This is a genomic window from Bacillus sp. SM2101 (genome assembly GCF_018588585.1).
Classification (GTDB): Bacteria; Bacillota; Bacilli; order Bacillales; family SM2101; genus Nanhaiella; species Nanhaiella sioensis.
Genome location: NZ_JAEUFG010000006.1, coordinates 73,341 through 117,287, shown reverse-complemented (window position 1 = coordinate 117,287; position 43,947 = coordinate 73,341). Strand labels below are relative to the sequence as shown.

Sequence of the window (43,947 nt, the reverse complement as noted above, 5' to 3'; positions counted from 1 at the left end):
CGCACAACGAGTGACTATCGTAACTAAATTAGGTGAGATAACAGGTGTAATAGGTTCAAAACCTCCTCATCTTCTTCCTTTACAAGCGCGGAAGAAGCCAGCCGATATTAAAAACATGTATATTGATGTCGGTGCTTCAAGTAAGGAAGAAGCAGCTGCATGGGGGATTAGTCCTGGTGATCAAATTGTTCCTCATACAGAATTTACAGTGATGAAAAATGAAAAAATGCTACTTGCTAAAGCGTGGGATAACAGAGTTGGGTGTGCCGTAGCGATCGAAGTAATGAAAAGATTGGACATTGAGAATCATCCTAACGTCTTCTACGGGGTTGGGACAGCTCAAGAAGAAATAGGTTTACGTGGTGCGAAAACGTCTGCGCATATGATTCAACCTGATATCGCAATAAGTGTTGATGTAGGAATTGCTGGTGATACGCCAGGTGTTAATGAAAGTGAAGCTGTAGGAAAAATGGGAGAAGGCCCTCAAGTAATATTGTATGATGCATCAATGATAGCCCACAAGGGCTTACGAGATTTCGTAACAAATATTGCTGAAGCGCATAATATTCCTTATCAATTTGATCTAATTAAAGGTGGCACAACTGATTCGGGTGCAATTCATTTAACTGGTAAAGGAGTTCCTACACTTACAATAACAATCCCTACTCGGTATATTCACACAAATGCTGCTTTGCTTCATCGTGATGATTATGAAAACACTATTAAGCTAGTTGTAGAAGTTATTAAACAGTTAGATGAAAGTAATGTCCAAAAAATTACTTTTAATTAACAATTGTTCACACACTTTTCTATAGTAAGTTGTTGTTCATATTTTCAACGTAGCTTATCATTTGAAAAGTAACTGATCTTATTGTACAACTTAAGCGTCCAATAGTAACAAAGCTTACAAAAAGATGTAAGCTTTGTTACTTATTTTTTATACAGCTGTTTTCGTATTGATTGTTGTTTTTCGTTGTAGGGTATAAGCACGTATACACCTAATGTTCGCGGCATCTTTTACCACTTTTTATAGCACTTGATAACATTAGCAACAATGTTTACGAATAGAGCCTTAAATAATAGTGAAATATTGAAGAATCAGGTGGTAAAATATCTTCATCTTATTGCTAAGCTTTAAAGCTTATTTATTGGATAATATGTCCATACTATCCTCGCACCATTGTATTGTTGCTTTTACGATTGATTGTCCATGTGATAAAGTAAGCATCCAATAATCAAAGTGAGGATCGTCCTTTTTTCTAGATATTAAGAATTGCTCAGTAGTATTTAAAGTTTGTAAAATATCTTCCATTTTTTGTCGGTATTGAATTATCTGTTCAATATTTTGTTCTACAGTTAGATATTGGCCATAAAAAACCTTTAGTAATAATTCATTTTTATGGATAGGAATTTTTTCAATCGGTTTTTCCAGCCAATTTATGAACTCTTGTCTCCCTTGCTCAGTAATCGTATAAACTTTTCGATCGGGCTTTCCTTCTACTTTTTCAATATGTACAACTGCAAGTTCCTGATCTACTAGCTTCTTAAGGGTTGGATAGATTTGTCCATAACTTTCCTGCCAAAAATGCTTGATACTACTCTCAATGGTCCTTTTTATTTCATACCCAGTTAAAGGTGAATACATTAACAAGCCTAAAAGTGTGTACATCGTCTTATTCTCTCTTGACATACAATTACCTCAATTCAAATACGATTATATATCTAAAAGTTATATATCTAAATGATATATAAAGTTTGTTAAAATGTCAAACTAAAGTTAAATATACCATTTATTTTCTCTCTTGACATCTTTTGTAGCTATTTATAGAATTATATCTATAAGATATATATCTTTTTGATAAAGGGGGAAGGAAAATGTCTAGTTATGATGTATTAGTTATTGGGTCAGGAATTGGTGGACTTTGTTCTGCAGCGAGGTTATCAAAGCTTGGATACAAGGTAGCAGTTTTTGACCATCATGTTCGTCCAGGCGGTTATGCAACTAATTTTCCACGAAAAGGGCGATATGAATTTGACGTATCTTTACACGGTATTGCAAGTTTGGAAGAAGGTCAGATTTGTTATGACATCTTTTCAAAATGTGGGATGATGGATCGAATCACTCCTATAAAAAAAGAACATCCATATACTGTTGTATGGGACGGGAAGAAGATTGATATCCCACAAGACCCTGATGAATATTTAACTTATTTGCATAAAATGTTCCCACATGAAAAAGAAGGTATATCGAATTTATTTAAGGACTTAATTTCTTTCAGTAAAGAGATGAAGTTTTTGACCGATGCAACTATACCTAAGGATGAAAAGAAACAAACAATATTTATGCATGCACAGTTATTTATTAAATGGTCACAAATGTCTACTGAAGAAGTATTGAAAGAGTATGTAACAGATGAGGAGTTTATTGCAATTTTTACGTTGCTATGGCCTTACTACGGTCTGCCACCTAAAACTCTTTCTGCTCATTACTTTTTTGTACCGTGGATAGGCTATCATCTGGACGGTACTTACTATGTAAAAGGTGGTGCACAAGCAATCGCAGATGCCTTAGTTGATGTTATCCATGAAAATGGTGGAGATGTATTTTTACGTCAAGAAGTAACGGAAATTATTGTGTCAGAGCAAAAAGCGACAGGGTTAAAAACAAAAAAAGGTGATGTATTTGAAGGGAAATGGATTATTTCAAATGCGAGTCCACAAACGACATTCGCCAATTTATTAGGTAATGAGTACAAAGGTAGCTCTTATGTTCAGGATTTAGAGAAATTAGAAATCGGCCCTTCAGTAACACAACTATATATTGGGTTAAAAGATGATCCAGCAAAATATAATTTAGTTGATGAGGATATTGTGTTTGTGAAGGAAAAGGACCCTAGTAAAGATTACAATTACTTACAGGAAGGGCAATATACACAAGCTAATTTTGGTATAACTAATTATTACAAATTAGATCCTGAATTAAGTCCAAATGGAAAACCAATCATTGCGCTAGCCTTTATTGACTTTATTACTAATTGGCCTGAAGACAAGGAAAAATACGCGCAGAAGAAAGAAGAAGTAACAAATTATTTATTAACACAATTAGAAGAGAATTATCCAGGTATCACTAGCAGTATAGAAGTAATAGAGTTAGGTACGCCAAGAACGATGCAAAGATATACAAAGAACCCTGCAGGTGCGGTATATGGATTTTCCCAAACTGTTGATCAATCTGGATTAAATAGGTTAAGTAGACAAACACCTATTGAAAACCTGTCGTTAGTAGGGGCATGGACACGCCCTGGCGGTGGTTATCAAGGTGCTGCATTATCAGGAGCAAGTGAAGCGGATAAAATTCATGGTTGCTTACAACAATTAGTTGAATCAAGTTAATCATTAACATTGCTTTAGCACAGCGTAGGGGAGACCTTTTCTCTCCCCTATATGTTCAAAATTTCTTTCATTTGCTGTTTATCATTGTTTCAATCCATCTTCAAGTGTTTGCAACATTTCATGTTTTTCCTCTTCAGTTGCATTCTCCCAAATTACTTCAAATAAAACGCCTAGCCCAGGTAACATTTTTTCTTCTCCTCGTTGAATGGCATCAACAATTGTATTTTCTAATTCTTGTTGTGAATTTCCAGATACGTTTGTAAGGATTGCTTGACGCAAGTTTAAGTTCATATTTATCATCCTCTTCATTGTGTAATGTAATATAGCGATAGTTTTTGTGTATTTCACTGTTATTATGTATAATAGGTAAAGTTTAAATATGGCTCTTGTCGTAAATTTTATTGCTATGGTCCCCATATTAGTTCCAAAAAAAGTGGTTTTACATGTTAGTTATCGTTGTATGGAAGAAAAGATGCCATGAATACTAGTTGTGTACGTGTTTATTTCTTAATACGAAAAACAATAATTAATGCAAAAACAGCCTTAAATATTGAGTAAAATAAAAGGAGTTTACTTAGTTGAGACGAATTGAATCCTCTAAAAATCCAAAAGTGAAGCAATGGAAAAAGCTTCATACAAGAAAAGAACGAGAAAAAACAGGACTTTTTCTCGTTGAAGGTTTTCATATGGTGGAAGAAGCACTACATACAAATGGTACGGTGAATGAGCTAATTATAAATGAAAAAACTGAAATACCATCAAAGTGGGATATAACGAATATAGATGTCACATACGTCAATGATGAAATAATAGCAGTTATAAGTGAAACTGAAGCACCTCAAGGTATATTTGCAGTTTGTAACAAATTAACATTGGACACTAGTTTAGATAATAAAAATAAATATTTACTTATTGATGCTGTACAGGATCCAGGAAATGTTGGAACGATCATCCGAACTGCAGAAGCGGTTGGCATTGATGCGATTATTTTAGGAAATGGGACTGTTGATGTATATAATCCAAAGGTACTTAGGGCAACTCAAGGAGCGATCTTTCATGTACCAGTTGTAAAAGGAAGCCTTGTCGATTGGGTGAGACTATTGAAAGAAAAGAATGTATCTATCTTTGGTACATCTTTACAAAATGGTGTCGATTATCGAGAGATTCCCCCCCAATCCAAATTTGCTTTATTAGTTGGAAATGAAGGTAATGGGGTAAATGAAGAACTGCTAAAAAGTACGACATCTAACATTTATATACCTATATATGGAAAAAGCGAATCATTAAATGTTGCCGTTGCAACGGGGATTGTACTTTATCATTTCCAACAATAAGGTTGCATAAGCAATTATTTTTAAATATAATAAAGCAATAGTTATTTTGTATAAATCAAAATAGTGTAAATGAGTGTTCTGTTTCAGTACTTAGAACAACCTCTATAAATATTAAAAACTTTGACAGAGAAGAGTAGCTTATCGATCGCCATGTAGGGAGAAAATGCCGATGACTGAAAGCATTTTTATGGTAGAAATAAGTGAATTCACCTCTTGAGTTGGCACTTAGACCATTTTGGCGTTGGCTAAAATGTAAAGGTGAACCGGGCCTAGTTCCGTTATCTAAATGAAGTGAACAGCTTTCAAGACTTCGTAGCTGTTAACAAGGGTGGTACCGCGATATACCTCGTCCCTTCTTTTAGGGACGGGGTTTTATTATGCTTTCAAAGTTTGTTATGAATTGTCTTGCTCCATTACTTGTAGGGGAGTGATTGAAGACAACAATTCACAGTTACTTAACAGTTGTTATTGAAATGCCATGTGTTTTCTGAGATATGTAGCTATATTTATATGCTCGAAATCATGGCTATTTCATGGGAGACGCTATAATCCAGCGTTTGTTAAATAGCATGAAGTTTGTTAATTAAAAGGAGGTATAAAACATGCAAGAACGATTAAAGGAGCTTCAACAAGAAGCAATTGAAAAAGTTAACTTAGTAGAAGATTTAAAGCAGTTAAATGATATTCGTGTCCAATATTTAGGAAAGAAAGGCCCTATTACAGAAGTATTAAGAGGTATGGGTAAGCTATCCGCTGAGGAAAGACCTAAAATGGGGGCTTTAGCGAACGAGGTAAGAGAAGCAATTCAAACTGCATTAGAAGAAAAGAAAACGAAACTAGAAAAACAAGCAGTCGAAGAGCAATTAGCATCTGAAACAATTGATGTCACGCTGCCAGGTAGACCGATTACTGCTGGGAATCCACATCCTTTAACGGTCGTTATTGAAGAAATTGAAGATTTGTTCCTTGGTATGGGTTATACGATAGCAGAGGGGCCAGAGGTTGAGCAAGATTACTATAATTTTGAAGCATTAAATCTACCTAAAGGACACCCTGCCCGTGATATGCAGGATTCCTTCTTTATATTAAACGATATTTTACTTCGGACACATACTTCACCAGTGCAAGTAAGAACGATGGAAAAACATCAAGGTAAAGGGCCTGTGAAAATCATTTGTCCAGGGAGAGTGTATCGACGAGATACCGACGATGCAACACACTCGCATCAATTTATGCAAATAGAAGGACTTGTAGTTGATGAAAATATTAGCTTAAGCGATTTAAAAGGTACGTTAGAAGTATTCGCAAAGAAAATGTTTGGTGATGAAAGGGAAATTCGTCTTCGTCCTAGCTTTTTCCCGTTTACAGAACCATCGGTTGAAGTTGATATTTCATGTATGAAATGTAGGGGTAAAGGTTGTAACATTTGTAAAGGTACAGGCTGGATTGAAGTACTAGGGTCAGGGATGGTGCATCCAAACGTGCTTGAAATGGCGGGTTTTGACTCGAAAAAATATTCAGGCTTTGCCTTTGGAATGGGTCCAGATCGAATAGCGATGTTGAAATACGGAATTGATGACATACGTCACTTATATACAAATGATCTTCGTTTCTTACAACAATTTAACCGAGCTTAATGAGGAGGGATAAACATGTTAGTCTCATATAAATGGTTACAGCAATATGTCGATGCATCTGCTGTAACTCCTGAAGAACTTGCAGAAAAATTTAATCGTACTGGTATTGAAGTAGAAGTAGTAGAATCTTTAAATAAGGGCATAAAAAATGTTGTTGTTGGTCATGTGTTGTCAAAGGAGCAGCATCCAAATGCTGATAAACTAAGCGTATGTAGCGTTGATATCGGTGATAGTGAACCTGTTCAAATTATTTGTGGTGCGGCAAATGTTGCTGCAGGACAAAAGGTAGCCGTTGCAAAAGTAGGTGCGGTATTACCTGGAAACTTCAAAATTAAAAAAGCGAAGTTAAGAGGCGAGGAATCCCATGGGATGATTTGTTCACTTCAAGAGCTAGGAATTGAAGCGAAGGTCATTCAAAAAGATTATGCAACAGGTATCTTTGTTTTTCCTAACGATGTTGAAGTTGGTAGTGACGCACTCGAACAGCTTAACTTAGATGATCATGTGTTGGAGTTGGAGTTAACAGCCAATCGATCTGATTGTTTAAATATGTTAGGTGTGGCGTATGAAGTAGGTGCAATGTTGGGGAAAGAGGTTGAACTTCCTCGTTTTCAACTACAGGAAAGCAATGACATGGCTTCAGATTTAGTTTCAGTGAATATTGAAGATCATGACGCTAATCCACTATATATTACTAAGGTAATAAAAAATGTCAAAGTAGGTCCATCACCTTTGTGGTTACAAACTCGCCTTATGGCAGCGGGTATTAGACCGATCAATAATGTAGTTGATATTACGAATTATGTCCTACTTGAATATGGTCAACCATTACATGCGTTTGATTATGACCGTTTTGGATCAAAAGAGGTACTTGTGCGTCGTGCTAAACCTGGAGAGGAGCTTACTACGCTAGATGATGTAAAACGCTCATTAACAGAAGATGACCTTGTCATTACAAATGGAAATGAGCCTGTAGCGCTTGCTGGGGTTATGGGTGGAGCTGATTCTGAGGTCCGTGAAGATACTACCACGATTTTATTGGAAGCTGCTTACTTTAACAGTGGTGTCGTACGAAGTAGTTCTAAAAGCCATGGATTAAGGAGCGATTCAAGTGCGCGTTTTGAAAAAGGTATAGATCCGAAACGAACGCTAGAAGCGGCAAATCGAGCAGCATATTTAATGATGGAATATGCTGGAGGAGAAATCGCTGGTGGTGAGGCCATCAGTGATACACTACAACTACAACCTGTTGTCGTGTCGGTGTCTGTCCAACAAATCAATCGTTTACTCGGGACGTCAATTTCCAATGAAGAAGTTGCTAGCATTTTTCATAATCTCCAGTTCTCATTTACTGTAGATAATGATGTTTTTGTTGTCACTGTTCCAACAAGAAGAAACGATATTTCAATTCCAGAAGATTTAGTTGAAGAAGTAGGGAGATTATACGGTTATGATAATGTCAAATCGACTCTCCCTATCGGTGAAGCTAGACCAGGTATATTGACTCCTTATCAAGCAAAACGTCGTAAAGTACGTCGTTATCTTGAAGGAGCAGGCTTATATCAAGTAGTGAATTACTCATTAACGAGTGAGGAAAAAGTGAAACAGTTTGCATTAGAAGAGGCAGAGCCAGTGCGTTTAGCCATGCCGATGAGTGAAGAGCGCAGCATGCTACGTTTAAGTTTAATACCTCATTTACTTGATGTAGTAAAACATAATAGTGCTCGACAAATTGAAGATATTGCAATTTATGAAACAGCATCGGTATTTGTATCATCTGATAAAGATGCACTGCCAAATGAAAAGGAACATGTTGCTGGAGCATTGACTGGCCTTTGGTCATCCCACTTATGGCAAGGTGAGAAGAAAGCAGTAGATTTCTATGTCGCAAAAGGTGTTTTAGGTGGCTTATTTAGCCACTTGGGTTTGGAGGAGCGCATTCAATACAAACAAATAAAACAAGATCTTCTTCATCCAGGACGAACTGCACAAATCTTACTAGATGGAGACGTATTAGGTATCATTGGACAACTTCATCCAATCACCCAAAATGAACTTGATTTACAAGAGACTTACGTATTTGAATTGTCATTAGAAAAGCTACTTCAAGCTGAAGTTTCGGAACTTAAATATAATCTCATTCCGCGCTTCCCTTCAATTACTAGAGATATAGCACTCGTTGTCAATAGTGAAGTAGCAGTTGGTGATTTAAAGAAAACAATTATAGAAGCGGGTGGAGATCTGTTAAAGAATGTTTCGATCTTTGATTTATACGAAGGTGAGCATATGGAGCAAGGCAAAAAATCAGTAGCCTTCTCTTTACGCTATTTAGATCCAGAACGTACGCTTACTGATGAAGAGGTAACAGCTGTCCATGAAAATGTTTTAAAGGCTGTCGAAAATCAGTTCGATGCAAAATTAAGAGGTTAGTTTTGAACCATCATACTAAACGTGTTAATAAACATTAACAAAAGGTGTCTCGAGTTATATCGGGACACTTTTTTTATGTTAAGGCCTTTATTGTAAAAAAATGTATATGAATCCAAACACATATAAAGGTTTTTCATATATATGATTACAACTATGCAAGATGAGAGGTGAGAGAATGGAAAGTGAAAATTGTAAGTGTAAAGTGGTTCCACAACTACCATCTGGCCCACAAGGACCACCAGGTCCACCTGGATTAAGAGGGCTACAAGGAGCACGAGGACCGCAAGGACTACAAGGAGGACAAGGAGCTACTGGTCCACCTGGATTAGATGGTGTTCAAGGCCCACAAGGAGCTACTGGTCCACCTGGATTAGATGGTGTTCAAGGCCCACAAGGAGCTACTGGTCCACCAGGCCCAGTACCGATGCTTAGTTTTAGAGCAGAAACTGGTGGTCAGGATATTCCAGATCCTTCAACCGCTTTAAAAGTAACATTCCCAAATGAAGATTTTGAATTTGGTGGAAACAATTATGATACTAGTACTTCCATATTTACTGCACCTTCGGATGGTGTTTATCATTTTAGTACATCGATACAAATTGAGACTTCGGATGGTGATGCCCAAACTACAATAAATTTAGTACTAAATAGCTTAACTAACATATCATGTCAATCAATTGAGGGACCGGGATGTTGTACCACAGATACGTTAATTCAATTGCAAAGCTTAGATACAATATGCGTTACAATAGATTATGATAGCCAACAGAGTGCGAATGGAAGTATTCCAATTAATAGAGTATCATGCTTCACTGGACATATGGTTCATACAACATAATGAACTTCAAAGGAAGTCATGAATATGACAAAGTGTCTCGGATCAATACGAGACACTTTTTTATATGCATGCTCTTCTTCTGGTTAGTTCATAATTTTGTACATACATAAGAGAAGAAGGAGCTATGGTGTTTGTGCAATAGCATTATATAATGGTTATCCTATCACTGTTTATCTTTATACTAATTTCTTCGCCTTCCCGGTATTTGCGAAATGGTATTTAGTAAATTGTTTTAGCTTTTGAATACCGAACTTTGAAATTACTTTCGCAGCTGCCTTGTCAACCTGGGCGCCAGCTCCTTTTGGTAGCTCCATCCCACATTCTTTACTCAATTTAGTCATTTCTTTCAAAAATGCGTAACGTGCAATTATTGACGCAGCAGCTACAGCCATATGGATACCTTCAGCTTTCGTACTGAAATAAACATGGTCTTTAACGATTGTTTGCTCTTTTTGTAAATGTTTATAATAAGTCGACGGTTCAGCGAATTGATCAATTAATATTCCGTCATGCTTCGCTGGTTCTATTTTCTTTAATACGTGTTGAATAGCACGGTTATGTAGAATAGCTTTCATTTTTCCTTGGGTTATACCGCTAGTTTGTAGGTCATTATATTTTTCATTATGTAAAATAAGTAAACTATATGGAATGATTGATATGATGTCTTTTGCAATAGAACAAATCTTTTCATCTGTTAAGCCTTTCGAATCTTTCACTCCTAATTCCTTCAATAACGGAATGTGTTTTGTTTCAACGAAGGTAGCGACTACAGTAATAGGTCCGAAATAGTCGCCAGTCCCTACTTCATCAGAGCCGATAATTGAAAGAGTTGAAATATTATCTGGCGGGGAATACTTTGTTTTCGCAGCTCCTTGTGTGGAACTCTTGTTAATCTTGTTACTAGAAGTTGAAGAGCTGTTTTGTTGTGACTCCCAAAGCTGTGCTTCCTGGCTTCCTTCTTTGCCTTGAAATAATACTTTTCCTGAACGATATGCAGTTATAGTAAACGTTGGTCCCTTAGCTATAAAAATAGCTCCTGGTGGTAAAGCACCACCACTAATATTTTCATAGTGTTTTTTCATTTTATTGATGGTAGCTTTATCAACTGTAATAACAGAATTAGCCAACTATAAACAACCCCTTCACAGATTCATTTTATGAAGTAATGCTCTTTTCCAAAATTTCGTTACTATTGATGTTAAAGACGAATAGCTAGATTATATATGATAGGTATAGTGTTTCAAGAATAAAGGTGTTACGGGTGTTGTATTCGTCTATGTCATAGAATACGAAAATACAATGAGGATGAAAGCTGCCAAAAGGAAGCTAATAGCATCAACTATCATACACTAGAGGCAAATTCAGAGATTTATATAAATATAGTACCCCATGATCTTTATACCCTCATTATACCTTCATTATACTCTGTATTCATTTCTATTATGGAATTCTTTCCACAACTACTTTTTTCATGGTATGATAAAGATTAGGATTTTGATGAAATGGGGGACAACAAGTTGTCAGAGAAATCTAAAACGAGAACAACTGTTGATATATATGGTCAGCAATATTCAATTGTAGGCTCAGAGAATACTAGTCATGTGCTAAAAGTAGCTTCAATAGTAGATGAAAAGATGAGAGAGATAGGTCGGAAAAACCCTTATTTAGACGTTCATAAATTAGCGGTGTTAACCGCTGTTAACGTAGTTCATGATTACGTAAAGCTGACCGAAAAATATGAAAAACTAGAACAACAAGTAAATAAAGAAAAGGATTGAATTTTAAATGCTTGATCTTATTTTAATAATTATTCTTATTGCAGGATTTTTAATAGGCTTAAAGAGAGGGTTCGTGCTTCAAATTATTCACTTCTTTGGGTTGATTGTTGCATTTGTTTTAGCATCAATCTATTATGACACTCTAGCACCCAAATTAATTCTTTGGATCCCATATCCAACAATTGGTGAAGGAAGCGCATTAAATTCTTTATTTGAAAATATGAACCTTGAGGATGCATATTATAGAGCGATCGCTTTTGTAATCATATTTATAATGGTCAAGATCATTATGCAGATCCTTGGATCGATGCTAGACTTTGTTGCTCATTTACCAATCTTAAAACAAATCAATGGATGGGCAGGAGCTATTCTAGGTTTCTTAGAAGTTTACATCATCTTATTTGTTGTGCTTTATATTGTAGCATTGTTACCAATAGACTTTATTCAAATGCCTATACAAGATTCATTTGTGGCTAATATGATGATAAAACACACCCCGATTTTTTCATCAATGATAAAAGATCTTTGGTTTGAGTATGTTGCGGGATAAATTAGGAGTGAGATCCGCCTTTAGAGGATAGTTCATCGACCAGTTGTTTTTGGTGTGAATTACCCTCTTTTTGTTTTCGCACTAAATAATAAACCCTTAGATATGTAACGTTCGTGGCATCTTTTGCATGAAGTCAGTTGATCACGGTTTTAATTTTGTCATAAGCAATAAATTTTACGACAATAGCCTTTGCTAGTTCGTAGTTGTACATTTTTTGAAAAAAACTGTATTATTTTTATAGAAAAGTAAGGCTTTTCACGATATACGCTCTTATGGTATGTTCAATTTTGGATACACATTCTTATTGGCTCATCAGGAGCAATTTACGCCATTATTTCTAAGTGGCTGTTTTTACATAAAATGTTATTTTGTACACAAAAGAATAAACACGAATACGACTAGGTTTCGTGGCAGGTTGTTATAAAACAATGATTTTTGAGTAAAAACCTTCTAGTTAGGAGCTATAGCAAAAAAGTTAATAAAAAGAGCCTTTTGATAAGATAAAGTAATGATAGCCATGACACTTTTCTTATAGTTAGAAAGAATTAAAGGAGTGGTATCGTTGGAGATGAATAAAAAAGAAATTATTAAGCTACTCGAAACAATTGCAATATATATGGAACTAAAAGGAGAAAACCCTTTTAAAATATCAGCATTTCGTAAAGCAGCAACAGCGTTAGAAAACGACGATCGAAGCCTTTCTTCAATTAATACCTTTACTGATATACCAGGAATAGGTAAAGGTACATCTGCGGTGATTTCGGAGTTTATTGAAAGTGGAGAGTCCTCTTTATTAACAGAATTGAAAAAAGAAGTACCAACGGGTCTTATTCCATTATTGAAATTACCTGGGGTAGGCGGCAAAAAAATTGCAAAGCTCTATAAAGAATTAGCGGTTGTTGACGCTGCTTCATTAAAGGAGGCTTGTATTGCAAATAAGGTACAAGCATTAGCAGGATTCGGGAAGAAAACAGAGGAAAAGATCCTTGCTGCTATTGAAGATATGGGCTCTCGTCCCGAAAGGTTACCCATTGCATTCATGCTTCCGATAGCTAATGAAATTGAACAGGCATTAGCATCCATGGACGGCGTGATACAATATTCAAGAGCGGGCAGTTTAAGAAGAATGAAAGAAACAATAAAAGATTTAGACTTTATTATTGCTACAAATGAGCGTGATAAAGTTAGAAAACAACTTATTGAGCTTAAACATATGACCACTATCATTTCAAATGGAGACACAAAGGTTTCGGTTCAATTACAATATGATTATGAAGTTTCCGTCGATTTTCGCTTGGTTGCACCTCTTGAATTTGCGACGACACTACACCATTTCACTGGTTCTAAAGACCACAATGTTCGAATGCGTCAATTAGCAAAAGAACGTGGTGAAAAAATTAGTGAATATGGTGTCGAGAATATAAATACAGGAGAAACGACGACCTTTTCTTCAGAAGAAGATTTCTATTCTTATTTTGACTTGAATTATATTCCACCTGAACTTCGTGAAGATGGTAGTGAAGTAACTACATCCTTTCATTCAAAAGACTTAATTTCCTTAGAAGATATTCAAGGTGATCTACATATGCATTCGACTTGGAGCGATGGTGCGTATTCAATAGAAGAGATGGCTGAAGTGTGTAGGGATAAGGGATATAAATATATGGCCATTACGGATCATTCACAGTTCTTACGAGTAGCTAATGGCTTAACAGTTGAACGCTTAAAGGCTCAAAGAGAGGAAATTAGAAGGTTAAATAAAAAATATGATGATTTTGTCATATTCGCTGGTGTAGAAATGGACATATTACCAGATGGTACATTAGATTATGATGATTCGGTCATGAAGGATATGGATATTGTTATTGCATCCATTCACTCTAGTTTCTCTCAACCAAAAGAGGTCATCATGGAGAGGTTAACAACAGCATTACGTAATCATCATGTTGATATAATTGCTCACCCTACAGGCAGGTTGATTGGGAGGCGTATTGGGTATGATGTAGATGTTGATATGCTAATTGAACTCGCAAAGGAGACTAATACCGCGTTAGAGTTGAATGCAAACCCAAACCGTTTAGACCTTTCATCAGATCACCTTCGAAAAGCGCAACAGGCAGGATTGAAGATTGTCATAAATACGGATGCTCATAATATTGAAATGCTTGAGGATATGTCGATCGGTGTATCAACTGCAATGAAGGGTTGGGTAAAAAGCGCAAATGTGATTAATACATGGGACGTAGAAAGTGTTCGGGCTTTTTTACATCGACATGAGAAATAATACTAACATATATTTGACCTCTCCAAGCATAAGGAGGAAAACATCATGCTAGAACGAGTTTTAAAAACATTAGAATTTAACAAAATAAAAGATTTATTGGTTACTCATGTTGCTTCTTCATTAGGGAAAGCAAAGGTAGATACGTTAATGCCAGCTACAAAATTTGAAGAAGTAGTTAAATTACAAGAGCAAACAGATGAGGCTGTCAAAATACTTCGATTAAAAGGGAATGTTCCTTTAGGGGGTATTTTTGATATTCGATCAAACGTGAAAAGAGCAAAGATCAACAGTACGTTACATCCTGAAGAACTATTGGATATTGCAAATACAATATATGCGGGAAGGCAAATTCAAAAATTTACGAGTGATATGATTGAAGATGATCATGACATCCCATATTTTCACGAGTTAAGTTATGAACTAATTCCATTTAGAGAATTGGAAGACTCAATTAAGCAATGTATAAATGATTATGGAGAGATTTATGATCATGCTAGTTCTAAGCTGCGAACAATAAGACAGCAGTTAAGAACGAGTGAAGCCCGCATTCGTGAAAAATTAGAAAGTATTATTAGGTCGAGCTCAGCCCAAAAAAAGCTATCAGATGTTATTATTACAATTAGAAATGATCGCTTTGTTATCCCAGTAAAACAAGAATATCGGAGTTCTTACGGTGGTATCGTTCATGATCAATCTTCATCTGGTGCAACATTGTTTATTGAGCCGCAAGTTGTCGTTGAACTAAATAACCTTTTACATGAGGCAAAAATAAAAGAGAAGCAAGAAATTGAGAAAATACTGCATGAATTAACGGTAAATGTAGCAGAAGAAGCTGATGGGTTACTACATAATATTGATATACTAGCTGAAATTGACTTTATGTTTACAAAGGCAAAATATGCTCGCAGTATCAAAGCATCAAAGCCAGTGATGAACAATGATCGTTATATTAGATTGGTTAAAGCAAAGCATCCATTAATTGATCCTGATGAGGTGGTACCTAACGATATAGAGCTAGGAAAAGATTATTCTACGATCTTAATAACTGGACCAAATACTGGGGGGAAAACAGTTGCGCTAAAAACGATTGGTTTATGTACGTTAATGGCACAGTCTGGGCTGCAAATCCCTGCTGAAGATGGTTCTGAAATGTCTGTTTTCTCCTCGATTTATGCAGATATAGGTGATGAACAATCTATAGAACAAAGTTTAAGTACTTTTTCGTCGCATATGGTAAATATTGTAGACATTTTACAGCAGTTTAATAGTGAAAGCCTTGTGCTGTTTGATGAGTTAGGAGCGGGAACAGATCCACAGGAAGGTGCGGCATTAGCTATTTCTATATTGGACGAAGTCTACCAAAAAGGAGCAAGGGTGGTAGCTACGACACACTATCCAGAGCTTAAAGCATATGGATATAATAGAGATGGAGTAATTAATGCTAGTGTGGAATTTGATGTAGAGACGTTGAGTCCTACATATCGTTTGCTTATTGGAGTTCCTGGGAGAAGTAATGCTTTTGACATATCAAGACGTTTAGGCTTAGACGAACAGGTCATATATCGAGCTAAAAAGCAAATTAGTACTGAAAGTAATACTGTGGAGAATATGATTGCTTCCTTGGAAGATAGTAAAAAGCATGCGGAAGAGAAGCTAGAGGAAGCTGAGCGACTTAGGAAAGAAGCAAAGGATCTTCATAAGAAGCTTGAAGATCAAATGACTGAGCTTGCTAGTCAAAAAGATGTGATATTCGAACAAGCAGAACAAAAAGCTCGTGAAACTGTTAATATTGCAAAACAAGAAGCAGAATCGATTATTGGGGATTTACGTAAAATCCAAAAGGAACAATATGCACAGGTGAAAGAGCACGAGCTTATTGATGCAAAGAAACGACTTGAAGCTGCAGCTCCAAAGCTTAATAAAAGCAAGAATAATATCATTCGCAAAAAGAATGAACAAAGCCTCCAACCTGGTGACGAAGTGAAAGTAATTAGCCTTGATCAAAAAGGTCATTTACTAGAAAAGGCTTCATCGAAAGAGTGGCTAGTGCAACTAGGAATTATGAAAATGAAAGTGAAAGAATCAGATCTTCAATATGCTAGTCGCCCAAAACCGATAGAAACGAAGCCTCTTGTAGCAATCAAAGGAAAAGAGTACCATGTCAGCCTTGAATTAGATTTACGAGGTGAAAGATTTGAAAATGCGATACTTCGTGTAGAGAAGTATCTTGACGATGCAATACTTGCTGGATACCCACGTGTTTCTATCATACATGGAAAAGGAACTGGCGCTCTAAGAAAAGGAGTTCAGGACCTTTTAAAAAATCACAGAGCTGTTAAAAAAGTTCGTTATGGTGAGGCGAGTGAAGGTGGTTCAGGAATTTCTATTGTAGAATTGAAATAGGGGGAGCGAAAATGAGCTCATTTTGGGAAAATGAACTTGTGCAAACAGCAGCATATTACAGTGTTGTTGTGCTTTCAATTATTATATTTTTATCGATTTTTGAGATTGTAACAAAGTATAAAAATTGGGAACAAATAAAGAAAGGAAACATTGCAGTTGCCATGGCTACCGGAGGTAAGATTTTCGGTTTAGCGAATATTTTTCGATTTTCAATCGGTCATCATGATTCTTTATTAACGATGATGGGGTGGGGACTTTTTGGTTTTATATTACTCCTCAGTGGCTACTTTATTTACGAGTTTTTAACACCAATGTTTAAAATTGATGAAGAAATTGAGAGTGATAATAGGGCTGTCGGTTTTATTTCAATGATTATTTCAGTAGGATTATCCTATGTGATTGGAGCAGGGATAGGTTAGGAGAGATTAGTAAGAATGGAAACTTTAGCAAAAGTTCTACTTGTATTATGTGGAATCTTTGTATTAATAGGCATCATATATATGCTTTTCTTTACGGGGTAAGAAAAAGGATAGCTATTCTACGTAAGTGTAATATACAATAATATTTAGTACCCTTTCACATGAGCATACGGTGAAAGGGTCTATTTAGTCACTATATACTTGACAAGAAAAACAGTCCTGTTTTATTATTAAAATATGAATGACTATTCATTCATTTAATGAGGTGAGTGTTCAAAAGGAGGATAAGAAGGTTAGAAGAGCAGGGCGTGTAAATTGCTGTATTGGCATGGACTGCTGTAACGTCCAAAAGCATCATTTTTACCATTCTTTTTGAACATCCTTTTGAAGGGACGAGTTATAGTGAAGCGTAACAAACCGAAATACAAGAAAATCATTGATGCAGCTGTAATCGTAATTGCAGAGAATGGCTATCATCAAGCTCAAGTTTCAAAAATTGCAAAACAAGCTGGGGTTGCAGATGGAACTATATATTTATATTTTAAAAACAAAGAAGATATATTGATATCTTTATTTCAAGAGAAAATGGGGAGTTTTATAGAAAAAATTAGTGAAGAAATTGCAGGAATGGAATCAGCTAAAGAGAAGTTATTACTGTTGATTGAAAAACACTTCAAATTATTATCAGATGATCATCATTTAGCGATCGTTACTCAGTTAGAATTACGTCAATCTAATAAAGAGCTACGTGTGAAAATAAACGATGTGTTAAAAGGCTATTTAAAAGTATTGGACCATATAATACTAGCAGGAATCGATAGAGGTGAATTTCGCAAAAATTTAGACATACGCCTAGCAAGACAGATGATATTTGGAACGATTGATGAAACAGTAACATCGTGGGTAATGAATGATCAAAAGTATGATCTAGTGACATTAGCATATCCTCTGCACCATTTAGTAGTTAGCGGATGTGGGTCAACAGAGATTAGTTAATTAAACAAATGGTCAAAACTGGACGTTCTATTCCAGTTTTGACACTGCAAATGGCTTGTCTTCACACATAAGTGTACTACTATGGTTTTATGATCATTTCCTTGAAATGAAAATTTCACCAATTGCATAAAACCTCGCTTTGATGTTGTAGTATTAAAATATAAAAGTTGTGAAAAGAGCCTTTCAGAAAGAAGGGGTGAACGTATGGAATATACAAAATGTCATATAGCAAACTATGTCGCAACAGTTTCTCTGGATCATCCTCCAGCGAATGCTGTGTCATCTTTAGTTTTGAAAGAGCTTTCAAAAAGATTAGATGACTTAGAAAAGAATGAAGATGTGAGAGTCATTTTATTACAAGGCGAGGGACGCTTCTTTTCCGCAGGAGCTGATATAAAGGAATTTACGACTGTATCGAGCAGTGAAGAGTTTTCAGTCTTATCAGAAGCTGGTCAACAATTATTTGAAAGAATTGAGTTATTTTCAAAACCTGTTATTGCAGCAATTCATGGAGCTGCGCTTGGCGGAGGCTTAGAGCTTGCAATGAGCTGTCATATACGCATTGTAACCGACAACGCAAAGCTTGGCTTGCCAGAACTTCAATTAGGTTTAATACCAGGTTTTGCAGGAACACAGCGTTTACCACGTTATGTAGGTACTGCTAAAGCAGCTGAATTGATGTTAACGAGCGAGCCAATATCTGGTTTGGAAGCTGTAAAGTTAGGCTTAGCTAACCACGCATTTCCAGAAGAAGTTATGTTAGAAGAAGCTAGTAAACTAGCTTTAAAAATAGCTGCAAAAAGTCCAATATCTGTTTCAGCTGTAATTGAATTATTAAGATACACAAAAGCTGATCAATACTATGCTGGAGTTAAGCGGGAAGCAGAGCTTTTTGGGAAAGTTTTTGCAACAGAAGATGCTAGCGAAGGTATTAGTGCATTTCTAGAAAAAAGAGCACCAACTTTTAATGGAAAGTAACAATAGTTTGAGATGTTAAAATATTTTGAAGAGTAAATTGGAGGGAATAGAATGAACATCTATGTATTATTAAAAAGAACATTTGATACAGAGGAGAAAATTGTTATTTCAAATGGTGAAATAAATGAAGATGGGGCTGAATTCATTATTAACCCTTACGATGAATATGCTGTTGAGGAAGCAATTCAAATTCGAGATGAGCATGGTGGAGAAATAACTGTCATAACTGTTGGAGGAGAAGAATCTGAAAAGGAACTTCGAACAGCGTTAGCGATGGGATGCGATAAGGCTGTATTAATTAATACAGAAGAAGATTTAGAAGAGAGCGATCAATATTCAACTGCTAAAATAATTGCAGAGTATTTAAAGGAACAGGAAGTCGATTTAATTTTAGCAGGGAATGTAGCAATTGATAGTGGCTCTGGTCAAGTTGGTCCACGCGTTGCAGAAATACTTGGGATACCATATGTTACTACAATAACAAAACTAGACATTGATGGTAGTAAAGCTACAGTTGTCCGTGATGTAGAAGGAGATTCAGAGATTATTGAAACGACATTACCATTACTTATCACAGCTCAACAAGGTTTAAATGAGCCGCGTTATCCATCACTTCCAGGTATTATGAAAGCTAAGAAAAAGCCGTTAGAAGAGCTTGAACTAGATGATTTAGATTTAGATGAAGACGATGTAGCTCCAAAAACGAAGACAATTGAAATATATTTACCGCCTAAAAAAGAAGCAGGAAAAATATTAGCAGGCGACATTCCTGATCAAGTAAAAGAACTCGTATCGTTACTACATTCTGAAGCGAAGGTTTTATAAATTTATTCTTAGGTAAAGGCTCTTTTCTTAAACTTTATTACTATAGTTCCTAAACGAGAAGTTAAAGGTGTCGTTTTACTCAATAATCATCTTTTTATAGAAGAAAAGATGCCACGAAATCCAGTTGTATTCGTGTTTAACTATTAATACGAAAAACAACAATCTATGCGAAAACAGCCTAGGTAAATGAGGATTGCATGGAAGTTATTCATGATGGCAAGGGCTGACTTTGGGTGGAGTAGGGGTTCCATGTGCCATGCTCCAGTATGCATTATCAAGTGGTCACTTTGTCATTTCTACATGAAGGCACTTGTCGGAGGAGATCAAACCGCTTGTGCTAATCTTAAAAATAGTGTATTCGGGAGGAATAAAAATGGCTAGAAAAGTTTTAGTACTAGGTGAAGTTCGTGATAACACATTACGTAATGTGTCGTTTGAAGCGGTTGCAGCTGCAAAAACAGTTGCAGAAGGCGGCGAAGTAGTTGCAGTACTAATAGGAGATGCTGTATCAAGTGTAGCTAATGAAATGATCTATTTCGGTTCAGACCGTGTTGTTATAGTAGAAAATGAAAAATTAAATGCATATACTACAGATGGTTTTTCTCAGGCACTTCTTGCTGCAATTGATGCTGAGCAACCGGACGGAATCGTGATTGGGCATACCGCTCTAGGTAAAGATTTAGCACCTAAAATTGCGAGTAAACTTGACAGTGGATTAATATCTGATGCAACTGCTGTGGAAAGTGTAGGAGGGAATATTGTATTTACTCGCCCTATCTATTCTGGTAAAGCATTTGAAAAGAAGATTGTAACGGGTGACAAAATCTTTGTTACAGTACGTCCAAATAACATTGCTCCACTAGAAAAGGATGAAGCTAAAACAGGTGAAGTTTCTTCATTAACAGTAGATATTAAGGACCTCAGAACAATTATTAAAGAAGTCGTTAGAAAGGCTTCCGAGGGAGTAGATCTGTCAGAAGCTAAAGTAGTTATAGCTGGTGGTAGAGGTGTAAAAAGTGAAGAAGGGTTTGAGCCATTAAAAGAGTTAGCAGATGTACTTGGCGGGGCAGTTGGTGCTTCACGTGGGGCTTGTGATGCGGAATACTGTGACTACTCGTTACAGATTGGTCAGACTGGAAAAGTTGTCACACCTGATCTATATATAGCATGTGGCATTTCAGGTGCTATTCAACATTTAGCAGGTATGTCTAATTCGAAAGTTATCGTTGCAATTAATAAGGATGCAGAGGCAAATATCTTTAATGTAGCAGACTATGGAATTGTCGGTGATTTGTTTGATGTTGTGCCGTTACTAACAGAGGAATTTAAGAAATTAAAAGTTCTTTCATAAATTTAAACACCAAATGGTGTAGTCAATAGAAATAACCTTTTGACATGTGCTAAAAGGACTTTCCCTGTGCTTACAAAATAAGTAACAAGGGTGAAGTCCTTTTTACAATGCTAGACGACAGAAAATACCCTTAAAGAACAAGATTATTTAATTCGAAATTTACTGAAGTAAAATATAATCTTGAAGGTAAAAATACAACTGAAGCAAAAAATTAGCATCCAAAACCATACAGTGATATACTTTGATGTATCAAAAGAAGTAGATAATTAGGAGGAAGATAAACATGGCAATTTCACATGTTACTGATCAAAATTTTACAGCTGAAACTAGTGATGGAGTAGTACTAGCAGACTTTTGGGCACCATGGTGCGGACCTTGTAAGATGATTGCTCCAGTACTTGAAGAGTTAGATCAAGAAATGGGAGATAAAGTTAAAATTGTTAAGCTTGACGTTGATGATAACCAAGAAACTGCAGCAAAATTTGGTGTGATGAGCATCCCAACATTATTAGTTTTCAAAAATGGTGAAGTAGTTGATAAAGTGGTTGGTTTCCAACCTAAAGAAGCATTAGCTGATTTATTGTCAAAGCACGTTTAAGCGATAAATAACATTGTAAATTAGCAGGGAGATAATGACAAAATGTATAAGTGTCTTATCTCCTTTTTTATTATTATTTACTAAGGTTCTTTTCATTTTTACTAACGAATGGTGATTATCACACAGAAGTCTCTAACTTGGCTGCTTCGGTTTATCGTAATAGAGGTAATCGTTATTTGTAAGAGTATTCATATTTAATGAAATATGTGGTTTGGTTTACTTGTAAATCAACAGGCTCATCTTCATATATATAAACTCTTTTATTTTTATAGTTTACAAATGCTTGCATCTCCTTGTTATACTCCCCTTGGTGTACTCCTTCTATTTGAAGAGTGGAGAAAGAAGAATATTGTGATTCTACTACTCTTTGTTGGTTTGAACGAATGATACGCTGTTCTATTGGTAGATGAATAACCATTGGATCATCATCCGCTACATATTTATACTCGATTGCTGTTGATGAAATAAAAAACTCTCGTGGCGATGTAAAAATAAGCAGATGAAGTGGGTTTTTTGTATTATTTTTGTAGCCATGAATAACATTTTTCCATCCTAAAACAAGATCTCCTTCTGTAGCAGTTATCGATTGATTGTTAGATACGTAATAAGTCAATTCTCCTGAAAGAACGACTGCGCAGTCTTCACCAAAGGAGTGTATATGTGGTTTGATCTCCTCTTGAGGTAGTAGCACACATTCGAATAGTGCCGTATTTTTGGAAGCACTTTTAAAGATGACTTCTAATTTTGAAGCTGAAACAGGTGTATTCACTAAATCTAAAACCTTCATTTATATTCCCCCTTTGAATAATGCTCTTTTTTCTTAAATTAGTTGCTATTATGAGAATAGGAAAGACGCCACTAATGCTAGATGTATATATTCGTTTATATGTAAGGGCGAAAAGCAACAATCAATGCGGAAGCAACCTTGAATAATTTAAGCTTACATAACAAACTTGACTTCAGCATCGTAAAGAAGGATGAGAATTGTTACAACTTTTGGTTGAATTGACTAGTAATCTATGAACTAGCAATCAACCTTTTTTATGAAATACCATTGACATTGAAAATCATTCTCTGTATAATTCAACCTGTAATGAAAATCATTATCAATAAACAAACACAACACATTCAGGGAGAGGTTTTTAGTGAATAAGAAAAAAGTTATTACTTTATTTTCAAGTATAGTATTTGCTGGCGGTGTGCTAGCAGGATGTAGTTCTGATACAGAGGAAACATCTACTGATAAAAAAGAAGAAGCATCTGTTGAACAAGTTGAGGAACAACAAACTTCTGATGAAACTACTGAGGTATCTGTAGAAGATTCGATTACATCAAAGCAAATTGAAGCATATAAATTAATGATTGAAGAGCTAGGTAATGCAAAAGAAGGAAATCCAGTAGATTGGGATAAGGTAGGTAGCTTATACGAGGCAGACCTTCAAGATGCGGTCACTGAAACAAATGGTGATTTCGATCAAGCGATTGTAACGGCAAAGGATGCAGCAGCAGCAGGTGAGCTAGATGCAAATATTGCCAAACAAATAATTGATAAGTTAACACAATCCTACTTCTATCATAAGCAAAAGAGTTTACATAAAGATGTGATTGCATTTTTAGAAGAGGAAAAGCAAGCAGATGCTGAATTAGCTTTTGCAGAATTAAAGCTTTTAGCAGAAGAAGTGATTATACCAACAGCTGTGAAACGTGATAGTTACTATGAATTAACTGATACTTCTAGTATGGAACAGAGCATTCAAGCAGGGCTTGCGGCTCAAGAGATAGCATTAAATGAAGGAAATATTGAAGATTTTTCAATACTTGTTCAATTAACTGATAAATCAATTTACCGTAGTTACTATTTAGCAGCTCAATCTTACGCAGAAAAAATTGAAGCAGCAGTAGCAGAAGGTAATGCTGATGAATTAAACCTAACGATCATGCAGGCTGAAGCATGGGGCTTCTTCCAAGCAATTAAAGGATCTTTATCAGGTGGTGATGAAGCTGCTGCTCAACAGCTAGATGAATTATTCTCTCTGAATATGACAAATCCTGTTGACATCAAAGCAGAGCAAGTACATGACTTATTTACAAAAGCATTTGTAGGGAAATCAAAGGTATACCACGGGAAAGTAGTAACTGCTTTAGAAGAAGGTAACGTGAATGAAGCGACAATCGAAGCATTAGAAGGAAATATGTTTGTTAAAGCTATCGAGCTAGAGCTTGGAGATGACAGAATAGCACTCCTAGAACAAGCAGAAAAATGGTATGATGCAGTTAGCGAGAATAAGGGTGAGGAAGCAGCGCCTATTAGTGAATCAATCGTTGCTACACTTGACAAATTAATCAATGAATAACATAGAAGCCGCTCTTTGCGGCTCTTTGTTTGAGAAAAAATACATTGCGAAAAGGAATTTTTCGTAGGGCACTGTTCGTAAACTTTGTTGTAAGATGAGTTTTAAGAGAGTTAAATATTATCAAAAAGTTGCCACAAACACTAGGTGTTTACGTGATTATATCTCAGAAGGAAGAGCAACAATCAATGCGTAAGCAGCCTTTCGTAAACTTCAATGCAATTTAAACTTGTTAGGTAAGGTAGGTCATTGGATAAATGTCATGGACTATAGTGTATCCAAACAGCCTTTGTAAAAAATATATTTTAAGTATTATTTATGGTAATATCTTAAGGTACAGAGTAAAGATGAATGGGAAGAGAGTATGAAAAGAAGTAATCTTTCACTGTTGGTAAAAGCAATTGGGATTTGTTCTGTAGTTATCTTTATAATCTTATCATCCACGCTGTTTAATAGTTCTGACTTGCTATTATCAATAAAAAAACTTATAAATACACCACTATTATTGGCTGTCATGTTTGTAGTTTATGGACTGTCATTTATCTTGCGGTCGTTAGCCTGGAAATGGTATGTAAACGGTAAGGTTACGTTAATCACTTGTATGCAAGGCATCTTCTTAAGCCTTTTTGTTAATCATGTAGTACCTTTCAAAGTTGGAGACGTTGTAAGAGTCGGAGTGATGGCAAAGAAGGAGAAGCTAATCCGACTAGATGAGGTATTACATTCAGTCGTAGTATTACGCATCATCGATATGGCCATCTTAATGTCAATATCAGGGTTTGGATTTATAATTATATTAAAAAGCTTCCCATTGCAGCAATCTATTTTTTTCTATGGTGCTGTTTTTTTCATGGTTACTATTATTGCCATTTTTTTTATAAGAAAGTTTGCCAATCTTGTGAGAAGGCATATTGCTTTGTTGAAAAATGCGTTAAAAGGTTGGAAGGGGTTATTAATCCTTTCGACAGTTTTATTAAGCTGGATATGTGAAGGAATTGTCGTATACGGTGTCGCTCTCCTTTATCAAGGTAATCTCGCTTTTTTGCATTCAGTATGGGTAAATAGTTTAACTGTCGGTGGCCAAGTGTTTCAGGTAACTCCTGGCGGACTTGCCACCTATGAAACGGTTATGACATTTGCCATTACTAGTATAAAAAACATCACAATGAAAGAGGCATACGAGATTGCAATTATTAGTCATGGTTTTAAATTTATTTTTTCGTTTATTGTAGGAATAATAACAATTATTTTCACACCAGTTTCTGTTAGTTCTATCATCACTTGGATAAAAAGAAAAGGAGGCTATTCTTCATGAAAAAGGCGTCAAAATTTGAGAAGTTTGCAGCTCGGTGCTGGAATCTTTTGAATGAAGGGAAGCCATTCACACCTATTTTTGTAATAGGTACGATGCTTCTATTTAATCTTACAACTCTTTTTGCGGGACAATCGTTTTCAGCATTTCTATTAAGCTTTATTTTAATACTCCCTGTGTTTATACTATATTTCATTTATGATTTTCCATTGTTTTTACGTAATTATTTATGGATACCATTTGTTATTTATTTAATTATTTGGAACAGTGTTAATGTCCCATTACTACTATTTGCTTTAGGGTTATATTTCTTTTTTACGGTCTTTTTTTGGGGTACATTGTATTATCATTTGCGCATTGGAACAACGTGGTGGAATTTTACACGTTTTTGGAAGCTCGTACTAAAAAATAGTGATTCAACGAGTGGTAATGCACAAGAGCAATTACCAAAGTTCTTATTACTTCTGTCATTGTGGAATTTAACATTTGAACAAATGCACATGGGTTTTGAATTATCATACGCGCCTTTATTAGCATTTTATGTCTTTTTATTATTATTTGCATGGATATTACATCGAAATTTGTTTGATTGGAAGCCAAAAATAATAAGTGAAAAAACAAATAACGCTCCAGAACAAAAGGAAGCGATGAGTGATAAAGTAGTTGTCTTGGTCGTTGATGGTATGAGAAAAGAGCGATTTGAAGAGGCGAATACACCCTTCTTAGATTATTTAAGAAAAAATGGTACAGACTATTCTCAAATGGAAACGTTATATCCAGCTAGAACAGTTGTATGCTTTACTTCAATGTTTACTGGAACATATCCTTTTGAACACGGTATTAAATCAAATATGGTGTGGAAATTAGGAATTAAAGTAGAGAGTATCTTTGACTCATTGCGAAAAGTAGGTAAAAAAGGAAGACTGCTAGGCATCGCGCATTTAGTTGACTCAATGGGTGATGATGTGGAAACCGTTACAGCAGTTATGCATAATGATGTTGCAGACAGAAACATCATTGATAGAGCAAAGTTAATTATGAGCGAACAAGATCCGGATTTACTAGTCGCCCAGTTAATTAGTACAGACCAAACAGGTCATAGCCGTGGTGTTCTATATGATGAATATATTCAAAAAATTGAAGAAGCAGATACTTTGCTAAAGGAATATGTTGATTGGCTAGAAGAACAAGGAAAGATGACAAACACAACAATTATCGTTTGTGCTGACCATGGACAAGCTGATGGGATAGGTGGTCATGGACATTTAGATGAGGGAGAACGCTATGTTCCATTTTTTATGTATGGAGCAAATATTGAAAAAGGTAAGCGAATTGACGACAAGCAAAGTCTCGTTTCAGTTGCGCCTACAATCGCATACTTATTAGGTGCTCCCTACCCTAGTCATAGCCGTGGACCAGTTTTAGTAGATGCGATAAGAAAGGGCGTTCACAAATGATGATGAAGCAAACTGTAATCGTATTTTTACCAGCCCACAATGAAGAAAAATCAATCGCTGAGGTTATTAAAGCAATCCCTAGATACTTTCATGACAGGTTAGAAGTAAAAGTACTCGTTATTGATGATGGCTCCACAGATCAAACGGTGAAAGTAGCACGAGAGGCAGGCGCGGATTATTTTTATCAATTTTCATCAAACCAAGGTTTAGGAGCAGCTGTTAGAAAGGGGTTAGAGGAAAGTGTTAGGTTAGGTGGACACATCAGTGTAATGATAGATGCTGATAATGAATATCCAGCAGCACAAATCCCTGATCTTTTACAGCCAATCTTATCAGGTGAATATGATTATGTAATGGGTTCACGCTTTCTTGGGACAATTCAAGGAATGAAGCTTCATCGCAGGTTAGGAAATTATTGCTTTACATTTATGCAATCCATCCTTCTAAGAAAATGGATACATGATGGACAATCGGGTATGAGGGCATTCTCACTACAGGCGATGAAAAATGCTGAGATTATTCATGATTACAATTATGCCCAAGTTATCACGCTAAATTTAGTAAGAAAAGGATTTCGTGTGAAGGAAGTTCCCATTAAGTATCATGTGAGGACAAAAGGCAAATCTTTTATTAAATTTAATTCTTATATGACAAGTGTCCTACCTGCAATAATAAAAGAAATAACAAGGCCAGTCGAACAAGTAGAAATAGATTACAATTATCACATATTACCATTAGAAGCAGCGAAAAAGAGTAGCTAACTTCACAAAATTATGTCAGTAAAATATGATTTTGTATCATCAATGGATAGAAGATACATGCCACCAGTACGAAAAGCTATAATTCTAACCTGTTAAGAGATCTACAGAATGACGTATGAATAGCTAAAATGCTTTTTTAAAGATGTAGGAGGTGTTTGTGCCTATTGCAACACCTTCAAGCCTCTCAAACCGTTTCGGTCTGATTTGAAATCACTTAATATGTGCTAAAGTTTCGTCACATTTTAATGAAGTTTTTCCGGACAGGCTTCAAACAAGAACTTTACGTTTAAATAACATTGAACAGAGCAAGAAACATTAGTAATGACACTTATGCTTTTCTTAATATATAGTATTGACATTAATGATGATAATCATTATCATTAATTGTGTGGGAGGAAATATTATATGAAAAAGGTATTATTTTTTTGGGTGACATTGATATTCATTTTCAATTCGCTATTATCGACTCAAGTTTTTGCATATTCATACGGTGATCCAAATAAGGAGCCGATTGCTGAAGCATATAAGGATATGCTTATAAAATTAAATGAAGAACCACCTAATTTTTCTGAGGTTAAAGCCATTTACGAGACAGTCAAAGAAGATGTTGACCTCCATATGGGCTCAGAGCCAACAGAAACTATTACAAAACATATAGAGGATGAAAATAAAGATGCAGTCATTAAGGACTTAGAAAAAATCCTCGTTTTGAATATAGCACGTCGACTTGAAAGTATTGAACTAAACTTTGAAGATTTTGATACATCTAAGCGTTTATTAGCAAAAGGATTTGCTACATATGAAGCATTATCACCACTTATCGAGAGTAAAGATCAAGAATTGGATCAATCGTTAAGAAATGAGTTTGATCTTGCATTATCTGCCCTTGGAAATCCTGGATTATTTGGTGTAGGTGAGAAAGAAGCAGATATTAATAGTTTTATAGAAAGTAAAGAAATCATTCTTTCGACAATTCAAGAGCAGCTTAATGTGTTAAATATTGAAGTTGGACATTTTAACGAAGAAGATGTTGAGTCTACTTTGACGGATACTGGAAAAAAAGAATGGACAGATTTATCTAACTTTACAAACTGGATTCCAATTCTTTTAATCATTGGTGTGATAATAGCTATTGTTATATATTCTATGAAGAAAAAAAGAAAGTAAGATATGAGCATCATTTAAGTGTTTCGAAATTCGTCTTATGAGATACTCCTAGTGGGGAAGGAGAAAAGCTATGCAAATTCAAGCATTATTAATTACGTTTCGAGAGGTTCTTGAAGCCCTGCTCATTGTTGGGATCATTACAACCTACTTAAAAAGAATGGACCATTCAAAATATACTAAATATGTGTGGTTAGGAGCAGGATTAGCAGTATTAGCAAGTGTTGGGATAGCGATGTTGTTCCAAGTTGTTTTTACCGGTTTTGCAGCTATGGGAAACGAGATGTACTTAAAGATTGGAATTATTTTAGTTTCTACGTTGCTACTTACCCAAATGGTGTTTTGGATGGCAGCACATAGTAAAGATATTAAGGGTAATGTAGAAGGAAAAATGAACCGATTTATTTCAACAGGTAATATAATTGGTATGGTTATTCATTCATTTCTAGTCGTTTTGCGAGAGGGTGTCGAAACAGTATTTTTCTTTGCAGCTATTACCGGGGGGAATATTGGTGCAGCACTTGAAGGTTGGGGAGCAATAACGGGTACGCTCATTGCTGTAGTCATTTGTTACTTCTTCTTTAAAGGGACAATGCGTATTCCATTAAAGACATTCTTTAAAGTTACTGGTGCATTTATTATCTTAATAGCAGCTGGTTTATTAGTTCAAGGAATTGGAATGCTCCAAGATTTAGAAATTATCGGTAGTGTAATGCCACATGTCTATGACATTACTTGGTTTTTACCAGAACATCCAATCGATTACGCTCACTATGTGCGAGATAACGGAGTGGCACCTCTCTTATCTGGTGATATTGGCATATTCTTAAAAGCACTTTTCGGTTATTCTTCTATGCCGTCAATTGAAGAAGTGTTGGCATATATAGGGTACTTCGTAGTCATCTATTTACTAATTAAATCCCATTATGGCCAAGAACAGCAGGAGAACAGCAAACAAGAACAAACAAACAATGTTAAGGTGCTTGAACCCCAAACAAAGCTTTAAAAAATATACTTTTAAAAAGTACGAGACAGTAGTCTTGTACTTTTTTCAGCATATTAAAGTATTCTTATATTGATGTATAAGGAACAAATAAGTTCATAAACCTATGTAGTGTCGAGGTTGAATAATGTTTTTGAAACTGCAAGATGAGCAGAAAAGTCGCTTTTATGCTTCTCTATTTGGAAGAATTAAGGAGGTTAGCCTGGGGGATTATCAGCGTTTTGTTGATTTTCAATAACCTTAAAACCTAATGAATCATTTCCTAGAAAATAATAAAAAGCATATACTTTCACTTTGTGTTACTGTTTGTATCATTTGTTTAACTTATTATTATTATTTGCAATTAATATATAGTAGTCCTTTTGCTGCAACATGGGATCAGGTAGATTTTGCTTTGGCACTTACACGTTATGATTTATTATCAATGCAACCACATTTCCCTGGTTATCCTTATTTTATATTAGGTGGTATGTTAATAAATACGGTCATTGATAATGGAGCCAAGGCACTAGCGGTTTTTAATGTTTTAGCGATGATCACTTCCGTTATACCCATTTATTTGATGGCTAGACAATATATTAATAGACAACAAAGCCTTTTGGTCGTAGCTGTCATACAAACGGCAAGCTACGTAGGCTTAATTGTTACTCAACCTATGTCAGAAGGTTCAGCGATTGCATTTCTTTGGTGGTATATATGGAGTTTATTTCAAGCAAAAAATTCAGATCGATTTGTTTTGCAGTTATTGCCTCTGCTTTTTTTTAGTATCGTATTAGGCATTCGTCTATCTTATTTACCCTTTGGGATTGGTATTATACTTCTTTGGATATATGATTGGAAAAGGTTTGAATCTTTTGGGAGACTTAGTCGTTTAGTTGTATTTGCAATCATTTTTCAATTATGTTGGGTTATAGGGTTAATAATGACTGAAGGAAGTGTTAGTGGCTTTATTAAATTAGCTCTATCTTTTACATCCGGTCACTTCAATGACTGGGGTGGAACACAAGTTACTGCTAGCGAGTCTGTTTTTAATCGATTATTAACATTAATTGGAACAAATATAGTCTGGAATGGAGTAGCTGCTAAATCATTGTTATTATTGTTAGTATATAGCATACTATTCATTTTTTGTTGCAATAAATTACTTACACAAAAACTTTACACACGCTCGGATTATTGGTTATTAATCATCGGGGTAACGTATTTCATCTGGGCATTGTTTGCGCAAAACATTGATAAGCCTAGACATATAACGCCTCTAGTTGGTATGGTTCTTTTTCAATTACTCATTATGATTTTAAAGAGATCCTTTCACATCTTCCTTGTTGTGATGTTAACAGTTATTGTCCTTAGTCAAGTTATTGTAGGATATAAATTAATTTACGAACAAGCAACAGAGCAACCAGCTACATATCAATTAGGCAATTATTTAGATGCACAGAACGAATTTGTTGTATTATATACTTGGGAGGAAACGAGGGTGCTAAAGTATAATAACGTATCCTTTCCTCACAAAAGAATATTTACTTATGAAAGGTTTCTACAAGATAAATTATATTATAAGAATGCAACAATTTATGTTACTGATCATGTACTCAAAGGATTTGAATCACAAGGGGTTAATGTTTCAGGATTTATTGAGAAAGTGACTTCATTCTCTTCGAGTATCATGTCGGACCCTTCATATGGAGAAATCACTTTATATAAGTGGAAAGATTAAAGGTTGGAGCGATTGTCATGTCAGATCATTTAAAAGAAAAAATTTCAATTGTACCAGAACATCCAGGATGTTATTTAATGAAGGATAAGCATGGGACAGTCATCTATGTAGGGAAGGCGAAAGTTCTTAGGAATCGTGTCAGGTCTTACTTTACAGGCTCTCATGATGGAAAGACGTTACGGCTAGTAAATGAAATTGTTGATTTTGAATATATCGTGACATCTTCAAATATAGAAGCTTTAATTCTTGAAATTAATTTAATTAAAAAGTTTGATCCAAAATATAATATTATGTTAAAGGATGATAAAACGTATCCTTACATTAAAGTCACTGCAGATACTCACCCACGTCTACTTATTACGAGGAAGGTCAAAAAAGATAAAGGCAAATATTTTGGGCCATACCCAAATGTTCAAGCTGCGAACGAAACGAAAAAACTATTGGATCGTATGTACCCTCTCCGCAAATGCTCAACGCTCCCAGACCGAGTTTGCCTATATTATCATATGGGACAATGCCTAGCTCCTTGTGTGAATGAAGTGACTGAAGAGCAAAACAAAGAAATGGTCGAACAAATCGTTCGATTTTTAAATGGTGGGTATAAACAAACAAAAAAAGAGCTAACTTCAAAAATGCTAAAGGCATCGGAAGAGCTAGATTTTGAGCGGGCTAAAGAATACCGTGATCAAATTACACATATTGAAACAACGATGGAAAAACAAAAAATAACAATGAAGGATTTAGTTGACCGTGATGTCTTTGGCTACTCTTTTGATAAAGGATGGATGTGTGTACAAGTATTTTTTATTCGTCAAGGAAAGATGATTGAGCGAGACGTGTCGATATTTCCTTTTTACAATGAGCCGACTGAAGACTTTTTAACATATTTAGGGCAATTTTATTCGAAAACAGAGCATTTTATCCCAAAGCAAATATTGCTTCCAAATGATATTGATAAACAGTTAGTTGAACAGTTATTACAAGTACAGGTTTTACAACCAAAACGTGGACAAAAGAAAGAACTGCTTGATTTAGCAAAGAAAAATGCGAAGCTTGCTTTACAAGAGAAGTTTTCACTTATCGAACGTGATGAAGAAAGAACAATAAAGGCAGTAGAAAACTTAGGTACACAATTGAGGATTGAAACTCCTCACCGTATAGAGGCCTTTGATAATTCAAATATTCAAGGGACGGATCCTGTATCTGCAATGGTTGTTTTTATTGATGGGAAGCCAGAAAAGAAAGAGTATCGAAAGTACAAAATAAAATCAGTCTTTGGGCCAGATGATTATGATTCTATGCGCGAGGTAGTAAGAAGGAGATACACTCGTGTATTAAAGGAAAATATGCCATTTCCAGATTTAATTTTAGTTGACGGTGGCAAAGGGCATTTAGCCGCAGTTCAAGATGTTTTAGAAAATGAGCTTGGAATCGAAGTTCCGGTTGCAGGAATGGTTAAAGATGATAAACACCGCACATCTGAACTAATTGTTGGTGATCCTGTCCAAACAGTACCGCTTGAAAGAAATAGCCAAGAGTTTTATTTGATTCAACGTATACAAGATGAAGTGCATCGCTTTGCAATAACTTTCCATCGTCAAATAAGAAGTAAATCTGTTTTTAAATCTATACTTGATGATATCCCAGGTGTTGGTGAAAAACGGAAAAAAGCACTTCTTAAGCATTTTGGCTCAATTAAAAAGTTAAAAGAAGCAACCGTTGAAGATCTTCAAAAAGCACAGATTCCAATTAATGTAGCTAAAGAAATTTATAACAAGATGAACGACAAAGAGTAATAAAAGGTTATCATTTAGGAATTAACTACTGTTACGCTCAATGATTCATATCATTTATGTTTATGATATCGATGACAATCATAAACCATAAGGAGCCAAAACTGAGAAGAGACCCTGATGTATATTCGTCAGGGTCTCTATCGTTAAAATAGCAAATTTATCGTACTAAGAAATAACAAACAGATTTGTCTTTTTTAATGACGGCTTTCACATAGATTGTTGTTTTTCGTACCTATTTCATAGTATCTTTTCTTCTATAAAACGATGATTGTTGCGTACAACAACATCTTTATCTTCTAGTTTAGAGTTTACGAAAAGAGCGACTCTACATTAAATATAATGATTAATGAAGAGCTGGCTGTTTATGAAGAAATGATATCAAGCCTATCCCATTTTACAGTGAAAATCACCTTTTTAGATCGAGGCTTTTGCTGCTCATAAGCTTCTGTAATCATTTGTTTTTGTCCTTGAATTTGTTCCGCTAAAAAACCAGCTTCCAGTTGAAAGGTTATATTGTCAGATGATAAGCGCTTTTCAACAAGATGTCCATTTAATTCGAGGTGTAGCTCGTTTTTCGTTTCTTTTACAGTGGATAAGTTCCCCCATCCAGCCTCATGAAAAAATGAAATGATTTCATCAATATTATTACATGGAAATTTTCTTGCTAGATCTTTTCCTGATAAATACATAATAAATGATAATTCTTTTCGAAAAATATTCGGAAGCACATGTTCTCTATAGATTTCTAACCCAAAAGCAGGTACGGATGTATTGTTTTCTTCTGTATGTTCTTCGGTATAGATTAAGTCTTTCATTTTGACCCCCTCTTCACCAAATTATTATATAACAATAGCAGCATTAAGGTATAAGTTTTTTGTTTACTTTTAATGAAAACTTTTAAGGATACAGATTGTTCGTCTTTTATGAAGAGTGGTTCACCGTATTATGGAAAATTACGGTGAAATTTGATTGATTATGACGAAAAAAAAGAAAATTCATGAATATTTTATGAACACGTTTTCTTGACGCTTGATAATGTTGAGAGTACAATAAATTTGTTACATTATATTGATAAAAAATGCAATCTATTCATTTTTTATTTTTTCCTCATCATAAGTAATGGGGATGGGATTTTATTTTATTTTACTTTTGTTTTAATTTTTCAAAAAAATGATTCAACTCAAGGGGGGTATAACTGTGGAAAATAATCGTGAATTCTTTTATCGCAGATTACATTCACTATTAGGAGTCATTCCAGTAGGGATATTTTTAATTCAGCATTTAACTGTGAATTACTTTGCGACAAGAGGTCCGGAGGCGTTTAATAAAGCGGCTCACTTTATGGAAGGTCTGCCATATCGCTATGTTTTAGAGGCTTTTGTCATTTTTCTTCCTATTTTATTTCATGCGATATACGGGCTGTATATTGCTTTCACAGCTAAAAATAATGTAAGCAATTATAGTTTTTTCAGAAACTGGATGTTCCTATTACAACGTATATCAGGGGTTATTACGTTAATATTCATTACTTGGCATGTTTATCAAACCCGAGTTCAAGCAGCTTTCGGTGCAGAAGTTAATTATGATATGATGGCGAATATTTTAGAAAGCCCTATCATGCTTGGTTTTTATATCGTTGGTGTTATTTCAACTATTTTTCATTTTGCAAATGGATTATGGTCATTCCTAGTTAGTTGGGGAATTACCGTAACTCCCCGTTCACAACAAATCTCTACTTATGTAACGATCGGTGTGTTTGTAGCACTTTCATATGTAGGTATTCGTACGATTTTAGCATTCACTTGAATCTAAGTAAGCAATTAAAGGGGTGAGTCACTTTGAGTAACGGAAAAATCATTGTAGTCGGCGGTGGGCTAGCTGGCTTAATGGCAACAATTAAAGCTGCAGAAGCAGGAGTAGCGGTTGATCTATTTTCATTAGTACCAGTTAAACGTTCTCACTCTGTATGTGCACAAGGTGGTATTAACGGTGCCGTAAATACAAAAGGTGAAGGAGATTCACCATGGGAGCATTTCGATGATACAGTTTATGGTGGGGACTTTCTAGCAAATCAGCCACCGGTAAAAGCAATGTGTGATGCTGCACCTGGTATTATACATTTATTAGATCGTATGGGCGTTATGTTTAACCGTACACCAGAAGGATTATTAGACTTCCGTAGATTTGGTGGAACGCAGCATCATAGAACGGCATTTGCTGGTGCAACGACTGGACAGCAGCTGCTATATGCATTAGATGAGCAAGTTCGTCGCCACGAAGTGAGTGGACTTGTAACGAAATATGAAGGATGGGAATTTTTAGGGTCTGTCATTGATGACGATGGGACTTGCCGTGGTATCGTCGGTCAAGATTTAAAAACAATGGACATTAAATCATTTAAAGCCGATGCAGTTATTTTAGCGACTGGTGGACCTGGAATCATTTTTGGGAAGTCAACTAACTCAGTCATTAATACTGGATCAGCAGCATCGATTGTTTATCAACAAGGTGTGAGCTACGCGAATGGTGAGTTTATTCAAATTCATCCAACAGCTATCCCTGGTGACGATAAGCTGAGACTGATGAGTGAATCAGCACGTGGCGAAGGTGGACGTGTATGGACGTATAAGGATGGAAAGCCGTGGTATTTCCTTGAGGAAAAATATCCTGCATACGGAAATCTTGTTCCACGAGATATTGCAACACGTGAAATATTCCATGTGTGTGTTGATTTAAAACTAGGAATAAATGGAGAAAACATGGTCTATTTAGACCTATCACATAAAGATCCTAAAGAGCTTGATGTTAAGCTTGGTGGTATCATTGAAATTTACGAAAAATTTATGGGTGATGATCCACGTAAATTACCGATGAAGATCTTCCCTGCTGTTCATTACTCAATGGGTGGTTTATGGGTAGATTATAATCAAATGACAAATGTACCTGGCCTATTTGCTGCAGGAGAATGTGATTATTCTCAACATGGGGCTAACCGCCTTGGTGCAAATTCATTACTGTCAGCAATTTATGGTGGTATGGTAGCTGGGCCAAAAGCTGTTGAATATATTAATGGTCTTGAGAAGAGTGCTGAAGATATATCCTCTACTTTATTTGAAAGCTTTGAGAAGCAAGAAACTGAAAAATGGAATAATATTTTAAATCTTGATGGTAATGAAAATGCTTATATTCTTCATAAAGAACTTGGGGAATGGATGACTGATAATGTAACGGTTGTTAGGCACAATGATAAGCTACTAAAAACAGATGAAAAAATACAAGAACTTATCGAACGTTTTGATAATATTAATATTAATGATACAGCCAAATGGAGTAACCAAGGTGCATCATTTACTCGTCAACTTCAAAACATGCTACAATTATCACGTGTAGTAACGATTGGTGCATATAACAGAAACGAAAGTCGCGGTGCTCATTATAAGCCTGACTTCCCTGATCGTAATGATGAAGAATGGTTAAAAACAACGATGGCAAAGTTTGTTGATCATAAGTCAGCACCAGAATTTAGTTACGAAGATGTTGATGTATCATTGATTGAACCACGTAAGCGTGATTATACGAAGAAAAAGAAGGGGGAGAAGTAAGATGAGTGAGCAGAAGGTCGTTCAATTTATTATTACACGACAAGATGAGCCTGATTCTTCCCCTTATGAACAAGAGTTTGAAATTCCATATCGACCGAACATGAATGTCATTTCAGCACTTATGGAAATTCGCAGAAATCCGGTTGATAAAAATGGTAATAAAACAGCACCAATTAATTGGGATATGAACTGTTTAGAAGAAGTATGCGGTGCATGCTCAATGGTCATAAATGGTAAGCCACAGCAATCATGTACAGCTTTGGTTGATAAATTAGAGCAGCCGATTAGATTACAGCCGATGAGAACATTCCCAGTTGTGCGTGATTTACAAGTTGATAGAAGTAGAATGTTTGATTCATTGAAAAAAGTAAAGGCTTGGGTTCCGATTGATGGAACGTACGATTTAGGACCTGGTCCACGTATGCCTGAAACGAAACGTCAATGGGCTTATGAACTATCAAAATGTATGACATGTGGTGTGTGCTTAGAGTCTTGTCCGAACGTTAACAGTAAATCAAACTTTATTGGACCTGCTCCGCTTTCACAAGTTCGCTTGTTCAATGCACATCCAACAGGAGCCCTGAACAAAGGTGAGCGTCTAGATGCACTTATGGGTGAAGGTGGTCTGGCGAATTGTGGGAATTCCCAAAACTGTGTACAATCATGTCCAAAAGGAATTCCATTAACTACATCAATTGCATCCTTAAATAGGGATACAGCTATTCAATCATTTAAGAACTTCTTCGGTAGTGATCGAGTTTAATTAGTAATGAAAACCTCTTCAACGTTTGAAGAGGTTTTTTGTTTTCTTATTGATTATACTCTTATACTTAGTCCAGCTGAAAATAAGTCCAAAGCCTTGAGGCTAGCTATCTAGCATTAATATAATATGAAATGAACTTGCATAACAGCAAGCTTTAATACCTTTTCTTCTCTAAAAAGATGCAAATGACATCTAACCTCATTCTATTGCTTATATAACAATAGCAACAAAGTGAAGCGAGCATTTCTATTTTAAAATAAATTCTCCGGTCACTGGGTTATGATCACTGTTTTCATATCCTAAGTAATCTCCTGATACATTTATAACTTCAATATTTGGAGATACTAAGAAGCCATCAATTACAGCTAAGAAATTCACTCCTTCTCTAAATGGATATTGGGTTGTGCGACTAGTTGGAACCTGTTGATCTGCTACCCATTGGAAGCCCTCTGGTTTAAATGTTTCAGGGAATTCTTGCAGCCATTCAGGCCACTCTTCTGTTGTTTCGAATAAATAAGGATCTGTTCCAGGAATAACATGATTCCAGTCTCCACCTAATATTAAATAGTTTTCTTTTTGTATCTCATTTGCTAAATATTGAGATAAGTATTGTAATTGCTGTTTTCTCACCTTCCCACCTTCATCGTATGCTGATAAATGTAGGTGAATAAGAATCAGCTCTTTTCCATTGTCGATAGGAATTCTATTTTCAGTAAATGCACGGTCCAAATCAAATAATTGTCTTGGCCAGTCTTCTTTTCCAGCTAGTGCAAATCTAGTACTTTGTTCAATTGTGTATCTAGATAAAGTCAATATACCACTATTTGCCGATCCCATTGGATCTAGGATTGGTACTGGTACCCAAGGGACTTTGTAATTTACACCATACGTATAACTATAATCAGGTAATTTCTTTGAAATATGATCGATTTGATTAATGTGATTGCTACGTGAAGAATCAGTATCAACTTCTTGTAATAAATAAATATCAGATTTTTTATCCTCTATGAATGACGTTATTGCTTCTAAATTTATCAACGTTTGTTCTTTGCTACTTGATTTTGACATTTTTCCACCGTCTAGAAAAAAATCTTGTTCCTTATCTAACCCTGCATAACCAATATTAAAAGTAGTCATCGTAAAAGGTTCATTTGCCCTAAGCATATTTCCACTTTGGTTATTAACTGTAAGTGAAATTTCTTCTGCAGGTTTGTAATCTGTAACTGTCACATAGATCAAAAAAGTGATAAAAATGAGTGCGATTAATAGAATGATATAACTTATCCATTTTGCGACTTTTATTGCCATGTACATTCTCCTTTATCAATACGTTTGTTATTAATAATACTGCAACTATCATTATGATAAGAATTTTACCTATAATTATATTGTAATAAAAACTAAGTGAATAATATATGTTTTCTTTCGATTATTCTGAAGATTTAGTATAATATTAATGAGATTTAAATATGATAGATAAGACTTTGAGAATAAATTGTATAGTGAGGGGGACAACTGTGAACTCCGTAAAAGCTGTAGAAGTACAGAGGTGGGAGAACTGGTCTGGGAGTGTTGTAAGTAAACCTGCAAAGGTCATGTACCCAAGAAGCATTGAAGAAATCATTTTAATCGTTAAACAATGTAACAAAACTAATCAGGCTATACGTGTGGTTGGTTCTGGTCACTCATTTACTTCATTAGTAGCAACTAATGATCTATTACTTTCATTGGATCTCCTTGAAGGGATAGAACATACAGACCGAGAGAATGATATTGTTTCTGTTTGGGCAGGAACAAAGCTGCATGTTTTGGGAGAGGCTCTTCACCAACTTGGATATGCACAAGAAAATTTGGGTGATATTAATGCTCAATCAATAGCTGGAGCTATAAGTACGGGTACTCATGGGACGGGAATCGAGTTTAGTAGTTTGGCTACACAAGTTGTAGAAATGACTGTAGTAACTGGGAAGGGAGAGTTACTAGAATGTAGTATGGATAAAAACACTCAAATGTTTAAAGCTTTACAGCTATCATTGGGTGCTTTAGGTATTATTGTTAAACTTAAGTTGAAGGTTGTACCGGCATATAAATTACTTTTAGAGAGCAAACGAATGTTCTTAGATGATTGCCTACAGAATCTAGACAAATATAAAACGGAAAATCGACATTTTGAATTTTTTTGGTTTCCATATAGCAAATATGTTCAAGCTAAATTTGTTAATAAAACAAACGACGATAAAACGAAAAAAAATATTACAGATTCATTTAATAAAAAATTTATTGAAAATGGCTTGTACAGGGTGTTATCAGAAGGGTGTCGTTTAATACCTTCGTTAAGTAAATCGGTAAGCAGATTGTCAGGAAGAGTAGTTCCGAATGAGCGAGCTATCGACGATAGCTATAAAGTTTTTGCATCAATAAGAGATGTTAAATTCAATGAAATGGAATATAATATTCCAGCTAATCAGCTTGCCAATGTGCTTACAGAAATAAGGGATATGATTAATGAAAAAAAGTTCCCCGTGCATTTCCCAATAGAATGTCGCTATGTTAAACGAGACGATATATGGCTAAGCCCAGCTTTTGAGAGAGACTCCGCATATATTGCTGTTCATATGTACAAAGGGATGGAGTATAAAGATTATTTTCGTAGTGTTGAACAAATATGCAGAAAATATAACGGCAGACCTCATTGGGGGAAGATGCATACACTAACAGCACATACACTAAAAGAAGTATATCCTTATTGGAATGAGTTCTTGCTGTTAAGAAATGACTTAGATCCAAATAGTTTATTTATGAACACATATTTACGTCAATTATTCGATATAGATCCTACCTCCACGACGTCAACAAATTCACAATTAGCTGGTTTTTAATATTTTATAAGGCTCTTTTCGTAAACTTTGTCGCTTTTTTCCACATATATTTGAGCAGCTGATGTGTATGATATAATTTTTATAGTCCTTAGTGAGAAAAAATGAATTATATTTATGTATAGCTCTCATAACGTATACAGCCTTTTATAATCATCTCTGTAGGAGTTGCACCTGATCAACTAATATTTAGGATTGATTGAAACAACCCATTACATCTAACCCAATCAAGCAATTCATTACGGTTTAATTATAAACCGAGAAAATAAATTCTGATATAAGGTGTCATGTAAAAGAAAAGCAAGATGTTCGTACATTTTGGACGAAAATAATCACAGCCATACTCCTTCAAACATAAGATAACATGACTAAATATATACCCATCCGCTAGTTCAGCTCGTACCTTTAGCAAGGAGGGTTACAATATTTGAAGGAGAAGGAGTTTCAACCAAAGCCGTTACTCACTAAGAGAGAAAGAGAAGTATTTGAATTGTTAGTTCAAGATAAAACAACAAAAGAAATTGCTAGTGAATTATTTATTAGCGAGAAAACTGTTCGAAATCATATTTCAAATGCCATGCAAAAGCTAGGAGTTAAGGGGCGTTCGCAGGCAGTAGTCGAGCTATTGCGAATGGGTGAACTTAAGCTTTAATGTATACCGGCTTACCTTACATAGGGAGGCCGGTTATTTATATGTCTTAATTTTAAGTAAGTTCTGTCAGCAAACGTGATCGACATATAATATTTATGTGAAAAAATTTAAGTAGTGGATTGCACAATCTAAGATGTAACTTTAAGGTTTGATTCTGGAGGTTATTAAATGGACAATTTTAGGGAGTTGAAGAACTTAAGCAGAGTACAATTTGTTCTATTGTACACTGTGGTTATATCTATTCCACTCGTTGTAGATTATTATATAATTAAGTATTTTATGAACTCTTTTACGTTTCAGATTGATTTTACTGAATTGTTAATTGTTTGGGTTATTTGCTTTGTATTAAGTTTCTTGATGTCTATATACGTTTGGAAATGGTTTAAGAAACATACTTTGTAATACGTGCATATAACTAGTTTCATAAAAAGTTATGACTGTGCTCGATTTTATCGGCAAAGAATATTTAAGTAATATGATTGTCTAAGGTAAATTACTTTTATACAATTTAGTAGCTATGCTTCACCTTGTGAAATACTTGCATTTCAATTCAAAAAGATAGAAAATAAGGTGACACTATAAATATACATCGAGAAACGAGATAAGAATGAGGCGATTTTTTGTTAAGACCGATTGGAGTTATCGATTCAGGAGTAGGAGGACTAACGGTTGCGAAAGAAATCAATCGTCAGTTACCTAAAGAAAGAATCATTTATTTAGGAGATACCGCTAGATGTCCTTATGGGCCGAGGCCGAGTGAAGAAGTCCGGGAATATACATGGGAAATGACAAATTACTTGCTAACATATGATATTAAAATGCTAGTTATTGCTTGTAATACTGCTACAGCTGCAGTATTAGAAGAAATAAAGAATGAGCTCAATATACCTGTTGTTGGTGTAATTCATCCAGGAGCTAGGACTGCACTAAAAATAACAAGCAATAATCATATAGGTGTAATCGGTACTGTAGGTACCATCGATAGTGGCGCTTATAAACAAGCATTAGAGTCTATTAACCACAATGTTTATGTAGAATCACTTGCGTGTCCTAGATTTGTTCCACTCGTTGAGAGTGGTGACTATGAAGGGGAACAAGCGAAAAGAGTGGTTGCTGAAACTTTAGTAGAATTAAAAAATAAAAGAATTGATACACTTATTTTAGGTTGTACTCACTACCCACTTCTAAGTCATTTAATTAGTGAATTTATGGGAGAAAGGGTGAATATTATTTGTTCGGGAGATGAGACTGCTCGGGAAGTCAGCACGATTCTATATCATAGCGGATTATTAAATGATGAAGATGGTAATAATAATCATCTATTCCTTACAACAGGTGCACAGGAGATTTTCCAACAAATTGCTTCGAATTTATTTGGGCACCCTATTGAAAATATAGAAACTATTAGTTTATAAAAAATTAAATAAGAAGCTTTATTTTACATCCTCTAGCCAAGCTAGAGGGTTTTTTCTTTTTTATCGGTCTAAAAATAAAAACAGCTCGTATACATAGTAGTACAAACTGATGTAAGGGGGAAGATAAATGAAAACATGGAAAATACTCAAAATGACCACTGCTATATTAACATTATCAGTGTTATTAGCTGGATGTGGTCTTTTTGGTGGAGAAGATACAGGCCTTGAGATTGATCCACCTCAAGAAACAACTTATTTGGAGGAAGGGGAATTTACTGACGGAGAAAGTATAATGGATTCAGAACAAGAAGAAGGTGTAAGTGTTGATTTACAGGAAGATGTAGTGGTAGACACTGTTCAACGTGAATTATTTCTGCTCGATCAATATGGAATGGTCGTTCCACAAACAGTAGAGTTACCGATAGTAGAAGGTCCAGCAAAGCAAGTTTTAGAATACTTGGTACAAGATGGGCCAGTAGAGGATATGCTTCCTAATGGATTTAGAGCTGTATTACCTGCAGGTACATCAGTTGAGGTGAACATAGTAGAAGATGGAATAGTAATTGCTGATTTTTCAAAGGAATTTCAAGAGTACAATAAAGAAGATGAACTAAAAATATTACAAGCAATCACATGGACATTAACTCAGTTTGACACAATTAATAAAGTACAGATAAGGATAAATGGTTACGATCAACCTGTAATGCCTGTGAACGGAACACCGATTGGGGAAGGGGTTAGCAGAGAGCACGGTATTAATTTTGATGAAAATGAAGTTGCGGATATTACAAATTCATACCCTGTTACAGTCTATTTTTTAGCGGAAAATGCTGATTCAACCTACTATGTTCCTGTTACTAGAAGAGTAGAGAACACTGAAGAAAATAGCATCGTTGCTGTCATTAATGAATTAGTTGAAGGACCTAGTTACACATCAAAATTATTAGGGGCAATCAATAATGAAGTTGAATTATTGAGCGAACCGATCATCCAAGACGGGCAAGTTATTTTAAATTTTAATGAATATATTCTAGGAAGCTTTTCAGAAGATCCGATTATTAATACAAATGTATTAGATACTTTAGTCCTAACACTAACAGAACAGGAAGGTATAGAACAGGTAGCTATTCAAGTAAATGGGAAAGCAGAGCTTGTGAATGAACAAGGTGAATTATTAGCTGAACCAGTATCAAGGCCAAAAAATGTGAACATGGATAGTTTTTAAAAATCTTTTTTTGATATACTATATAAAGATGAGTAC

At 35.3% G+C, this 43,947-nt stretch carries 37 protein-coding genes and 1 other annotated feature; of the genes, 31 read left to right on the top strand and 6 right to left on the bottom strand.

What is annotated here, in order from left to right:
- Positions 1-790, top strand: a 790-nt coding sequence (locus JM172_RS07615; protein WP_214481580.1) for a M42 family metallopeptidase, incomplete at its 5' end; no start/stop codon positions are given.
- A gap of 351 nt (positions 791-1,141) precedes the next feature.
- On the opposite strand, the gene JM172_RS07610 is transcribed toward JM172_RS07615, so the two are convergent.
- Positions 1,142-1,690, bottom strand: a complete 549-nt coding sequence (locus JM172_RS07610; RefSeq protein WP_214481579.1) for a PadR family transcriptional regulator — start codon at positions 1,688-1,690, stop codon at positions 1,142-1,144.
- Between the two features lie 185 nt (positions 1,691-1,875).
- On the opposite strand from JM172_RS07610, the gene JM172_RS07605 reads away from it, so the two are divergent.
- A complete protein-coding gene (locus tag JM172_RS07605) occupies positions 1,876-3,393 on the top strand; it encodes a phytoene desaturase family protein (RefSeq protein ID WP_214481578.1) in 1,518 nt (505 codons plus the stop codon).
- Positions 3,394-3,474: 81 nt separating this feature from the next.
- Here the strand turns inward: JM172_RS07605 and sspI are convergent, their stop codons facing one another.
- Positions 3,475-3,684 carry a small acid-soluble spore protein SspI gene (gene sspI / locus JM172_RS07600; RefSeq protein ID WP_214481577.1) on the bottom strand — a complete coding sequence of 70 codons (210 nt, stop codon included), beginning with the start codon at positions 3,682-3,684 and terminating at the stop codon, positions 3,475-3,477.
- Between the two features lie 287 nt (positions 3,685-3,971).
- Here sspI and JM172_RS07595 point away from each other — a divergent pair, with 287 nt between their 5' ends.
- The 4 genes from JM172_RS07595 to JM172_RS25130 all read left to right on the top strand — a co-directional run bounded on the left by JM172_RS07595 (position 3,972) and on the right by JM172_RS25130 (position 9,632).
- Positions 3,972-4,727 (top strand): TrmH family RNA methyltransferase, encoded by a 756-nt coding sequence (locus JM172_RS07595; protein WP_214481575.1) that lies wholly within the window; start codon positions 3,972-3,974, stop codon positions 4,725-4,727.
- Positions 4,728-4,838: 111 nt separating this feature from the next.
- Positions 4,839-5,084 (top strand) — a binding site (T-box leader).
- Between the two features lie 245 nt (positions 5,085-5,329).
- Complete coding sequence (pheS, locus tag JM172_RS07590; protein ID WP_214481573.1) at positions 5,330-6,364, top strand: phenylalanine--tRNA ligase subunit alpha; 1,035 nt, start codon at positions 5,330-5,332, stop codon at positions 6,362-6,364.
- A 15-nt stretch (positions 6,365-6,379) separates the two neighbouring features.
- Complete coding sequence (gene pheT / locus JM172_RS07585; RefSeq protein WP_214481572.1) at positions 6,380-8,794, top strand: phenylalanine--tRNA ligase subunit beta; 2,415 nt, start codon at positions 6,380-6,382, stop codon at positions 8,792-8,794.
- A gap of 175 nt (positions 8,795-8,969) precedes the next feature.
- Positions 8,970-9,632, top strand: a complete 663-nt coding sequence (locus tag JM172_RS25130) for a C1q-like domain-containing protein (RefSeq protein ID WP_214481571.1) — start codon at positions 8,970-8,972, stop codon at positions 9,630-9,632.
- A gap of 176 nt (positions 9,633-9,808) precedes the next feature.
- Here the strand turns inward: JM172_RS25130 and rnhC are convergent, their stop codons facing one another.
- Positions 9,809-10,759: a ribonuclease HIII gene (gene rnhC / locus JM172_RS07575; protein ID WP_214481570.1), complete on the bottom strand. Its 951-nt coding sequence runs from the start codon at positions 10,757-10,759 to the stop codon at positions 9,809-9,811.
- 390 nt (positions 10,760-11,149) lie between these two features.
- On the opposite strand from rnhC, the gene zapA reads away from it, so the two are divergent.
- From zapA to trxA, 10 genes are all read left to right on the top strand, one after another.
- Positions 11,150-11,410 (top strand): cell division protein ZapA, encoded by a 261-nt coding sequence (gene zapA / locus JM172_RS07570; RefSeq protein ID WP_214481569.1) that lies wholly within the window; start codon positions 11,150-11,152, stop codon positions 11,408-11,410.
- 7 nt (positions 11,411-11,417) lie between these two features.
- Positions 11,418-11,960 carry a CvpA family protein gene (locus JM172_RS07565; protein WP_214481568.1) on the top strand — a complete coding sequence of 181 codons (543 nt, stop codon included), beginning with the start codon at positions 11,418-11,420 and terminating at the stop codon, positions 11,958-11,960.
- Positions 11,961-12,528: 568 nt separating this feature from the next.
- Positions 12,529-14,244, top strand: coding sequence for a DNA polymerase/3'-5' exonuclease PolX (polX, locus tag JM172_RS07560; RefSeq protein ID WP_214481692.1), 1,716 nt, complete (start codon positions 12,529-12,531; stop codon positions 14,242-14,244).
- 45 nt (positions 14,245-14,289) lie between these two features.
- Complete coding sequence (locus JM172_RS07555) at positions 14,290-16,647, top strand: endonuclease MutS2 (RefSeq protein WP_214481567.1); 2,358 nt, start codon at positions 14,290-14,292, stop codon at positions 16,645-16,647.
- 11 nt (positions 16,648-16,658) lie between these two features.
- Positions 16,659-17,066: a DUF350 domain-containing protein gene (locus tag JM172_RS07550; protein WP_214481566.1), complete on the top strand. Its 408-nt coding sequence runs from the start codon at positions 16,659-16,661 to the stop codon at positions 17,064-17,066.
- Between the two features lie 402 nt (positions 17,067-17,468).
- A complete protein-coding gene (locus JM172_RS07545; protein ID WP_214481565.1) occupies positions 17,469-18,062 on the top strand; it encodes a fatty acid metabolism transcriptional regulator FadR in 594 nt (197 codons plus the stop codon).
- A gap of 204 nt (positions 18,063-18,266) precedes the next feature.
- Complete coding sequence (locus tag JM172_RS07540) at positions 18,267-19,040, top strand: enoyl-CoA hydratase (RefSeq protein ID WP_214481564.1); 774 nt, start codon at positions 18,267-18,269, stop codon at positions 19,038-19,040.
- A 51-nt stretch (positions 19,041-19,091) separates the two neighbouring features.
- Positions 19,092-19,865, top strand: coding sequence for an electron transfer flavoprotein subunit beta/FixA family protein (locus JM172_RS07535; protein WP_214481563.1), 774 nt, complete (start codon positions 19,092-19,094; stop codon positions 19,863-19,865).
- A gap of 373 nt (positions 19,866-20,238) precedes the next feature.
- On the top strand, positions 20,239-21,216 hold the full coding sequence (locus JM172_RS07530) for an electron transfer flavoprotein subunit alpha/FixB family protein (RefSeq protein WP_214481562.1): 978 nt from the start codon (positions 20,239-20,241) through the stop codon (positions 21,214-21,216).
- 283 nt (positions 21,217-21,499) lie between these two features.
- Positions 21,500-21,814 (top strand): thioredoxin, encoded by a 315-nt coding sequence (trxA, locus tag JM172_RS07525; RefSeq protein ID WP_214481560.1) that lies wholly within the window; start codon positions 21,500-21,502, stop codon positions 21,812-21,814.
- A gap of 172 nt (positions 21,815-21,986) precedes the next feature.
- On the opposite strand, the gene JM172_RS07520 is transcribed toward trxA, so the two are convergent.
- A complete protein-coding gene (locus tag JM172_RS07520; protein ID WP_214481559.1) occupies positions 21,987-22,601 on the bottom strand; it encodes a cupin domain-containing protein in 615 nt (204 codons plus the stop codon).
- A 358-nt stretch (positions 22,602-22,959) separates the two neighbouring features.
- On the opposite strand from JM172_RS07520, the gene JM172_RS07515 reads away from it, so the two are divergent.
- The 8 genes from JM172_RS07515 (at position 22,960) to uvrC (ending at position 33,378) form a co-directional block, all read left to right on the top strand.
- Positions 22,960-24,168, top strand: a complete 1,209-nt coding sequence (locus JM172_RS07515) for a hypothetical protein (protein ID WP_214481558.1) — start codon at positions 22,960-22,962, stop codon at positions 24,166-24,168.
- A 361-nt stretch (positions 24,169-24,529) separates the two neighbouring features.
- Positions 24,530-25,480: a lysylphosphatidylglycerol synthase transmembrane domain-containing protein gene (locus JM172_RS07510; protein ID WP_214481557.1), complete on the top strand. Its 951-nt coding sequence runs from the start codon at positions 24,530-24,532 to the stop codon at positions 25,478-25,480.
- The gene (locus tag JM172_RS07505) at positions 25,477-26,934 is read left to right on the top strand and encodes an alkaline phosphatase family protein (protein WP_214481556.1); all 1,458 of its coding nucleotides are present in this window, start codon (positions 25,477-25,479) and stop codon (positions 26,932-26,934) included. Before JM172_RS07510 ends, JM172_RS07505 begins: the two co-directional genes overlap by 4 nt.
- Positions 26,934-27,695, top strand: coding sequence for a glycosyltransferase family 2 protein (locus JM172_RS07500; protein WP_214481691.1), 762 nt, complete (start codon positions 26,934-26,936; stop codon positions 27,693-27,695). Before JM172_RS07505 ends, JM172_RS07500 begins: the two co-directional genes overlap by 1 nt.
- 405 nt (positions 27,696-28,100) lie before the next feature.
- Positions 28,101-28,862 carry a hypothetical protein gene (locus tag JM172_RS07495; protein WP_214481550.1) on the top strand — a complete coding sequence of 254 codons (762 nt, stop codon included), beginning with the start codon at positions 28,101-28,103 and terminating at the stop codon, positions 28,860-28,862.
- Positions 28,863-28,932: 70 nt separating this feature from the next.
- Positions 28,933-29,865, top strand: coding sequence for an FTR1 family iron permease (locus JM172_RS07490; protein WP_214481549.1), 933 nt, complete (start codon positions 28,933-28,935; stop codon positions 29,863-29,865).
- A gap of 334 nt (positions 29,866-30,199) precedes the next feature.
- Entirely contained in the window at positions 30,200-31,582 is a 1,383-nt protein-coding gene (locus tag JM172_RS07485; protein WP_250886562.1) for a nucleoporin-interacting protein, read from the top strand.
- Positions 31,583-31,599: 17 nt separating this feature from the next.
- Entirely contained in the window at positions 31,600-33,378 is a 1,779-nt protein-coding gene (gene uvrC, locus JM172_RS07480) for an excinuclease ABC subunit UvrC (RefSeq protein WP_214481689.1), read from the top strand.
- A gap of 362 nt (positions 33,379-33,740) precedes the next feature.
- On the opposite strand, the gene JM172_RS07475 is transcribed toward uvrC, so the two are convergent.
- Entirely contained in the window at positions 33,741-34,193 is a 453-nt protein-coding gene (locus tag JM172_RS07475; protein ID WP_214481547.1) for a YslB family protein, read from the bottom strand.
- Positions 34,194-34,575: 382 nt separating this feature from the next.
- Between JM172_RS07475 and JM172_RS07470 the strand changes: the two genes are divergently transcribed.
- The 3 genes from JM172_RS07470 to sdhB are packed head-to-tail and all read left to right on the top strand — an operon-like array spanning position 34,576 to position 37,743.
- The gene (locus JM172_RS07470; protein WP_320207713.1) at positions 34,576-35,184 is read left to right on the top strand and encodes a succinate dehydrogenase cytochrome b558 subunit; all 609 of its coding nucleotides are present in this window, start codon (positions 34,576-34,578) and stop codon (positions 35,182-35,184) included.
- Between the two features lie 32 nt (positions 35,185-35,216).
- On the top strand, positions 35,217-36,980 hold the full coding sequence (gene sdhA / locus JM172_RS07465; protein WP_214481543.1) for a succinate dehydrogenase flavoprotein subunit: 1,764 nt from the start codon (positions 35,217-35,219) through the stop codon (positions 36,978-36,980).
- 1 nt (position 36,981) lies between these two features.
- A complete protein-coding gene (sdhB, locus tag JM172_RS07460) occupies positions 36,982-37,743 on the top strand; it encodes a succinate dehydrogenase iron-sulfur subunit (protein WP_214481541.1) in 762 nt (253 codons plus the stop codon).
- 246 nt (positions 37,744-37,989) lie between these two features.
- Here the strand turns inward: sdhB and JM172_RS07455 are convergent, their stop codons facing one another.
- On the bottom strand, positions 37,990-39,051 hold the full coding sequence (locus JM172_RS07455) for an endonuclease/exonuclease/phosphatase family protein (protein WP_214481540.1): 1,062 nt from the start codon (positions 39,049-39,051) through the stop codon (positions 37,990-37,992).
- A gap of 209 nt (positions 39,052-39,260) precedes the next feature.
- On the opposite strand from JM172_RS07455, the gene JM172_RS07450 reads away from it, so the two are divergent.
- From JM172_RS07450 to JM172_RS07435, 4 genes are all read left to right on the top strand, one after another.
- Positions 39,261-40,622 (top strand): D-arabinono-1,4-lactone oxidase, encoded by a 1,362-nt coding sequence (locus JM172_RS07450; RefSeq protein ID WP_352223090.1) that lies wholly within the window; start codon positions 39,261-39,263, stop codon positions 40,620-40,622.
- Positions 40,623-41,046: 424 nt separating this feature from the next.
- Positions 41,047-41,271 (top strand): spore germination transcription factor GerE, encoded by a 225-nt coding sequence (gerE, locus tag JM172_RS07445; protein ID WP_214481537.1) that lies wholly within the window; start codon positions 41,047-41,049, stop codon positions 41,269-41,271.
- 620 nt (positions 41,272-41,891) lie between these two features.
- Positions 41,892-42,686 (top strand): glutamate racemase, encoded by a 795-nt coding sequence (racE, locus tag JM172_RS07440; RefSeq protein ID WP_214481535.1) that lies wholly within the window; start codon positions 41,892-41,894, stop codon positions 42,684-42,686.
- A 127-nt stretch (positions 42,687-42,813) separates the two neighbouring features.
- Complete coding sequence (locus JM172_RS07435; RefSeq protein ID WP_214481534.1) at positions 42,814-43,911, top strand: GerMN domain-containing protein; 1,098 nt, start codon at positions 42,814-42,816, stop codon at positions 43,909-43,911.
- The last annotated feature ends 36 nt before the right edge of the window (positions 43,912-43,947 follow it).

Coding starts and splice junctions, on each gene's coding strand:
- JM172_RS07555 (WP_214481567.1), top strand. CDS start 14,290: ATGCTAGAACGAGTTTTAAAAACATTAGAATTTAACAAAATAAAAGAT.
- uvrC (WP_214481689.1), top strand. CDS start 31,600: ATGTCAGATCATTTAAAAGAAAAAATTTCAATTGTACCAGAACATCCA.
- JM172_RS07505 (WP_214481556.1), top strand. CDS start 25,477: ATGAAAAAGGCGTCAAAATTTGAGAAGTTTGCAGCTCGGTGCTGGAAT.
- trxA (WP_214481560.1), top strand. CDS start 21,500: ATGGCAATTTCACATGTTACTGATCAAAATTTTACAGCTGAAACTAGT.
- JM172_RS07520 (WP_214481559.1), bottom strand. CDS start 22,601: ATGAAGGTTTTAGATTTAGTGAATACACCTGTTTCAGCTTCAAAATTA.
- sspI (WP_214481577.1), bottom strand. CDS start 3,684: ATGAACTTAAACTTGCGTCAAGCAATCCTTACAAACGTATCTGGAAAT.
- JM172_RS25130 (WP_214481571.1), top strand. CDS start 8,970: ATGGAAAGTGAAAATTGTAAGTGTAAAGTGGTTCCACAACTACCATCT.
- JM172_RS07565 (WP_214481568.1), top strand. CDS start 11,418: ATGCTTGATCTTATTTTAATAATTATTCTTATTGCAGGATTTTTAATA.
- JM172_RS07550 (WP_214481566.1), top strand. CDS start 16,659: ATGAGCTCATTTTGGGAAAATGAACTTGTGCAAACAGCAGCATATTAC.
- JM172_RS07540 (WP_214481564.1), top strand. CDS start 18,267: ATGGAATATACAAAATGTCATATAGCAAACTATGTCGCAACAGTTTCT.
- JM172_RS07605 (WP_214481578.1), top strand. CDS start 1,876: ATGTCTAGTTATGATGTATTAGTTATTGGGTCAGGAATTGGTGGACTT.
- JM172_RS07610 (WP_214481579.1), bottom strand. CDS start 1,690: ATGTCAAGAGAGAATAAGACGATGTACACACTTTTAGGCTTGTTAATG.
- JM172_RS07535 (WP_214481563.1), top strand. CDS start 19,092: ATGAACATCTATGTATTATTAAAAAGAACATTTGATACAGAGGAGAAA.
- JM172_RS07500 (WP_214481691.1), top strand. CDS start 26,934: ATGATGAAGCAAACTGTAATCGTATTTTTACCAGCCCACAATGAAGAA.
- JM172_RS07475 (WP_214481547.1), bottom strand. CDS start 34,193: ATGAAAGACTTAATCTATACCGAAGAACATACAGAAGAAAACAATACA.
- JM172_RS07530 (WP_214481562.1), top strand. CDS start 20,239: ATGGCTAGAAAAGTTTTAGTACTAGGTGAAGTTCGTGATAACACATTA.
- JM172_RS07510 (WP_214481557.1), top strand. CDS start 24,530: ATGAAAAGAAGTAATCTTTCACTGTTGGTAAAAGCAATTGGGATTTGT.
- pheS (WP_214481573.1), top strand. CDS start 5,330: ATGCAAGAACGATTAAAGGAGCTTCAACAAGAAGCAATTGAAAAAGTT.
- polX (WP_214481692.1), top strand. CDS start 12,529: ATGAATAAAAAAGAAATTATTAAGCTACTCGAAACAATTGCAATATAT.
- pheT (WP_214481572.1), top strand. CDS start 6,380: ATGTTAGTCTCATATAAATGGTTACAGCAATATGTCGATGCATCTGCT.
- sdhB (WP_214481541.1), top strand. CDS start 36,982: ATGAGTGAGCAGAAGGTCGTTCAATTTATTATTACACGACAAGATGAG.
- JM172_RS07495 (WP_214481550.1), top strand. CDS start 28,101: ATGAAAAAGGTATTATTTTTTTGGGTGACATTGATATTCATTTTCAAT.
- JM172_RS07455 (WP_214481540.1), bottom strand. CDS start 39,051: ATGGCAATAAAAGTCGCAAAATGGATAAGTTATATCATTCTATTAATC.
- JM172_RS07435 (WP_214481534.1), top strand. CDS start 42,814: ATGAAAACATGGAAAATACTCAAAATGACCACTGCTATATTAACATTA.
- JM172_RS07490 (WP_214481549.1), top strand. CDS start 28,933: ATGCAAATTCAAGCATTATTAATTACGTTTCGAGAGGTTCTTGAAGCC.